Origin of the sequence: Streptomyces sp. LUP30 (assembly GCF_001746365.1) — a bacterium.
In the GTDB taxonomy this organism is placed as follows: Bacteria; Actinomycetota; Actinomycetes; order Streptomycetales; family Streptomycetaceae; genus Streptomyces.
Genome location: NZ_MJAJ01000022.1, coordinates 1 through 56,794 on the forward strand (window position 1 = coordinate 1; position 56,794 = coordinate 56,794).

Annotated in this window: 51 protein-coding genes (1 of these 51 cut by a window edge); 14 read left to right on the forward strand and 37 right to left on the reverse strand. The window is 72.3% G+C overall.

Translation table 11 applies throughout. From position 1 onward, the window contains the following. From BG482_RS19445 to BG482_RS19455, 3 genes are all read right to left on the reverse strand, one after another. Positions 1 to 733 (reverse strand): protein kinase (locus tag BG482_RS19445; RefSeq protein WP_256096411.1); only part of this gene is annotated, 733 nt, incomplete at its 3' end. 145 nt (positions 734 to 878) lie between these two features. Continuing rightward, a complete protein-coding gene (locus BG482_RS19450) occupies positions 879 to 3,014 on the reverse strand; it encodes a serine/threonine-protein kinase (RefSeq protein ID WP_069770354.1) in 2,136 nt (711 codons plus the stop codon). Between the two features lie 498 nt (positions 3,015 to 3,512). Beyond that, entirely contained in the window at positions 3,513 to 5,219 is a 1,707-nt protein-coding gene (locus tag BG482_RS19455; RefSeq protein WP_079141926.1) for a glycerol-3-phosphate dehydrogenase/oxidase, read from the reverse strand. A 413-nt stretch (positions 5,220 to 5,632) separates the two neighbouring features. Here BG482_RS19455 and BG482_RS19460 point away from each other — a divergent pair, with 413 nt between their 5' ends. Further along, entirely contained in the window at positions 5,633 to 6,841 is a 1,209-nt protein-coding gene (locus BG482_RS19460; protein WP_069770356.1) for a nucleotide sugar dehydrogenase, read from the forward strand. Between the two features lie 78 nt (positions 6,842 to 6,919). On the opposite strand, the gene BG482_RS19465 is transcribed toward BG482_RS19460, so the two are convergent. The 4 genes from BG482_RS19465 to BG482_RS19480 all read right to left on the reverse strand — a co-directional run bounded on the left by BG482_RS19465 (position 6,920) and on the right by BG482_RS19480 (position 11,421). Then, a complete protein-coding gene (locus tag BG482_RS19465) occupies positions 6,920 to 8,044 on the reverse strand; it encodes a GuaB3 family IMP dehydrogenase-related protein (protein ID WP_069770357.1) in 1,125 nt (374 codons plus the stop codon). A 118-nt stretch (positions 8,045 to 8,162) separates the two neighbouring features. Next, on the reverse strand, positions 8,163 to 9,665 hold the full coding sequence (guaB, locus tag BG482_RS19470) for an IMP dehydrogenase (protein ID WP_069770358.1): 1,503 nt from the start codon (positions 9,663 to 9,665) through the stop codon (positions 8,163 to 8,165). Between the two features lie 155 nt (positions 9,666 to 9,820). After that, positions 9,821 to 10,408 carry a sigma-70 family RNA polymerase sigma factor gene (locus BG482_RS19475; RefSeq protein WP_057584634.1) on the reverse strand — a complete coding sequence of 196 codons (588 nt, stop codon included), beginning with the start codon at positions 10,406 to 10,408 and terminating at the stop codon, positions 9,821 to 9,823. Between the two features lie 401 nt (positions 10,409 to 10,809). Further along, positions 10,810 to 11,421, reverse strand: a complete 612-nt coding sequence (locus BG482_RS19480) for a response regulator transcription factor (protein WP_003948568.1) — start codon at positions 11,419 to 11,421, stop codon at positions 10,810 to 10,812. A gap of 380 nt (positions 11,422 to 11,801) precedes the next feature. Here BG482_RS19480 and BG482_RS19485 point away from each other — a divergent pair, with 380 nt between their 5' ends. Continuing rightward, complete coding sequence (locus BG482_RS19485; protein ID WP_057584636.1) at positions 11,802 to 12,131, forward strand: WhiB family transcriptional regulator; 330 nt, start codon at positions 11,802 to 11,804, stop codon at positions 12,129 to 12,131. A 100-nt stretch (positions 12,132 to 12,231) separates the two neighbouring features. On the opposite strand, the gene BG482_RS19490 is transcribed toward BG482_RS19485, so the two are convergent. Next, positions 12,232 to 13,152, reverse strand: a complete 921-nt coding sequence (locus BG482_RS19490; protein ID WP_069770359.1) for a LysR family transcriptional regulator — start codon at positions 13,150 to 13,152, stop codon at positions 12,232 to 12,234. Between the two features lie 80 nt (positions 13,153 to 13,232). On the opposite strand from BG482_RS19490, the gene BG482_RS19495 reads away from it, so the two are divergent. The 3 genes from BG482_RS19495 to BG482_RS19505 all read left to right on the forward strand — a co-directional run bounded on the left by BG482_RS19495 (position 13,233) and on the right by BG482_RS19505 (position 15,565). Continuing rightward, positions 13,233 to 13,901 (forward strand): MOSC domain-containing protein, encoded by a 669-nt coding sequence (locus tag BG482_RS19495; protein ID WP_069770360.1) that lies wholly within the window; start codon positions 13,233 to 13,235, stop codon positions 13,899 to 13,901. Positions 13,902 to 13,997: 96 nt separating this feature from the next. Further along, positions 13,998 to 14,771 (forward strand): SDR family oxidoreductase, encoded by a 774-nt coding sequence (locus BG482_RS19500; RefSeq protein WP_069770361.1) that lies wholly within the window; start codon positions 13,998 to 14,000, stop codon positions 14,769 to 14,771. An 89-nt stretch (positions 14,772 to 14,860) separates the two neighbouring features. Beyond that, entirely contained in the window at positions 14,861 to 15,565 is a 705-nt protein-coding gene (locus BG482_RS19505) for an ester cyclase (RefSeq protein WP_069770362.1), read from the forward strand. A 100-nt stretch (positions 15,566 to 15,665) separates the two neighbouring features. Here BG482_RS19505 and groL read toward each other — a convergent pair whose 3' ends face one another. The 4 genes from groL to BG482_RS19525 all read right to left on the reverse strand — a co-directional run bounded on the left by groL (position 15,666) and on the right by BG482_RS19525 (position 19,803). After that, positions 15,666 to 17,291: a chaperonin GroEL gene (groL, locus tag BG482_RS19510; RefSeq protein ID WP_069770363.1), complete on the reverse strand. Its 1,626-nt coding sequence runs from the start codon at positions 17,289 to 17,291 to the stop codon at positions 15,666 to 15,668. 112 nt (positions 17,292 to 17,403) lie between these two features. After that, entirely contained in the window at positions 17,404 to 17,712 is a 309-nt protein-coding gene (gene groES / locus BG482_RS19515; protein ID WP_020132158.1) for a co-chaperone GroES, read from the reverse strand. Positions 17,713 to 18,007: 295 nt separating this feature from the next. Then, entirely contained in the window at positions 18,008 to 18,805 is a 798-nt protein-coding gene (locus BG482_RS19520; protein ID WP_069770364.1) for a polysaccharide deacetylase family protein, read from the reverse strand. Then, positions 18,802 to 19,803 carry a polysaccharide deacetylase family protein gene (locus BG482_RS19525; protein ID WP_079141928.1) on the reverse strand — a complete coding sequence of 334 codons (1,002 nt, stop codon included), beginning with the start codon at positions 19,801 to 19,803 and terminating at the stop codon, positions 18,802 to 18,804. The genes BG482_RS19520 and BG482_RS19525 overlap by 4 nt, the downstream gene beginning before the upstream one ends. A 160-nt stretch (positions 19,804 to 19,963) precedes the next feature. Here BG482_RS19525 and BG482_RS19530 point away from each other — a divergent pair, with 160 nt between their 5' ends. After that, entirely contained in the window at positions 19,964 to 21,163 is a 1,200-nt protein-coding gene (locus BG482_RS19530; RefSeq protein ID WP_069770365.1) for a methyltransferase domain-containing protein, read from the forward strand. Here the strand turns inward: BG482_RS19530 and BG482_RS41200 are convergent. The 6 genes from BG482_RS41200 to BG482_RS19560 all read right to left on the reverse strand — a co-directional run bounded on the left by BG482_RS41200 (position 21,141) and on the right by BG482_RS19560 (position 28,993). Then, positions 21,141 to 23,189 carry a cell wall-binding repeat-containing protein gene (locus BG482_RS41200; protein WP_256096413.1) on the reverse strand — a complete coding sequence of 683 codons (2,049 nt, stop codon included), beginning with the start codon at positions 23,187 to 23,189 and terminating at the stop codon, positions 21,141 to 21,143. The genes BG482_RS19530 and BG482_RS41200 overlap by 23 nt on opposite strands. Before the next feature lie 230 nt (positions 23,190 to 23,419). After that, positions 23,420 to 24,763, reverse strand: coding sequence for an RNA polymerase sigma factor (locus BG482_RS19540; RefSeq protein WP_079141930.1), 1,344 nt, complete (start codon positions 24,761 to 24,763; stop codon positions 23,420 to 23,422). A gap of 44 nt (positions 24,764 to 24,807) precedes the next feature. Next, a complete protein-coding gene (locus BG482_RS19545) occupies positions 24,808 to 25,164 on the reverse strand; it encodes a YciI family protein (protein ID WP_069770366.1) in 357 nt (118 codons plus the stop codon). Positions 25,165 to 25,268: 104 nt separating this feature from the next. Next, positions 25,269 to 26,312: an LCP family protein gene (locus BG482_RS19550; protein ID WP_069770367.1), complete on the reverse strand. Its 1,044-nt coding sequence runs from the start codon at positions 26,310 to 26,312 to the stop codon at positions 25,269 to 25,271. Between the two features lie 102 nt (positions 26,313 to 26,414). After that, the gene (locus BG482_RS19555; protein ID WP_069770368.1) at positions 26,415 to 27,779 is read right to left on the reverse strand and encodes an endo-1,4-beta-xylanase; all 1,365 of its coding nucleotides are present in this window, start codon (positions 27,777 to 27,779) and stop codon (positions 26,415 to 26,417) included. A 155-nt stretch (positions 27,780 to 27,934) separates the two neighbouring features. Next, a complete protein-coding gene (locus BG482_RS19560) occupies positions 27,935 to 28,993 on the reverse strand; it encodes a LacI family DNA-binding transcriptional regulator (RefSeq protein ID WP_069770369.1) in 1,059 nt (352 codons plus the stop codon). 162 nt (positions 28,994 to 29,155) lie between these two features. On the opposite strand from BG482_RS19560, the gene BG482_RS19565 reads away from it, so the two are divergent. Together BG482_RS19565 and BG482_RS19570 are read left to right on the forward strand one after the other, a co-directional pair. Next, positions 29,156 to 31,465, forward strand: a complete 2,310-nt coding sequence (locus tag BG482_RS19565; RefSeq protein ID WP_069770370.1) for a glycoside hydrolase family 3 N-terminal domain-containing protein — start codon at positions 29,156 to 29,158, stop codon at positions 31,463 to 31,465. A 265-nt stretch (positions 31,466 to 31,730) separates the two neighbouring features. After that, entirely contained in the window at positions 31,731 to 32,699 is a 969-nt protein-coding gene (locus tag BG482_RS19570; protein WP_079141932.1) for a peptidoglycan-binding protein, read from the forward strand. 52 nt (positions 32,700 to 32,751) lie between these two features. Here the strand turns inward: BG482_RS19570 and BG482_RS19575 are convergent, their stop codons facing one another. From BG482_RS19575 to tsaB, 4 genes are read right to left on the reverse strand one after another with little or no spacing between them, the layout of a single operon-like run. Continuing rightward, complete coding sequence (locus BG482_RS19575; RefSeq protein ID WP_069770372.1) at positions 32,752 to 33,015, reverse strand: hypothetical protein; 264 nt, start codon at positions 33,013 to 33,015, stop codon at positions 32,752 to 32,754. Positions 33,016 to 33,025: 10 nt separating this feature from the next. Then, entirely contained in the window at positions 33,026 to 34,129 is a 1,104-nt protein-coding gene (tsaD, locus tag BG482_RS19580) for a tRNA (adenosine(37)-N6)-threonylcarbamoyltransferase complex transferase subunit TsaD (RefSeq protein ID WP_069770373.1), read from the reverse strand. Continuing rightward, the gene (gene rimI, locus BG482_RS19585) at positions 34,122 to 34,631 is read right to left on the reverse strand and encodes a ribosomal protein S18-alanine N-acetyltransferase (protein WP_069770446.1); all 510 of its coding nucleotides are present in this window, start codon (positions 34,629 to 34,631) and stop codon (positions 34,122 to 34,124) included. Before rimI ends, tsaD begins: the two co-directional genes overlap by 8 nt. Before the next feature lie 41 nt (positions 34,632 to 34,672). Beyond that, positions 34,673 to 35,326, reverse strand: a complete 654-nt coding sequence (tsaB, locus tag BG482_RS19590; RefSeq protein WP_069770374.1) for a tRNA (adenosine(37)-N6)-threonylcarbamoyltransferase complex dimerization subunit type 1 TsaB — start codon at positions 35,324 to 35,326, stop codon at positions 34,673 to 34,675. Between the two features lie 111 nt (positions 35,327 to 35,437). Between tsaB and BG482_RS19595 the strand changes: the two genes are divergently transcribed. Continuing rightward, positions 35,438 to 35,983, forward strand: a complete 546-nt coding sequence (locus BG482_RS19595) for a hypothetical protein (RefSeq protein WP_069770375.1) — start codon at positions 35,438 to 35,440, stop codon at positions 35,981 to 35,983. Positions 35,984 to 36,038: 55 nt separating this feature from the next. On the opposite strand, the gene BG482_RS19600 is transcribed toward BG482_RS19595, so the two are convergent. From BG482_RS19600 to BG482_RS19630, 7 genes are all read right to left on the reverse strand, one after another. Beyond that, positions 36,039 to 36,242 (reverse strand): hypothetical protein, encoded by a 204-nt coding sequence (locus tag BG482_RS19600; protein WP_069770376.1) that lies wholly within the window; start codon positions 36,240 to 36,242, stop codon positions 36,039 to 36,041. A gap of 130 nt (positions 36,243 to 36,372) precedes the next feature. After that, positions 36,373 to 36,906 (reverse strand): tRNA (adenosine(37)-N6)-threonylcarbamoyltransferase complex ATPase subunit type 1 TsaE, encoded by a 534-nt coding sequence (gene tsaE, locus BG482_RS19605; protein ID WP_069770377.1) that lies wholly within the window; start codon positions 36,904 to 36,906, stop codon positions 36,373 to 36,375. Beyond that, complete coding sequence (locus BG482_RS19610; protein ID WP_069770378.1) at positions 36,872 to 38,146, reverse strand: alpha/beta fold hydrolase; 1,275 nt, start codon at positions 38,144 to 38,146, stop codon at positions 36,872 to 36,874. Before BG482_RS19610 ends, tsaE begins: the two co-directional genes overlap by 35 nt. An 88-nt stretch (positions 38,147 to 38,234) precedes the next feature. After that, positions 38,235 to 39,398, reverse strand: a complete 1,164-nt coding sequence (gene alr / locus BG482_RS19615; protein ID WP_069770379.1) for an alanine racemase — start codon at positions 39,396 to 39,398, stop codon at positions 38,235 to 38,237. 34 nt (positions 39,399 to 39,432) lie between these two features. After that, entirely contained in the window at positions 39,433 to 40,305 is an 873-nt protein-coding gene (locus BG482_RS19620; RefSeq protein WP_069770380.1) for a L,D-transpeptidase family protein, read from the reverse strand. 225 nt (positions 40,306 to 40,530) lie between these two features. Next, the gene (locus BG482_RS19625) at positions 40,531 to 41,985 is read right to left on the reverse strand and encodes an NAD(P)H-hydrate dehydratase (protein WP_079141934.1); all 1,455 of its coding nucleotides are present in this window, start codon (positions 41,983 to 41,985) and stop codon (positions 40,531 to 40,533) included. A gap of 45 nt (positions 41,986 to 42,030) precedes the next feature. After that, positions 42,031 to 42,402 (reverse strand): holo-ACP synthase, encoded by a 372-nt coding sequence (locus BG482_RS19630; protein ID WP_069770382.1) that lies wholly within the window; start codon positions 42,400 to 42,402, stop codon positions 42,031 to 42,033. 145 nt (positions 42,403 to 42,547) lie between these two features. On the opposite strand from BG482_RS19630, the gene BG482_RS19635 reads away from it, so the two are divergent. Beyond that, entirely contained in the window at positions 42,548 to 43,534 is a 987-nt protein-coding gene (locus BG482_RS19635) for a hypothetical protein (protein ID WP_069770383.1), read from the forward strand. After that, positions 43,531 to 45,306, forward strand: a complete 1,776-nt coding sequence (locus tag BG482_RS19640) for a pitrilysin family protein (protein WP_069770384.1) — start codon at positions 43,531 to 43,533, stop codon at positions 45,304 to 45,306. Before BG482_RS19635 ends, BG482_RS19640 begins: the two co-directional genes overlap by 4 nt. A gap of 108 nt (positions 45,307 to 45,414) precedes the next feature. Here the strand turns inward: BG482_RS19640 and glmS are convergent, their stop codons facing one another. Continuing rightward, complete coding sequence (gene glmS, locus BG482_RS19645) at positions 45,415 to 47,262, reverse strand: glutamine--fructose-6-phosphate transaminase (isomerizing) (protein ID WP_069770385.1); 1,848 nt, start codon at positions 47,260 to 47,262, stop codon at positions 45,415 to 45,417. A gap of 267 nt (positions 47,263 to 47,529) precedes the next feature. On the opposite strand from glmS, the gene coaA reads away from it, so the two are divergent. Both coaA and BG482_RS19655 read left to right on the forward strand, forming a co-directional pair. After that, the gene (coaA, locus tag BG482_RS19650) at positions 47,530 to 48,498 is read left to right on the forward strand and encodes a type I pantothenate kinase (protein WP_069770386.1); all 969 of its coding nucleotides are present in this window, start codon (positions 47,530 to 47,532) and stop codon (positions 48,496 to 48,498) included. Between the two features lie 16 nt (positions 48,499 to 48,514). Further along, on the forward strand, positions 48,515 to 49,453 hold the full coding sequence (locus BG482_RS19655; RefSeq protein WP_069770387.1) for a DUF389 domain-containing protein: 939 nt from the start codon (positions 48,515 to 48,517) through the stop codon (positions 49,451 to 49,453). A gap of 177 nt (positions 49,454 to 49,630) precedes the next feature. Here the strand turns inward: BG482_RS19655 and glmM are convergent, their stop codons facing one another. From glmM to rplM, 3 genes are all read right to left on the reverse strand, one after another. Beyond that, positions 49,631 to 50,989 (reverse strand): phosphoglucosamine mutase, encoded by a 1,359-nt coding sequence (gene glmM, locus BG482_RS19660; RefSeq protein ID WP_069770388.1) that lies wholly within the window; start codon positions 50,987 to 50,989, stop codon positions 49,631 to 49,633. 345 nt (positions 50,990 to 51,334) lie between these two features. After that, positions 51,335 to 51,856: a 30S ribosomal protein S9 gene (rpsI, locus tag BG482_RS19665; RefSeq protein ID WP_069770389.1), complete on the reverse strand. Its 522-nt coding sequence runs from the start codon at positions 51,854 to 51,856 to the stop codon at positions 51,335 to 51,337. A 44-nt stretch (positions 51,857 to 51,900) separates the two neighbouring features. Continuing rightward, positions 51,901 to 52,344 carry a 50S ribosomal protein L13 gene (rplM, locus tag BG482_RS19670; RefSeq protein WP_020132189.1) on the reverse strand — a complete coding sequence of 148 codons (444 nt, stop codon included), beginning with the start codon at positions 52,342 to 52,344 and terminating at the stop codon, positions 51,901 to 51,903. 436 nt (positions 52,345 to 52,780) lie between these two features. Between rplM and BG482_RS19675 the strand changes: the two genes are divergently transcribed. Next, positions 52,781 to 53,656, forward strand: a complete 876-nt coding sequence (locus BG482_RS19675; RefSeq protein ID WP_069770390.1) for a hypothetical protein — start codon at positions 52,781 to 52,783, stop codon at positions 53,654 to 53,656. 31 nt (positions 53,657 to 53,687) lie between these two features. On the opposite strand, the gene truA is transcribed toward BG482_RS19675, so the two are convergent. The 4 genes from truA to rpsK all read right to left on the reverse strand — a co-directional run. Then, positions 53,688 to 54,545 carry a tRNA pseudouridine(38-40) synthase TruA gene (gene truA / locus BG482_RS19680; protein ID WP_069770391.1) on the reverse strand — a complete coding sequence of 286 codons (858 nt, stop codon included), beginning with the start codon at positions 54,543 to 54,545 and terminating at the stop codon, positions 53,688 to 53,690. Positions 54,546 to 54,709: 164 nt separating this feature from the next. Then, a complete protein-coding gene (gene rplQ, locus BG482_RS19685; protein WP_069770392.1) occupies positions 54,710 to 55,195 on the reverse strand; it encodes a 50S ribosomal protein L17 in 486 nt (161 codons plus the stop codon). Positions 55,196 to 55,313: 118 nt separating this feature from the next. After that, on the reverse strand, positions 55,314 to 56,336 hold the full coding sequence (locus BG482_RS19690) for a DNA-directed RNA polymerase subunit alpha (protein ID WP_003966937.1): 1,023 nt from the start codon (positions 56,334 to 56,336) through the stop codon (positions 55,314 to 55,316). 148 nt (positions 56,337 to 56,484) lie between these two features. Continuing rightward, positions 56,485 to 56,794, reverse strand: the 3' portion of a protein-coding gene (rpsK, locus tag BG482_RS19695) for a 30S ribosomal protein S11 (RefSeq protein WP_010354218.1). Its footprint extends 95 nt past the window's final position; 310 of the gene's 405 nt are visible here — the last part of the coding sequence; the start codon falls outside the window, past its right edge; it ends in the stop codon at positions 56,485 to 56,487.

The window sequence follows — 56,794 nt, forward strand, 5'->3', positions numbered from 1 at the left end:
TGCCGGCGCGGCCGCCGGTCCCGCCGGCTCCGTCGCCGTGGCCGCCATCGCCGGGCGCGGGCGCCGGGTCCGCGGCCGGCACCGGGTCGTACCCGCACAGCGCCTCTTCCGCCGCGCCGACCGCGAGGCCGGTCAGCATCACCCGCCCGTCGTCGCAGACGAGGACCGTGCGGGCGGTGATGTTGCGGTGCACCCAGCCATGGGCGTGCAGCACCCGTAGCGCCATCAGCACGTCGGAGGCGACCTCGGCGGCCCGGTACGGCGTCAGCGGCTTCTCGGCGAGCAGCGCCGACAGCGGGCGCGCGGCCACCAGTTCACTCACTATCCACAGCGAGCCGCCCTCGGCGAACACGTCGAAGACCTGGTCGAGCCGTGGGTGGTCGGGGATGCTCGCCGTCGCCTGGGCCGCCTCCATCGCCCGCCGTACGACGGGGTCGGCGGGCCGCCGGGTCCCCGCGCCGGCGCCCGCGGCCCGGCCGGTGGGCCGCCGAGCCCCGCGCTCACGCGCCGTGAACCCCTCGGGCAGGCCCTCCGCGTCGAGCACCTCGGCCTCGACGACCTCCGGCAACGGCACCTGGCGGACCAGGACTTCCTGCCCGCTGTAGGTGTCGAAGGCGCGGGACTCGGTGAGTTCGTACTCGTCCGAGGGCGGCAACGGCAGGCGGTAGCGGTCGACGAGTACCCGACCCGCATAGTCGTCCACGTTGCCTCCCCCGGCCGCCCGGTCGGTCAATTCCGTTCGTCCTGCGTGCCGTTACAGCCGAATCCGGCCTTATAGCTGGATGCGTACGGTCCGCAAGCACTCACGATACGTGCCGGAGGCAACCCGCAAAGAGGGGATGCAGGATCTCACCCCGAACCCGGCCGTCCGGCGACGGCTACTTCTTCGGCTTGAAGGTGTCCGTGAGCGCCTTCCACGTGGTCTCCCGCAGAGCGGTGTCCCAGGCGGCCGACTTCGCGGTGTACATCAGCGCGTACGCGAGCCCGTCGTTCACGACGAACCCGCGGTCGACGGTGCGGTACGCCGTCCCGCCCTCCGTGTAGGTGAACTCCCAGTCGGCCGTTTTCCAGCCGCGGTAGGGCACCTGCGCTATTTGGATCTTCTTGTACTGCGAGCGCACCATGTAGCGCTCCTGGTTCTTCCAGTCCGTCAGCGGGTCGCCCTTGGGCGTGGTCGTCCAGGCGACGAGCAGTTTCTGCCCGTCGGGGCCGGTGAAACGGTCGCCGTCGCCGGAGGAGGTCTTGAACTTCCACCCCGCGGGCAGGCCGATCGAGTAGCCCTGAGCACCCTTGTGCGGCGTCGTCGCCGCCTCGCCGGCACCGCCGGGGGTGACGCCGGCCCCGGCGCCTCCGGCCACCGCGGTGTCGTTGGAGGAGGAACCGGAGGCGGAGGCGGACTGCGACCCACCGGTGTGGGTCCCGCCGCTCCCGTCCTCCTTGGTGCCGGCGCCCGGGCTCGCGCCGGCGACCGTCCCGCCGCCCTTCGCGCCGCTCGCCTTGTCGTCGTCACCGCCGAGCGTGAGGGCCAGCACGGTGCCGAGCACCGCGAGCAGCACCACCGCGGCGATGATGACCAACGTCCGCTTGGGCACCACGTCGGTCAGCGGCGCCCTGGGCACGGGGCGCGGCGGCAGGTCCGGAGGCGTCATGACGGGCCACCCCGAACTCCGCCCGGCGCCCCCGCCCTGCGCTCCCGCGCCCGAACCGGAACCAGAACCGGAACCCATGGCGGAACTCGAACCGGACCGCGAGGCGGAGACGGTGCTCGCACCGTTCCCGGAGCGGGCCGCCGGCACGGACGCGGACGACGCCGCGGATCCAGCCGCCGCCCCGGTCGCCGGCCTGGACGTCGGCGCCGAGGCGGGCGTGGGACGGGCGGGCGGGGCGGCTGCCCCGGCACCCCGGACCGCACCGTCCTGCTGCGCTTCACCCGCGCTCACCGAACCGGAAGCGCCTGCCCCGCCGGTCGGCTTGGCGCGGGAGGCTGCCGCCGAGGTGGCCGCGCCCGCCGCGACGGCGGCCTTCCGCACGGACCGGAACGCCCCGCGCAGCTTCTCGCCCGCCTCCGTGCCCGCCGAACTCCCCTTGCCCGCGGGCTCGTCGGGCTGAGCCGGCAGCGGCACGACCTTCGTCACGTCAGCCGGCTCGGCATGACCGGGCTCGGGCGCATGGAGCACGGCGTTGAGCATCGCCCGCGCACCGGCGTCGTCGAGCCGGCGCGCGGGATCCTTGGTGAGCAGGCCGTAGATGACGTCCTTCAGCGGACCCGCGTTCTTCGGCTCCTCCAACTGCTCGGTCATCACCGCCGTGAGCGTGGCGATCGCGGAGCCCTTGTCGTACGGCGGCGAGCCCTCGACCGAGGCGTACAGCAGACCGCCGAGCGACCACAGGTCCGCCGCCGGCCCCGGCTTGTGCCCGCGGGCCCGCTCCGGGGAGATGTACGAGGGCGCCCCGACGAGCATGCCGGTGGAGGTGATCGACGGGTCGCCCTCCACCTGGGCGATGCCGAAGTCGGTGAGCACCACCCGGCCGTCCTCGGCGATCAGCACGTTCGACGGCTTCACGTCCCGGTGCAGGATGCCCTCACGGTGTGCCGACCGCAGCACGTCGAGGATCGCCAGACCGACCTCCGCCGCCCGCTTCGGCTTCAGCACGCCGTCCTCGCGGATGACCTCGGCGAGCGACTTGCCCTCGACGAGCTCCATCACGATCCACGGCCGGTCGTCTTCCTCGACCACGTCGAAGACCGTCACCGCGCTGTTGTTGCGGATCCGCGCGATGGCCTTGGCCTCGCGCAACGTCCGCGTGATCAGCCGGCGCTTCTCGTCCTCGTCGATGTTCCCCGGGAACCGCAGCTCCTTGACGGCGACCGTGCGTCCGAGGGTCTCGTCCTCGGCGCGCCACACCGTCCCCATGCCGCCGCGGCCGAGTACGTCTCCCAGCCGGTACCGCCCGGCGAGGAGACGTGCGCTCTTGTCCTGACGGGGTGTTCCCGCCCGCTCCGCCTCCGACATGCGTCCCCTCATGCAACCCGCCCTGACAGAGCCTCCATTGTCCCTCACCCGACAAGTGCCCGACGCCCAGGGTGCCCCTCATCGCCTCCCGGTCGCACCCGGCAGGTGACGCATTCCGGCCAGAAGGTGCACCACGCTCCGCCCGAAGGGCGTGACGCGGAAGGAGAATCCGTGACGCCGTGCGCTGCCGCGCCGGGCGAGCGGGTGCCCTCACGTTCCGGGCGGACCCGACGGCGATCGCAGCACCCGGCCTCGAACCGGCCCTGTCCGCTGCCGAGTTCTGTCCTCGCACCCCGTACAACGCTCCGGTCACGAACAGGGATCCCGGTGCGATACACCCGTTCGAGTGAAACGCTCCGAAGGAAATCCGAAGACGGTCCGAGACCGGAACGCCATTGAGACCGGAGCACCGCGGGAACACGCCCGAACACTGCCGGAGCACGCCGGAACAGGCCGTCCGACGCCACCGGGGAGTCGGCGCGCGACGGAGGGTGAAGGTCAGAGCGGCACGATGTCCGGGGCCCCCAGCCGGGCCGCGTCCGCCGTCAGGTCGTCGGGCTGGCGCTGGGACTCGCGCTCGGCCTCGACCCGCTTCTCGTAGTGCTCGACCTCGCGCTCGATGCGGGCCTTGTCCCAGCCGAGGACCGGCGCCATCAGTTCGGCGGCCTCCCGGGCGCTGCGGGTGCCCCGGTCGAACGTCTCGATGGAGATGCGCGTACGGCGCGTCAGCACGTCGTCCAGATGCCGGGCGCCCTCGTGCGAGGCGGCGTAGACGATCTCGGCGCGCAGATAGTCGTCGGCGAACTGGAGCGGCTCGCCCAGCGACGGGTCCTCGGCGACGAGGTCCAGCACCTCCTCCGCCATCGTCCCGAACCGGTTGAGCAGATGCTCGACCCGCACCACGTGCAGGCCCGTCCGCGCCGCGATCCGCGCCCGCGCGTTCCACAGCGCCCGGTAGCCCTCGGCGCCCAGCAGCGGCACGTCCTCCGTGACGCAGTCGGCCACCCGCTGGTCGAGCCCGCGGACCGCCTCGTCGACGGCGTCCTTCGCCATCACCCGGTACGTCGTGTACTTGCCGCCCGCCACGACCACCAGCCCGGGCACCGGGTGCGCGACGGTGTGCTCACGGGACAGCTTGCTGGTGGCGTCCGACTCGCCGGCCAGCAGCGGCCGCAGGCCCGCATACACGCCCTCGACGTCGTCCCTGGTCAGGGGGGTCGCGAGCACAGAGTTCACATGTTCGAGGAGATAGTCGATGTCGGCGCTGGAGGCGGCCGGGTGGGCCTTGTCGAGGTCCCAGTCGGTGTCGGTCGTGCCGACGATCCAGTGCCGCCCCCAGGGGATCACGAACAGCACCGACTTCTCGGTGCGCAGGATGAGCCCCGTGGAGGAGCTGATGCGGTCCCGGGGGACGACGAGGTGGATGCCTTTGGAGGCGCGGACGTGGAACTGGCCGCGTTCCCCGACCATCGCCTGGGTGTCATCGGTCCACACGCCGGTGGCGTTGACGATCTGCCGGGCGCGGACCTCGTACTCCCCGCCCGCCTCGAGGTCCTGGACCCGCGCGCCGACGACCCGTTCGCCCTCGCGCAGGAAGCCCGTCACGCGCGCGCGGTTGGCCGCCTTGGCCCCGTAGGACACCGCGGTGCGCACCAGGGTGGCGACGAAGCGGGCGTCGTCCATCTGGGCGTCGTAGTACTGCAACGCGCCGACCAGCGCGTCCTTCTTCAACGCGGGGGCGACGCGCAGGGCGTGGCGGCGACTCAGGTGACGGTGCGTCGGCAGGCCCCTGCCGTGCCCGCGGGCCATGGACATGGCGTCGTACAGCGCGACGCCCGACCCCGCGTACAGCCGCTCCCAGCCCTTGTGCTGGAGCGGATACAGGAAGGGCACCGGCTTCACGAGGTGCGGGGCGAGCCGCTCCAGCAGCAGGCCGCGCTCCTTGAGCGCCTCCCGCACGAGGGCGAAGTCCAGCATCTCCAGATAGCGCAGACCGCCGTGGATCAGCTTGCTCGACCTGCTCGACGTGCCGGACGCCCAGTCGCGCGCCTCGACCAGTCCCGTGGACAGGCCGCGGGTCACGGCGTCCAGGGCGGTGCCCGCGCCGACCACACCGCTGCCCACCACCAGCACGTCCAGCTCGCGCTCGGCCATGGCCGCCAGTGACTCTGCTCGTTGTGCCGGCCCCAGTGTCGCTGTCCTCACCGCTGCCTCCCGCTGTCGGTCGCGCCGGCCGCACCCTGTCAGGGCGAGACCCGGTTCCTATCCCTCATGCCCAAATTCTGACCTTGATGCCCGACATCAGCCACCACACGCCTCCGGCCTGTGGCCGACTCGCCCGGGACCGGATGCGGCCCGTCGGAAGAACACCGCTGCTCACACGGCTGCTCGCACCGTTGTCCACCGAACCGCGCGGGCCGTGCGGGGGCGGCGGAGGCGGCGGTGGCCGCTGGTCGCGGAAGGCCGACCCCGGCCGGGCGACACAGTCGGCCCAACACAGTCGATCAATCCCGCATAACGGTCATATTTACTCCTAGTCTGACATTGCGCTCGTCCATCCTGTCCACCGGGCTTGCGCACCTGTCCCACCTCGGTTACTGGGAAGGACGGCATACGCCATGCCCGCAGATCTCGCCGTCATCGGACTCGGCCCGCTCGGCCTGCCCCTGGCTCAGGCCGCCGTCGCCGCCGGCATCCCCACCGTCGGCTACCGCACCGGCCCCGAGGCCGGCTCCCTCAGCCCCGCCGAACTGCGCCGGATGCTCTCGGAGGGTTTCCGGCCCGCCACCAACCCCGCCGAACTGGGACGGGTGCGGACCGCCGTCATCTGCGCCCCGACCCCGCGCGACGCGGACGGCGGACTCGACCTGAGCCAGGTGGAGGCGGCCGCCCGCACCCTCGCCGGACACCTGCGTCCCCACACCACCGTGATCCTGGAGTCGCCCGTGCACCCCGGGGCCACGGAGGACTTCCTGCGGCCGCTGCTGGAGGAGACGTCGGGCCTGCGCGCGGGCCGCGACTTCCACCTCGCCTACTCCCCCAGCCGGGTCGACCCCGGCAGCCGCGCCTTCACCCCGGCGAACACCCCGAAGGTCATCGGCGGGCTCACCCCCGCCTGCACCGAGTCCGCCGCCGCCTTCTACAGCCGTCTGACCGACAAGGTGGTACGCGCGCGCGGCCTGCGCGAAGCCGAGACGGTACAGCTCCTGGAGACCAACTTCCGGCACGTCAACATCGCCCTCGTCAACGAGATGGCCGTCCTCTGCCACGACCTGGGCGTCGACCTGTGGGACGTCCTCCGCTGCGCCGAGACCAAGCCCTTCGGCTTCGAGGCCTTCCGTCCCGGACCCGGCGTCGGCGGCCACTCCGTCCCCCTGGACCGCACCGGCCACCCCGGCAGCCCCCTGCGCATGGTCGAACTCGCCCAGCAGGTCAACAGCCGCATGCCCCGCTACGTCGTCCAGCGCGCCGCCGCCCTCCTCAACGAGCACGGCAAATCGGCCCGGGGCGCACGCGTGCTGCTGCTCGGCGTCACCTACAAGCCCGACCTCGCCGACCAGCAGAACACCCCGGCGCGCGAGATCGCGATCCGCCTCATGGAGCTCGGCGCGGCCGTCAGCTACAACGACCCGCACGTCCCGTCCTGGAGCGTTCTGGACCGCCCGGTCCCGCGCGCCGACTCCCTCTACGAAGCCGCCGCCGACGCCGACCTCACGATCCTCCTCCAGCAGCACCGCACCTACGACCTCCAGGGCCTGTCGGTGAAGGCGCAGCTCCTGCTCGACACGCGGGGGGCGACTCCCACGGGAGCGGCGCACCGGTTGTGAACCGACGCAGGAAAAGGGGCCGGCTCCTCACCCGGGTGAGGAGCCGGCCCCTTTCGAGGGTCCTGCGGGGCGCCGGGGTCAGCGGCGGTGCACCGAGTCCGCCACCGTGACCTCCACGCGCTGGAACTCCTTGAGCTCGCTGTAGCCGGTGGTGGCCATGGCGCGGCGCAGGGCGCCGAAGAAGTTCATCGAGCCGTCGGGCGTGTGCGAGGGACCCGCGAGGACCTCCTCGATGGTGCCGACCGTGCCGAGGTCGACCTTCTTGCCGCGCGGCAGCTCCTCGTTGACGGCCTCCATGCCCCAGTGGTGGCCACGACCCGGCGCGTCGGTCGCGCGGGCCAGCGGGGAGCCCATCATCACCGAGTCGGCGCCGCAGGCGATCGCCTTGGGCAGGTCGCCGGACCAGCCGACGCCGCCGTCCGCGATCACGTGCACATAGCGGCCGCCGGACTCGTCCATGTAGTCGCGACGGGCCGCGGCCACGTCGGCGACCGCCGTCGCCATCGGGACCTGGATGCCCAGCACGTTGCGCGTGGTGTGCGCCGCGCCGCCGCCGAAGCCGACCAGGACGCCCGCCGCACCCGTGCGCATCAGGTGCAGGGCAGCGGTGTAGGTGGCGCAGCCGCCGACGATCACCGGGACGTCGAGCTCGTAGATGAACTGCTTCAGGTTGAGCGGCTCGTGCGAGCCGGAGACGTGCTCCGCCGAGACGGTCGTACCGCGGATGACGAAGATGTCCACGCCCGCGTCGACGACGGCCTTGGAGAACTGGGCCGTGCGCTGCGGGGAGAGCGCGGCGGCGGTGACCACACCCGAGTCGCGCACCTCCTTGATGCGCTGCCCGATCAGCTCCTCCTTGATGGGAGCGGCGTAGATCTCCTGGAGCCGTCGGGTGGCCGCCTCCACGGGCAGGCTCACGATCTCGTCGAGCAGCGGCTGCGGGTCCTCGTGGCGGGTCCACAGGCCTTCGAGGTTCAGTACGCCCAGGCCGCCCAGCTCGCCGATGCGGATCGCGGTGGCCGGGGAGACGACCGAGTCCATGGGAGCCGCCAGGAAGGGCAGCTCGAAGCGGTAGGCGTCGATCTGCCAGGCGATCGAGACCTCCTTCGGGTCCCGCGTACGGCGGCTGGGGACGACGGCGATGTCGTCGAAGGCGTACGCCCGGCGGCCGCGCTTGCCGCGCCCGATCTCGATCTCAGTCACGTTTGTGGCCTTTCCCTGATGCGTTCAGCGTCTTCCAGTATCGCCGACGGGTACGACGAGGGCGGCCCCGGATGCCCCGGGACCGCCCTCGTCGCGGTGTCCCACGCGCGCGGAACGCCTACTTGCTGCTGTAGTTCGGCGCCTCGACCGTCATCTGGATGTCGTGCGGGTGGCTCTCCTTGAGGCCCGCGGAGGTGATCCGCACGAAGCGGCCCTTGCTCTCCATCTCCTCGATGGTGGCGGCGCCCACGTAGCCCATGGTCTGGCGCAGACCGCCGACGAGCTGGTGCAGGACGTTGCCGAGCGGGCCGCGGTAGGGCACCTGGCCCTCGATGCCCTCGGGCACGAGCTTGTCGTCGGCCGCGACCTCCGCCTGGAAGTAGCGGTCCTTGGAGTACGACTTGGCCTGGCCGCGGGACTGCATGGCGCCCAGCGAGCCCATGCCGCGGTAGGACTTGAACTGCTTGCCGTTGATGAACTGCAGCTCGCCCGGCGACTCCTCGCAGCCCGCGAGGAGGCTGCCCAGCATCACCGTGTCGGCGCCGGCGGCGAGCGCCTTGCCGATGTCGCCGGAGTACTGCAGGCCGCCGTCGCCGATCAGCGGGATGCCCGCCGGACGGGCGGCGAGGGACGCCTCGTAGATGGCGGTGACCTGCGGGACGCCGATGCCGGCGACCACGCGCGTGGTGCAGATCGAACCGGGGCCCACGCCGACCTTGATGCCGTCGACACCGGCGTCGATCAGGGCCTGGGCACCGTCACGGGTGGCGACGTTGCCGCCGATCACGTCGACGCGCACGCTCGACTTGATCTTCGACATCCAGCTGAGGGCGTTGCTGTTGTGGCCGTGCGAGGTGTCGACGACCAGGAAGTCCACGCCGGCCTCGGCGAGGGCCTGGGCGCGCTCCAGCGCCTCGGGGCTGGCGCCCACCGCCGCGCCGACGAGCAGCCGGCCCTCGGCGTCCTTGGCGGCCCGGGGGTACTTCTCGGCCTTGACGAAGTCCTTGACCGTGATGAGGCCCTTGAGGGCGCCCGCCTCGTCGACCAGGGGAAGCTTCTCGATCTTGTGCCTGCGCAGCAGCTCCATGGCCTCGACGCCGGAGATGCCCACCTTGCCGGTGACCAGCGGCATCGGGGTCATGACCTCGCGCACCTGGCGCGAACGGTCGGTCTCGAAGGCCATGTCGCGGTTGGTGACGATGCCGAGCAGCTTGCCGCCGCCGTCGGTGACCGGCACACCGCTGATGCGGAACTTGGCGCACAGGGCGTCGGCCTCGGCCAGCGTCGCGTCCGGGTGCACCGTGATCGGGTCGGTGACCATGCCGGACTCGGAGCGCTTCACCAGGTCGACCTGGTTGACCTGGTCCTCGATGGAGAGGTTGCGGTGCAGCACGCCGACGCCGCCCTGGCGGGCCATCGCGATCGCCATGCGGGACTCGGTCACCTTGTCCATCGCCGCCGAGAGCAGCGGGATGTTGACCCGCACGTTGCGGGAGATGCGGGACGAGGTGTCGACCGCGTTGGGGAGCACCTCGGATGCACCCGGCAGCAGCAGCACGTCGTCGTAGGTCAGCCCGAGGGTCGCGAATTTTCCGGGCACTCCGTCGACGTTGGCAGTCATGACACCTTCCCCAAATGGCCTTGATCGGTGCGGATGTCCATGCTAACGGGAAGCGCGCCGCCCGAATTCCACGGTCGCGTGCGCGTGCGGTCTTCGTATGTTCGTACGGAATCGGCGACCGGGCCGTTCAGCGACGGCGCGGCCACCGGGATTCGTCACTGCTCGGCGAGCGCCCGCAGTCTGCTGAGCGCCCGGTGCTGGGCCACGCGGACCGCTCCGGGTGACATTCCCAACATCTGGCCGGTCTCCTCGGCGGTGAGCCCCACCGCGATGCGCAGCAGGAGCAGCTCGCGCTGGTTCTCGGGCAGGTTGGCCATGAGCTTCTTCGCCCACTCCGCGTCGCTGCTGAGCAGGGCGCGCTCCTCGGGGCCGAGCGAGTCGTCCGGCCGTTCGGGCATCTCGTCGGACGGGACCGCCGTCGAGCCCGGATGGCGCATCGCGGCCCGCTGCAGGTCGGCGACCTTGTGGGCGGCGATGGCGAAGACGAAGGCCTCGAAGGGCCTGCCGGTGTCCCGGTAGCGGGGCAGGGCGAGCAGGACCGCGACGCAGACCTCCTGGGCGAGGTCCTCCACGAAGTGGCGGGCGTCGCCGGGCAGCCGGGACAGCCGGGTGCGGCAGTAGCGCAGCGCCAGCGGATGGACGTGGGCCAGCAGGTCGTGGGTCGCCTGCTCGTCGCCGTCCACCGCGCGATGGACGAGTGCTCCGATCGTCCCCACGGCAGTGACCGCCTCGTCATCGCGCATCGGTCCATGGTGCACTGCGGCCGGACCGGCCGCGGCACCGTGCCCTTCGTTGTGCACCGAAGCGTTATGAGCAGGTGCGCCGGCACTCATCCCCTGCGCCCTCCCCTTCCGCTCGACCGACTCGTCCCCGAGGAACTCCACACCTCAAGGATGCGGCATCCGCGGCGAAACGAGCAGCGGGCGCCCGCCGGGACCCTGTGCAGCCCCCGCCCGCGGTGCGCCGACGGGAGCCCTCGGTCGGCCCTCGGACCGCCTCTGAGCAGGGAGGTTCGCCCATGAGCCCGCTCTCCTCGATGAATGACCGATGTCACCTCGAACCGGTGCGATCCACCGGACGGCCCAGGCCCGTCCTGCCCCGGAACGCTCCGGGGCCGCGGGCCGGGCGGGCGGTGGGAACGGCCCTAGCGGACGAGTCCCCACCGGAAGCCGAGCGCCACCGCGTGCGCGCGGTCCGAGGCGCCGAGCTTCTTGAACAGCCGTCGGGCGTGCGTCTTGACGGTGTCCTCGGAGAGGAACAGCTCACGGCCGATCTCCGCGTTGGAGCGGCCGTGGCTCATGCCTTCGAGGACCTGGATCTCCCGCGCGGTGAGCGTGGGGGCCGCACCCATTTCGGCCGAACGCAGCCGGCGCGGGGCGAGCCGCCACGTCGGGTCGGCGAGCGCCTGGGTGACGGTCGCCCGCAGTTCCGCGCGCGAGGCGTCCTTGTGCAGATAGCCGCGGGCGCCGGCCGCGACCGCGAGGGCGACGCCGTCGAGGTCCTCCGCGACGGTCAGCATGATGATCCGCGCCCCGGGGTCGGCGGACAGCAGTCGCCGTACGGTCTCGACGCCGCCCAGTCCGGGCATGCGTACGTCCATCAGAATCAGGTCCGAGCGGTCGGCGCCCCAGCGGCGGAGCACCTCCTCACCGTTGGCCGCCGTCGTCACGCGCTCGACGCCGGGCACGGTCGCGACCGCCCGGCGGAGCGCCTCTCGGGCAAGCGGGGAGTCGTCGCAGACGAGGACGGAAGTCATGGCCGCCCTCCGCAGCTGATGCGCGTCACCTTGTGCCTCCAGGCTGGTACGAATCGTCACCTGTGCGGTCGACCGCCTCGGACGCCTGCCCGAGCGTTTTGTGTTTCCGACCGCCACCGCACTCTCAACGACGGTCACTCGAAAGAGTTACGGGGCCGCGTGCATTCTTCGGCACTCTACGTGAGGGGCCGGACACAGAGGAGTCAGCCACACGGACCCTCAAGCTTTCATCACAACCCGTGCCCCGTTTAGCCCTATTTCTTCCCTTTTGCTGGTGTCTGAGGCTAGATTCGCAATGAGTCATATTTTCATCTCCTTAGATCGTAGTTGTACGGTCGTGGGCACCGTATCCGCTCAGAACGGCTACAAGGGGTCACGCAATGGCAGATTTCTCCCGCCTTCCCGGACCGAACGCGGACCTGTGGGACTGGCAGCTTCTGGCTGCCTGCCGCGGAGTGGACAGTTCGCTCTTCTTCCATCCGGAGGGTGAGCGCGGGGCGGCTCGGAGCGCTCGAGAGAACTCGGCCAAGGAGGTCTGCATGAGGTGCCCGGTCCGCGCGCAGTGCGCGGCTCACGCCCTGGCGGTTCGCGAGCCGTACGGGGTGTGGGGCGGGTTGACCGAGGACGAGCGCGAAGAGCTCATGGGGCGGGCGCGCAACCGCCTGGTGTCGGCGTCGTCAGGCGCGAGAGACACCGCTTCGAACACATGAAGGAACGTTTCTGCGAAAGTGGCCGGAAAAAGCCGGCCCAGCGAAATCCGGCGAATCGGAGAGCACGCGCGCGTGCTCTCCGTTTTTCCGTGCCGCGGCGTCAGCGCCGCGCGGCGCGTCCCAGCTGCTCCAGCGTCGCCGTCACCGCCGGCACCTGGGCCAGGTCCGGCAGGGTGAGCGCGACGATCTCCCGCCGCACCGCCGGTTCCAACGCGACCGCGCGGGCGCCCCGGGGCCGCACCGACTCGATGGCGAGCTCGGGCAGGACGGCGACGCCGAGCCCGGCGCCCACCAGACCGACCACCGCCGGATAGTCGTCGGTCGCGAAGTCGATGCGGGGCGTGAAGCCCGCCCGCTCGCACACCTGCACCAGCTGGCCGCGGCAGCGCGGGCAGCCGGCGATCCACGGCTCGGCGGCGAGATCGTCGATGGCGACGGACCCCACGCGCGCGAGGCGGTGCCGCTCGGGCACGAGGGCGACCAGCCGGTCCGTCAGCAAAGGGCGCACGACCAGGTCGTCCCACTCGCCCTCGCCGGGGCCCGCCATGGCGGCGTCGCCCGTGGCGCGCTCGTAGCGGAAGGCGAGGGCGATGTCGCAGTCCCCCTCCCGGAGCAGCTCGACCGAGCGCGGCGGCTCGGCCTCCTCCAGGGACACCCGGGTGCCGGGGTGCGCCGCGCGCAGCGCGGCGAGGGCGGTGGGCACCAGGGTGGAGCTGCCGCTGGGGAAGGAGACCAGACGGACCCGGCCCGCGCGCAGTCCCGCGATCGCGGCGACCTCCTCCTCGGCCGCCGTCAGTCCGGACAGGATCCCCACCGCGTGCCGGACGAGGGCCTCGCCCGCCTGGGTCAGCCGCGTCTCACGGCCGCTGCGGACCAGCAGAGGCGTGCCGACGGACGCCTCCAGGGCCTTCATCTGCTGGCTGACGGCGGGCTGGGTGCAGCCCAGTTCCCGCCCGGCCGCCGAGAAGGAGCCGGTGGTGGCCACGGCGCGCAGCACACGGAGATGACGGGCCTCGATCATCCGTCAAGCATAAGGGACCCTTGGGTTCCGGCGCGAATAATGCGTCGACACTTTGACGTCGGGTCGCCTACCGTGCCGTCATGAGGCTTCTGTCAGTCAATCTCGGCCGTCCGAAGGCCGTTCCGTACACCGGCCAGCCGCAGGGGCTGACCGGCATCGACAAGCGGCCGGTCGAGGGGCCCGTACGGGTCTCGGCGCCCGGCCCGAAGGGGGTCGGGGGGAGCGGTCTGGCCGGGGACGCGGTGTGCGAGCTGCGCCATCACGGCGGCGACGACCAGGCGGTGTACGCCGTCGCGCGCGAGGACCTCGACGCGTGGGAGCACGAGCTGGGGCGCCCGCTGGGCAACGGCGTGTTCGGCGAGAACCTCACCACGGCGGGCCTCGACGTCTCGGGGGCGCGGATCGGCGAGCGCTGGCGGATCGGGTCCGAGGTGGTGCTGGAGGTGACCGCCGGGCGGATACCGTGCCTCACCTTCCAGGGGCATCTGGGCGAGCAGCAGTGGGTGAAGCGGTTCACGCACAAGGCGGCGACGGGCGCGTACCTCCGGGTGATCGTCGCGGGCGACGTCCGCGCGGGGGACGCGGTGGAGATCGTCCATGTGCCGGATCACGAGGTGACGGCCCGTATGCAGTTCCAGGCCGTCACCACGCACCGGGAACTGCTGCCCCGGCTGCTCGCGGCAGGTGAGGCCCTGCATCCGGAGGCGCTCGCCGCGGCCCGGAAGTACGTGGCGGAGCACGGGGGCTGAGCCGTTCTCACCGAGTGGGCGCTCACGAGGCCTTCACGTTCGGGAGGCAGCGTGCAGAGGGCGGATCCTCGCACCGCGGGTCACTAACCTTGCGCCATGACAACGGCTCTCATTACGGGTTCGACCGCAGGCATCGGCGCCGCGTTCGCGCGCAGACTGGCGGCGGACGGGCACGATCTCGTCCTCGTGGCACGGGACACCAAGCGCCTGCGTGAGCAGGCGACCGAGTTGCACGACCGGCACGGCATCGAGGCCGAGGTGCTGACCGCCGACCTCGCCACGGACCAGGGCATCGAAGCGGTGGCCGCCCGCCTCGGGGACCGCAAGAACCCCGTCGACCTGCTGGTCAACAACGCCGGCTTCGGCAACAAGGGCCGCTATCTCGACGTGTCCATGGCCGACGAGCTGAAGATGCTCAAGGTGCACTGCGAGGCGGTGCTGCGGTTGACCTCGGCGGCGACGGCGGCGATGCGCGAGCGCGGCCGCGGCGGGGTCGTCAACGTGGCGTCCGTGGCGGCCTTCGTGCCGCGCGGGACCTACGGGGCGTCCAAGGCGTGGGTCGTGCAGTTCACGCAGGGCGCGGCGAAGGACCTGGCGGGCAGCGGGGTGCGGCTGATGGCGCTCTGCCCGGGCTTCGTGCGCACCGAGTTCCACGAGCGGGCCGGGATGGGCACGGACAACATCCCGGGCTGGATGTGGCTGGACGCGGACAAGCTGGTCGCGGCGGCGCTGCACGACCTGGCGCGCGGCAAGTCGCTGTCGATCCCCGACCCGCGCTACAAGGCGCTGATGGGCCTGGTGAAGGTGACGCCCCGGTCGCTGCTGGGCGGGATCAGCTCGAGGACGGGCCGCAAGTACGGGCCGCAGTGACGGGTGCGGCGGTGAACGGGTGACGTGGGCGCTCCGGTGGGAAAATGGACGGGACGGGACCGGGACCCAGGGGGGCCGGAGGCGGCGTCATGACGTTCGTACAGCTCATCGACTGCAGGACCAGCCGGTTCGACGAGATGGACCGGCTGATGGACACATGGGTCGAGCAGACCCGGGGGAAGCGGACCGCGACCCACGCGGTCGTCGCCAAGGACCGCTCCGACGACTCGCACTTCATCGAGATCGTGGAGTTCCCCTCGTACGAGGAGGCGATGCGCAACTCCAACCTCCCGGAGACCGGCAAGGTCTTCCAGGAGCTGGTCGCCCTGTGCGACGAGATGCCGACGTTCACGGACCTCGACGTCGTGCGGGACGAACAGCTGTACACGCGGACGGCACGGCTGTTCTTCGACACGATCGGCACGCGGGGCGAGCTCCCGCCGCTCGACGGGCTGATCGCCGAGGAGTACCACGACCACGATCCGGCCAACCCGCAGGACACGATGGGGATGGACGCGATGCGCCGGGAGATCGAGGCGTGGCGCAGCGGCTTCGACTTCGACTTCGTGCTCGACGACCAGATCGCCCAGGGCGACCGGGTGTGCAACCGATGGACCTGGCGCGGGGCCCACAAGGGCGACTTCATGGGGATCCCGGCCACGGGCAGAAGCGTCACGATGACCGGGGCGACGATCTTCCGGTGCCGGGAGGACGGGAAGATCGTCGAGGCCTGGTGGCAGTACGACCGGCTCGGCCTGATGGACCAGCTGGGGGCGCTGGACGCGCTGCAGTAGCGGGCCGGCGGCCGCGGGAGCGGCGGACGCACGCCGAGGCCCGGCGCCTCTTGTCTGCAGGGCGCCGGGCCTCGGTTCGTGCCGTGGGTACCGACCTGGGTCAGTGGGAGTGGCCGTGGGAGTGGCCGCCGGCGGCCGGCTCCTCCTCTTCCTTCTTCTCGACGACGAGGGTCTCGGTCGTCAGGAGGAGGGAGGCGATGGAGGCGGCGTTCTCCAGGGCGGAGCGGGTGACCTTGACCGGGTCGATGACGCCGGCCTTGACCAGGTCGCCGTACTCGCCGGTGGCGGCGTTGAAGCCCTGGCCCTTGTCGAGCTCGGCCACCTTGGCGGTGATGACGTAGCCCTCGAGGCCCGCGTTCTCGGCGATCCAGCGCAGCGGCTCGACGACGGCGCGGCGGACGACGGCGACACCGGTGGCCTCGTCGCCGGTCTTGCCCAGGCCGCCCTCCAGCACCTTGGCGGCGTGGACCAGCGCGGAACCGCCACCGGAGACGATGCCCTCCTCGACCGCGGCGCGGGTCGCGGAGATGGCGTCCTCCAGACGGTGCTTCTTCTCCTTCAGCTCCACCTCGGTGGCGGCGCCGACCTTGATCACGCACACGCCGCCGGCCAGCTTCGCGAGGCGCTCCTGGAGCTTCTCGCGGTCCCAGTCGGAGTCGGTGTTCTCGATCTCGGCCTTGATCTGGGCGATACGGCCCACGACGTCCCCGGAGTTGCCGCCGCCGTCGACCAGGGTGGTGTCGTCCTTGGTGACGGTGACGCGGCGGGCGGAGCCGAGCACGTCGATGCCGACCTGGTCGAGCTTGAGGCCGACCTCCTCGGAGATGACGGTGGCGCCGGTGAGGACGGCCATGTCCTGCAGCATCGCCTTGCGGCGGTCGCCGAAGCCCGGGGCCTTGACCGCGACCGCGTTGAAGGTGCCGCGGATCTTGTTGACGACGAGGGTGGAGAGCGCCTCGCCCTCCAGGTCCTCGGCGATGATCAGCAGCGGCTTGGAGGAGTTGGTCTGGATGACCTTCTCCAGCAGCGGCAGCAGGTCGGCGATCGAGGAGATCTTGCCCTGGTTGATGAGGATGTAGGGGTCCTCCAGGACGGCCTCCATGCGCTCCTGGTCCGTCACGAAGTACGGCGACAGGTAGCCCTTGTCGAAGGCCATGCCCTCGGTGAAGTCCAGCTCCAGACCGAAGGTGTTGGACTCCTCGACGGTGATGACGCCGTCCTTGCCGACCTTGTCCATCGCCTCGGCGATGAGCTCGCCGACCTGCTGGTCCTGGGCGGACAGCGCGGCGACGGCGGCGATGTCGGACTTCTCGTCGATCGGGCGGGCGGTGGCCAGCAGATCCTCGGAGATGGCCTTGACGGCGGCGTCGATGCCCTTCTTCAGGGAGGCCGGGGAGGCGCCGGCGGCGACGTTCTTGAGGCCCTCGCGTACGAGCGCCTGCGCGAGCACGGTGGCGGTGGTCGTACCGTCGCCCGCGATGTCGTTGGTCTTGGTCGCCACCTCCTTCACGAGCTGGGCGCCGAGGTTCTCGTACGGGTCCTCGAGCTCCACCTCACGGGCGATGGTGACGCCGTCGTTGGTGATGGTCGGGGCGCCGAACTTCTTGTCGATGACGACGTTGCGGCCCTTGGGGCCGATCGTCACCTTGACGGTGTCGGCAAGCTTGTTGACGCCGCGCTCAAGGGCGCGACGGGCGTCCTCGTCGAACTTCAGGATCTTCGCCATGGGAGCGGTTCAGCCCTCTCGGAAAGCGTGGGAGAAACGAACTGCGCCCCCAGCGCCCGGCTTCACAAAGTAGCGGGGGCCAGGGGCGCAGTTCACTGCAAAACTCGGTGAATTACTTCTCGATGATCGCGAGGACGTCGCGAGCCGAGAGGACGAGGTACTCCTCGCCGTTGTACTTCACCTCGGTGCCGCCGTACTTGCTGTACAGGACGACATCGCCGACCTTGACGTCGAGCGGCAGGCGCTCGCCGTTCTCGAAGCGACCCGGGCCCACCGCGAGGACGGCGCCCTCCTGGGGCTTCTCCTTCGCGGTGTCCGGGATGACCAGGCCAGAGGCGGTGGTCTGCTCGGCGTCGAGCGGCTGGACCACGATGCGGTCCTCGAGCGGCTTGATGGCAACCTTGGAGCTGGTGGTCGTCACGATCCGACCTCCCCCTTCGGAGATCTCACGGGGTTAACTGTCTGAGGTGGCGACCAGGTGGATCCGTCGTCGCGGGTGCCGGACCTGCCCGTCGCTGTGTTGGCACTCTCCAGTGGTGAGTGCCAGAACCGAGACTATGGCCGCGATTAGCACTCGGTCAAGCGGAGTGCCAATGCGTGCGGCGCGTCGGCCATGTTTTCGGCTCGGCGACGCCTTCGCCGCCCGGCGCGCGGGGCGGGACAGGGCGGGGCGGGGCGCAACCTGGCGTGGCGTGGCGTGGCCGCGACGTGGCGTCCTACAGATAGTCCTCCAGGCGGCCCACCGTCAGGCCCTGGTCCTGTACCTGGCGCAGCAGGCGGGTCGTGCGTTCGCGCAGGACCGAGCCCGTCGTCTCGTCCGGGGCGACGGCGATGATGTCGCCGGGGTGGAGGCGGTGGGGGCCGTGGGCCCGGGTGAGGCCGGTGGGGCCCATGGCGGCGCGCCACAGGACGAGGGCCGTGATGCCGCAGTCGGCGGCGGCGCGCCGGGTGGTGACGTCGTAGGCGCCGTAGGGCGGGCGGAAGAGGCGGGGCCTCAGACCGAACCGGGCGCGGAGCTTGTCCTGCTGGCCGCAGATCTCGGCGCGCTGCCCGGCGTAGGGCAGACCGCGCAGGACCGGGTGGTCGAGGGTGTGGTTCTGGATGCTCGCGCCGACCGACTGCAGCCGGGCGAAGTGCGCGTACCCCGGGCCGACCACGCTGTCGGTGAGGAACATGCTGACCGGCAGGCGCAGTTCGCGGACCATGTCGACGAAGTGAGGGTCGCGTTCGGCGCCGTCGTCGTAGGTGAGGAAGACGACCTTGTCGGTGGTGGGGACGTGGTCGAGGACCGGCGGCAGAGCCGTTTGCGGACTGCCCGGCAGGACGCGGACGGGATGGGACGGCGCGGGAGCCAGCGGAGTCGTCAGGCCCCAGCGGCGGTACGGGCTCGGTGCGGGCTCGCGCCCCTGCGCGGCGGCCTTCCTGCCCAGGCGCTCGATCGGGTCGACGGACTGGGCGCAACCGGTCAGGGTGGCCAGGATCAGCAGGACGGCCGTCAGTCCGCGCGCCCTCACAGGTAGTCCTCCAGCCGGGCGACCGCGTAGCCCTTCGCCGTGACCTTGTCGAGGAACCGGCGGACCATGTCGGGCATCGTGCCCTTCCACTCGCCGCGGCCGCGGAAGTGGGTGAGGACGATGTCGCCCGGATGGAGGTCCTGGTCCGGCTCCCGGTACTCCCAGTGGTCCACGAAGACCTCCTCGTCCCAGAGCGGGGCGTAGCGCACGCCGCAGGACTTCGCGGCGCGCAGGGTGTCCTGGTCGTAGTTGCCGAACGGTGGCCGGAAGACGGCGGGGCGGACGCCGTACTGCTCCCGCATCACCTCCTGCATGCCGCAGATCTCGCGTTTCTGGCGGGCGTAGGAGAGGGCTGGCAGGTAGGGGTGATGGAGCGTGTGGTTGTTCAGGGTCACCCCCAGGTCCCGCATCTTCTTGAAGTAGCCGTAGTCGCCCTTGATCAGGTAGTTGCTGAGGAAGGCGGTGTACGGGACCTTCAGCTCGCTCATCATGCGCAGGAACGCCGGGTCCTTCTCGGCGCCGTCGTCGATGGTGAGGAAGACGACCTTGTCCTCGGTCGGGATCGTGGTGAAGACCGGCGGCAGGCCGAGTTCCTCGTGGTCGTCGACCTCGAAGCCCTTGCGGGTGGTGATCTCCGGCTTGTGCGCGGGCGGCGCCGGGGGCGTCAGCGGGACCTTCCTCAGACCCCAGCGCCGCGCCGCCGCGACGCGGGCCTGCTGGGCGGCCCGGAGCCGGTCGGCGTACGCGTGCAGGGCGCGGGCGGGCGGCGCCTCCGGGAGCGCGGCCTTATCGGGCTGCTGGCCCGGCGCGGGGCGGATCGCCCCGCCGACGCCCCCGCCGTCCCCCGCGCAGCCCGACGCGAGGACGGCCAGCGCGAGGACGGCGAGCGCGCCCCGGATTCCCGTACGCCCGCGGCCGCGCCGGATTCCCGTACGCCCACACCGGCGCGACCCCTGAGAACAACCGCGGTTGTCATCATTTTGTACGACAGGTCCCATGGCGCCGGATCCTCGCAGCCGCCGTCCCCGAACCCCGACCGACACCGCCGCCGGACGCCCACCGTCCACCAGGTGGCCCACAGAGACTGCGCTCGGCGCCCGCGCCGGTCCGGCAGAGCCCCCTGACCGGCGAGGCGGGCGGTTGGCCGACAATGGCGGGGTGAACGACCTTGCTCCGCTGCTCACTGCCGAGGGCCGCGCCCTCCTCGACGCGGTGCGCGGCACCGCCCCGGCCGACGAGCTCGCCGTCGCCACCCGGCTGCGCCGCGAGCACCCGGCCGACCTGGTGTCGGCGGCCATCGGCCAGGCCAGACTGCGGCAGCGGGCGGCGGTGAAATTCGGGGCCGAGGACGCGGACCGGATGTTCTTCACTCCGAACGGCGTGGAGCAGTCGACGCGGGCGAGCGTCGCCGGCTACCGGGCCGGACGGATGCGGGCGATGGGCGTGACCTGCGTCGCCGACCTGTGCTGCGGGATCGGCGGCGACGCGATCGCGCTCGCGCGCGCCGGCATCCGGGTGCTGGCCGTGGACCGGGACCCGGTGACGGCACAGACGGCGCGCGCGAACGCCGAGGCGCTGGGGCTGAGCGAACTGATCGAGGTGCGCGAGGCGGACGTCACCGAGGTGGACACCGGCGGCTATGACGCCGTGTTCGTCGATCCGGCCCGCCGGGGCGGACGCGGACGCGTCTTCGACCCGGAGGCCTACTCGCCGCCGCTGTCCTGGGCGGTGGGCGCTGCCCTCGCCGCGCCCCGCGCCGCCTTGAAGATCGCGCCCGGCGTGCCGCACGAAGCGATCCCGGCCGAGGCCGAGGCCGAGTGGATCTCGGACGGCGGGGACGTGAAGGAGGCGGTGCTGTGGTTCGGGACCGGCGGGCCGGGCGCGGTCCGGGCGACCCTGCTGCCGGGACCGCGGACGCTGCTCGGCGGCGGTCTGCCCGATCCGCGCGTGCGGCCGGTCGGCAGGTACCTGTACGAGCCCGACGGCGCGGTGGTCCGGGCCCATCTGGTCGCCGACGTGGCCCGCGAGGTCGACGGCGGGCTGATCGACGAGACCATCGCCTACGTCACCGCCGACGCCCTGCGTCCCACCCCGTACGCCACCGCCTACGAGATCACCGATCAACTCCCTTTCAACGTGAAGAAGTTGAAGGCCCTGCTGCGGGAACGCGGGGTCGGGATCCTGACCGTGAAGAAGCGGGGGTCGGCGGTGGAGCCGGAGGAGCTGCGCAAGAAGGTGCTCCCCAAGGACCGGGGCCCGCACTCGGCGACCGTCTTCCTGACCCGGGTGGCGGGGGCGCCGACGATGCTCCTCGGCGCCCCCGCCGGTCCGGCCGTTACTGCCGGTGGAGCGTCTTGAGCGGCGCCAGGTTCGGCCGAGCGCCGGCCTGTTCGGGGCGCTGCGCCGTGGCCGCCGAGGCGTCACCGTCGGCGTGCGCGGCGAGAGCTCGTGCCGACGCGGCCGGGATGAGGCCGTTGTAGTACGGGCGGTAGGTGAAGTAGGCGCTGCCCGCACTCATCGAGGCACCCGCGGTGTTCAGCTCGGCCTGGGCGAGCGAGCCGGTGCCGCCGAAGGCCACCATGGAGTTGACGCTGGCGCTCTCGCGCACGAGGTAGCTGTTCACCTCGGGCGACAGCGCGGTGGCGCTGCTGCTCCACAGGAGCGGCCCGAAGACGTTCACCGCCGCGGCGGCCGACACGCCGTCGCGCCAGGCGCCGGAGTAGGCGAGACCGGTCATGTTCGGCGCGGTCCACCAGAACATGGCGATGGCGACCGAGATGGACCCGTCCGTGGTGCCCGAGATCGGGTAGTACGAGTACGTCGACGGCCACCGCGAGAAGCTCGTGTGGGTCAGCGCGTAGCTCGCCGCCGAACCGACCGGGATGATCATGGTCTTGTCGGGGTTGAGGCTGTTCAGGTACGACTGCACCGACGCGGTCAGCTTGTTGCCGTTGGTGAGGACGACTCCGGCCGCGCTGGCGGAGCCGTCGGACCCTGCCGCGGCCGCCGCCGAGAGAGCCGCGCGGTACTCGGTGCCGCCGGCCAGGAAAACGTACTTGGGGGCGGAGCTGACGGTCCTGCTCACCATCACCGAGGTCGCGTAGCGGTCCGCGCCGGTCAGCCGCACGGGGACGTAGCCGAGCGCCTTGACCTGGCTGGCGACCGTGTTGTCGAGGACGGACGCGCTGCCGACGAGATAGACGGGCTTGCCCGGCGCCAGGATCCGCTTCAGCTCGTTCTTCGTCGTCGACGAGAGCCCGGTCTTCTGGGTCATCAGCACCGGGCCCTCCTTCCGGCCGGCCAGGGCGGGTGCGGTGACGGCGTACTCCGGGGCGTCCTGGTTGACCAGCACCGCGGACTTGGCGTTCATCAGGCCGGGCTCACTGTGGCCGACGGTGTTCCAGGTCCAGCGCGACGAGGCGGTGCCGGTGAGGTAGGCGTTGGCGCCCCACACCCGTCCGGTGCCGTTCTGGCGCAGCGGCTGCCAGCTGGGGTTCCCGACGTGGCTGCTGTTCGTCGCGTCCGTGACCGGGGTCAGCTCGCCGGTCGTCGTGTCGACGTACTCGACGGTGTGCACGTCGTCGCTGTTCGGCGAGGTGTGGGCGTCGAAGACGATCCGCTTGCCGGTGGGCGACCAGGACGGGTCGGCGTACCGGCGCGGGCCGGTGGTGAGCTGTCTGACGTCGGTGCCGTCGGCCTTCGCCGTGAAGATCTGCGGGTTGCCGTCGGTGTCCTTGCGGACGAACGCCAGCTTGGTGCCGTCCGGGGACCAGGCGGGCTGCTCGGCGTCGGCCAGCGCGAGCTCGACCGTCTTCCTGGCGCCGTCGTAGACGTACACGCCGGCGCCGGCGTTGCAGCTTCCGGCGCGGCGCTCGAACGCGACCAGGCCGTTGACGTTCACGCTCGGTTCGGAGTCGCAGACGGTGGCCGGCTCCAGATTCGCCGGCATCAGCGGGCCGGGCGCCCAAGAGGCGTCGGAGGGGCCGTAGGCGAGCTGGCCGCCGCTGGCGAAGACGACGTAACGGCCGCGGTTCCAGAAGGTCAGGTCCTCGTACGGGGCGCTGGAGCGCAGTCCCTGCGCCCACGGCAGGGTGATCTTCTTGGTGCCGTTGGGCAGGACGCTGGAGATCTGGCCGGACACGCTGAGCACGCGGCTTCCGTCCGGCGCCCAGGTGGCGTAGCTCCCCACGTTGGGGATGGTGCTGGTCTTGCCGGTGGCGGGGTCGACGAGCAACCCGCCGTCGTTGAGGATCTTGCCCTCGACGCCCGGCCAGGGCCCTGCGTCGTCGGCGACGGCGCCGGGTGCGGCGGCCAGGGTGCCCGCGGCGGCGAGGACCACCGCGGTGGCGAGTGCCGCGGCGCGGCGGCGCGTGAACAGTCTCAAGTTGTGGACCCCCGGGGATCATGTGATGCGCATGATGTCGATGAAGCCGCGTGCGGGCCTGGTCGGCGTCGTCCCCCGTCGCCCATACCGTCGGCCACACAGTCGTTCCACAGCGGCCGGATCACTCTAGGTCGCCACGGCCACAAAGGGAACAGACATACGAGCAACGCGTGTTCGAAGTTGCCGGAAGTTGCTGGAAGTCGGCGGAAGTCGCCCGGTTTTCGGCTGCCTCAGGTTCTACGGCACTCGTCGGCCCGCGCCAGCAGCAGTTCCCGTTCCCGCTCGTTGCCCGTCAGCGCGGCCGCCCGCTCGAACTCGGTCCTGGCCTCCGCCGGACGGCCCAGGCGCACCAGCAGGTCGCCGCGGACGCTGGGCAGGAGGTGGTACTCGCGCAGGGACGGCTCGGCGGCGAGGCCGTCGACGATCCCCAGCGCGGGTCCCGGCCCCTCGGCCATCGACACGGCCACGGCGCGGTTGAGCTCGACGACCGGGGAGGGAGCGCGCACGGCCAGCAGACCGTACAGGGTGGCGATGGCCGTCCAGTCGGTGTCCTCGTAGGTCGGCGCGTGCGCGTGGCAGGCGGCCACGGCGGCCTGGAGGGCGTAGGGGCCCGGCGGCCCGGACGGGGAGGTGGCTCCGGCCCTCTCCAGGGCGGCGATGCCCCGGGCGACGAGCCGCCTGTCCCAGCGGCGGCGGTCCTGGTCCCGCAGCAGGACGGGCGAGCCGTCGGGTGCCGTGCGGGCGGGGGTGCGGGACGCCTGGAACTCCAGCAGCGCGGCCAGCGCGTGGACCTCGGGCTCCTTCGGCATCAGGGCCGCCAGCTGCCGGGCCAGCCGCAGCGCGTCCTCGCACAGCGCCGGGCGCAGCCAGTCGTCGCCGGCGGTGGCCGCGTACCCCTCGTTGAAGATCAAATAGATCACGTCCAGGACCGAGCCCAGCCGGGCCTCGCGGTCGGGTCCGTACGGCACCTCGAAGGCGACGTTCCTGGTGGCCAGGGTCTTCTTGGCGCGGACGATCCGCTGGGCGACCGTCGGTTCGGGGACCAGGAAGGCGCGGGCGATCTCGGGCGTGCTCAGACCGCCGAGCAGACGCAGCGTGAGGGCGGTGCGGGCCTCGGCGGACAGCACCGGGTGGCAGGCGGTGAAGACGAGCCTGAGCAGGTCGTCGTCGATGTCGTCGGCGTCGGCGGGCTCCTCTGGCGGGGCGGTCGTGGTCTGCAGGTCGCGGCCCATCTCCTGCAGCTTGCGGGCGTAGTTCTCCCGGCGGCGGACCAGGTCGACGGCGCGGTGCCGGGCGGCCGCCGTGAGCCAGGCCCCGGGGTTGTCCGGCACTCCGTCGCGGGGCCACTGCTCCAGCGCCGCCACCAGCGCGTCCTGCGCCAGCTCCTCCGCGATGCCGACGTCGCGCACGACACGGGCGACGGCCGCGATGACGCGGGGGTACTCCAGGCGGAAGACGGTCTCGATGGCGGCGCGGGGATCCGAGGCGGCACGGCGGCCCGGGGCGGAGCCGCGGTCCCGGGCGGAGCCGCGGTCCGGGGCGGTCGGGGGGTTCGAGGCGGGCTGTTGTTCCACAGCCCCCCATCGAACACCCACCGGACGTCCGGGCCAAGGAAGGCTCAGCCCTCCGCGATCTCCCGCACCTCGCAGGTCACCGTCCAGAAGTCCTCGTGGACCTTCACGAACCGCTTGGTCCACTCGACGGCCTCGTCCTGGTCCTTGCACTGCATGATCGCGTAGCCGCCGACGGCCTCCTTGGTCTCCGTGAAGGGCCCGTCGGTGACGGAGACCTTCCCGCCCTCGTAGTGCACCCGGACGCCCTGCCCGGTCGGGGTCAGCCCGGCGGTCTCCAGCATCACGCCGGCCTTGGTGATCTCCTCGATCAGCTCCCCCATGCGCTGCATCAGTTCGGGGCTGGGGCCCTCCGCGGGCACGCTGTTCTCGTCGATCCGCACCAGCGACAGGTAACGGGGCATGGTGACTCCTCCGGTCCGATGGGCCGGGTCCTTCCCGGCCTCTCACCCCTTCGTCGAACGGGAGCGGGCCGGATCGACATCCCCCCGCGACTTTTTCGCCGGCTTCATCGCAGCGACTTCCACAGCGCGCCGGCCGCCGGCTCCCGGGCCACCACCCGGTTGGGGTCGGAGGGGGCCGTGACCACGGGCATGGTGACCGTCCTGACGTGGTCGGACCTCAGCCCCTTCAGGCTCCGGCCGAGTTCCGTCAGCTCGCTCAGGGAGTCCAGACCGGTGTCCGTGGTGAGGCTGCCGGTGATCGCGTCGGCGACGCCGTAGAGCCGGCCGGGGCTGGTCAGGAGGTCGGTGGAGGCGATCTGCGCCAGCAGGGCCTTCACCAGCTTCTGCTGCAGGCCTATGCGCCCGAGGTCGCTGCCGTCGCCTATGCCGTGGCGGGTGCGGGCCAGGGCCAGGGCGCGGGCGCCGTTCAGGTGGTGGACGCCGGCCTTGAGGTGCAGATGACTGTCGTCGTCGTCGATGTCCTCGTCGGTGGTGACGGTGACCCCGCCGAGCGCGTCGACGAGCTTGGCGAAGCCCGAGAAGTCGACCTCGACGTAGTGGTCCATGCGGACGCCGGTGATCGACTCGACGGTCTTGACGGCGCAGACGGGACCGCCGATCGAGTAGGCGGTGTTGAACATCGCGCCGTACGCCACGGACGTCGATCCGCCCCCGGACCTGGGGCAGGAGGGGCGGGTGACGAGGGTGTCGCGCGGGATGCTGACGACGGTGGCCGTCGTACGGCCGGCGTCGACGTGCACGACCATCGCGGTGTCGGAGCGCGCGCCGGTGCTGTCGCCGCCGCCGAGCTCCTGGTTCTCCTCGCCGCTGCGCGAGTCCGAGCCCAGCACGAGGACGTTCATCGCCTCGGTGGGCGGCGGGGACGCGGAGGGGGCGGGAGCGACGACCGCCCTGGCGGGGCGGTCGTCGCCGAGCGCGTTGTCGATGTCGACGCTCTTGATGTTGTCGTCGAGGCGCCAGTAGGCCCAGCCCGCCGTCCCGACGCCCACCGCCAGGGCTGCGGCCAGGGTGATTCCGGCGGCCTTCAGCGCTCTCGACCGCCGGCCCGCTCTCGCTCCGTCTTCGCCGTGCTCCTCGTCTCGCGTCACGGGCAGGAACGTACGTCCGAATTATGAGCGGACCGTTAGGAAGCCGACCGCGAGCCGGAATTCTCGTGGGAATCTCAGATTCCCCCCGGGATCGGCCCGGGTTCAGCCGAGCGTCACCGTCGGCGCCGGGTTGCTCCCGCTCCAGTTCGCGTTGAACCCGAAACTCACCGAACCGCCGTCCGGGACCGTCCCGTTGTACGAGGCGTTCGCACAGGTCACGGCCGGCCCCGACTGGGTGCAGTCGGCGCTCCAGGCCTGGGTGATCTGCTGGCCCGCGCCGTACGTCCAGGTCGCCTTCCAGGACGACAGCGAGGCGCCCGAGCAGGAGATGGTCACATTGCCGGTGAAGCCGGTGTTCCACTGGCTTCCCACGCTGTACACGGCCTTGCACCCGCCGGTCGGCGGCGGTGCGGTGGTGCCGCCGAGCGCTTCGGCGATGCCGTAGTAGGCGGGTTTGGGCGCGTAGTTGCCGTCGTACGGCGTCGCCGCGCCCTCCCCGGGAAACGTGCCCTCCACCCATGAGTCGGAGTCGGTGAAGCCCCAGACGGTGAGGTTCACACAGCGCGCGACGGCGACGCAGGCGGCGGTGACCGCCTTGTAGTCGGCCTTCTGCCGGTCGAGTTTGGCGCCGTCCGAGGGCAGCGTCATCCGGATGTCCAGCTCGGTGATCGCCACGTCCACGCCGAGGTCGGCGAAACGCTGGATGTTCTGCTGGAGGGTGGCGGGGACCTGACCGAGGACGAGATGCGCCTGGAGGCCGACCCCGTCGATGGGGACTCCCCTCTGCTTCAGCGACCTGACCAGGTTGTACAGGGCCGTGGACTTCGCGTTGACGCCCTCGACGTTGTAGTCGTTGATGTAGAGCTTCGCGGCCGGGTCGGCGGCCCGCGCCCAGGTCAGGGCATTGGCGATGTAGTCCGCGCCGAGGCCGTTGTACCAGAGGGTCGGGCGGTAGGTGCCGTCCTCGTTGAAGGCCTCGTTGACGACGTCCCAGGCCGCGATCCTGCCCTTGTACCGGCCGACCTCGGTGGCGATGTGGTTCTGCAGCAGGTCGCCCAGCTGGGCGGGGGTCCAGCTGCCGTTGGTGAGCCAGTTCGGGTTCTGGTTGTGCCAGACCAGGGTGTGGCCGCGCACCTGCTGGCTGTGAGCCTGCGCGAAGGCCACGATCCGGTCGGCCTCGGCCCAGTCGAAGGCGCCCCGGGCCGGCTCCACCGAGCCCCACTTCATGGCGTTGCCGGGGGTCAGCGAGGAGAACTGCGCCGCGGCGACGTCGCCGTAGGTCCCGGTGAGCTTGGAGCCGGTGACCGCGGTGCCGACGATCTTGCCCTTGGCCGCGCCGAGGTCGCGCAACGGGGTGTCCGCCGCATGGGATGCGGGGGCCGCGAGGAGCAGGGCCGCCGCGGCGGCGACGCCGGTGACCAGCGTGGTCAGCCGGGTTTTCAGGCGGAGAGTTCTGGAGGATCTCATGGCGGGTGCCTCCGAAAGTTTCGGTCGTTCAACCGATTGACTTCGGAGGAGTGTGGGGGTGTGCGCCACACCCGTCAATACGTCAACTTCCGGCCAGACCCCCGGTCTCGACTTCGTTTCCGTCCGGGCGGGGCCCCCGCCCCGGGCCCCCGGCCCTACGCGGCCGGCGGCGCCCCGGTGCTCGTGCGCACCACCAGGCTGGTCGCCAGCTCCACCCGGGTCGCCGTCGGCGCTTCCTGGGACGTCGAGCGCGCCAGTTCGAGGACCAGCCGGGCGGCCGCCTCGGCCATCTCCGTCAGCGGTTGCCGCACGGTCGTCAGCGGCGGCCCCACCCAGCGGGCCACCGGCAGATCGTCGAAGCCGACCACGCTGACGTCCTCCGGGATGCGCAGCCCCAGCTCGCGCGCGGCCTCGTAGAACCCGAGGGCCTGGAGGTCGTTGCCGGCGAAGACGGCGGTGGGCCGGTCGGGGCGGTCCAGGAGCTCGCGGCCGAGTCGGTAGCCGGTCTCGTGATGGAAGTCGCCGGTCTTGATCAGCGCATGGTCGACGGGCAGGCCGGCCGTCTCCAGAGCGGCCCGGTAGCCGTCGATCCGGGCCCGGCTGCACATCATCTGCGGCGGCCCGCTGATCGCCCCGATCCGCCGGTGCCCCAGCTCGACCAGATGCCGGGTGGCGGCGAGGCCGCCCTGCCAGTTGGTCGCCCCGATGGACGGCACGTCGGCGCCCGGATCGCCGGCCGGGTCCATCACCACGAACGGGATGGACCGGCTGGTCAGCAACGCCCGCTGGGACTCGTCCAGCCCGGACAGCACCAGCACGACGCCGTGCGGGCGGCGGGCGGCGACCTGGTCGGCCCAGGTCCGCCCGGGGGTGAGCCGCCCGGCGCTCTCGCTCAGCACCACGCTCAGCCCGGCGTCCCGGGCCACGTTCTCCACACCCCGGATGACCTCCATCGCCCAGGCGCTCTCCAGTTCGTGGAAGACCAGGTCGATCAGCGGCGAGCGGGTCGCCTCGGCCCGGCGGCGCCGGTAGCCGTGGGCGCGCAGCAGTTCCTCGACGCGGGTGCGGGTGCCGGGGGCGACGTCGGCCCGTCCGTTGAGGACCTTCGAAACAGTCGGTGCCGATACGCCGGCCTCGCGGGCGATCTCCGCAAGGGTCGCGGTCTGCGTCGGCCGCGCTTCTGTCCGCGTTTCCACGGGCTCCGAGGGTGTCATGGCGGCGATCGTATCGCCACGCGACCTCTTGACGAACCTGGTAGGACGCCATAGGTTCCCGGAACATTCGAAGTACATCTCGAAACATTCGTACACTCGCTCGTACAGGATCCCCGGATTCGCTGGCCCTCTGGTGGCTCACCGACCTCTGACAGGAGTTTCATGACCACCGCCCCCTGGCGTGACCCCGCCCTGCCCGCCGCCGCCCGCGTCGACGACCTCCTCTCCCGGATGACCCTGGAGGAGAAGACCGCCCAGCTGTACGGCGTGTGGGTGGGCGCCGCGACGGACGGCGACGGAGTCGCCCCCCACCAGCACGACATGAGCGCCGATCCCGCCGAGGACTACGACGAGCTGATCACCCGCGGGCTCGGCCAGCTGACCCGTTCCTTCGGCACCGCCCCCGTGGAGCCGGGCCTCGGCGCCCGGGCCCTGGCCCTCGCCCAGCGGCAGATCGCCGCCGCGGGCCGCTTCGGCATCCCGGCGGTCGCCCACGAGGAGTGCCTGGCCGGCTTCACCGCCTGGCGGGCCACCGCCTATCCGGTGCCGCTGGCCTGGGGCGCCGCCTTCGACCCTCCGCTGGTGGAGGAGATGGGCCGGGCGATCGGCCGCGACCTGCGCGCGGTCGGCGTCCACCAGGGTCTGGCCCCCGTCCTGGACGTCGTCCGCGACCCGCGCTGGGGACGGGTCGAGGAGACGATCGGCGAGGACCCGTACCTGGTGGGCACGGTCGGCACGGCTTATGTGCGCGGGCTCGAATCGGCCGGGCTGGTCGCCACGCTCAAGCACTTCGCCGGGTACGCCTCCTCGGCGGGGGCCCGCAACCTGGCCCCGGTGCGGGCGGGCACCCGGGAGTTCGCGGACGTGACGCTGCCCCCCTTCGAGATGGCATTGCGCGAGGGCGGCGCCCGCTCGGTCATGGCGGCCTACACCGAACGCGACGGCGTTCCGGCCTCCGCCGACCCCGAGCTGCTGACCCGGCTGCTGCGCGAGGAGTGGGGCTTCACCGGCACGGTCGTCGCCGACTACTTCGGCATCGGCTTCCTGCAGACCCTGCACCGGGTGGCCGGCACCCCCGCGGAGACGGCCGGTCTCGCCCTGACGGCCGGCGTCGACGTCGAACTGCCGACGGTGAAGTACTACGGCGCGTCGCTGGTCGCGGCCGTCCGGGCGGGCGAGGTCCCGGAGGAGCTGGTGGACCGGTCGGCCCGCCGCGTGCTGCTCCAGAAGTGCGAACTGGGCCTGCTCGACGAGGACTGGCGGCCCGAGACCTCCGAGTCGGTCGACCTCGACCCGGCGGCGAACCGTGTGCTGGCCCGCCGGCTGGCGGAGGAGTCGGTGGTCCTGCTGGACAACCCCGACGGACTGCTCCCCCTCGCCCCCGACACCCGGGTCGCGGTGGTCGGCCCGCGGGCCGCGGACGCCCTGGCGATGCTCGGCTGCTACTCCTTCCCCTCCCACGTCCTGCCGCACCACCCCGACGTGGAGACGGGCATCGAGATCCCGACCCTGCTGGAGTCGCTGCGGGCCGAACTCCCCGACGCGAAGGTGACGTTCACGGAGGGCTGCGGGGTCTCCGACCCTGACCCGTCCGGCTTCACGGAGGCCATCGCACGGGCGGCGGAGGCGGACGTGTGCGTGGCCGTCCTCGGCGACCGGGCCGGCCTGTTCGGCCGGGGCACCTCGGGCGAGGGGTGTGACGTCGCCGACCTCAGCCTGCCGGGCGTCCAGGGCGAGCTGCTGGACGGGCTGGTGGCGACCGGCGTCCCGGTCGTCCTCGTCCTGCTCACCGGCCGCCCCTACGCGCTGGGCCGCTGGCACGGGCGGCTGGCGGCGGTCGTCCAGGCGTTCTTCCCCGGCGAGGAGGGCGGTCCGGCGGTGGCGGGAGTGCTGTCGGGCCGGGTGAACCCCTCGGGCCGTCTCCCGGTGAGCGTGCCGCGCGTGCCGGGCGGCCAGCCCTGGACCTACCTCCAGCCGCCGCTGGGCCTGGCGGGCGAGGTCAGCAGCCTGGACCCGACCCCGCTGTACGCCTTCGGCCACGGACGCACGTACACGACGTTCGCCTGGGAGGAGTTCACCGGCCCCGACGCGGAGATCCCGACGGACGGCTCGTACGACATGGCCGTCACCGTGCGCAACACCGGCGACCGGGCGGGCACCGAGGTCGTGCAGCTGTATCTGCACGACCCGGTGGCGAGCGTGACCCGTCCCGACGTCCGCCTGATCGGCTACCGCCGGCTGGAGCTGGCGGCGGGCGAGTCGGCGCGGGTCGCGTTCCGCTTCCACGCCGACCTGTCGGCGTTCACCGACCGCGACGGCCGCCGGATCGTCGAACCCGGGGCGCTGGAACTGCGATTGGCGGCGTCCAGCGCGGATGTGCGGGAGGTGGCCCGGCTGCGGCTGGCCGGCCCGGTGCGCGAGGTGGGCGTCGAGCGACGGCTGCACTGCGACGTGGGCGTCCTGCGCACCTGACGTGCGGCCGCGGGGTGTCGGCGTGTCAGAACCCGCCGACACCCGCCGCGCTGACATCCGCCGACACCCCGGGCGCGCGACGGGAGTCGGGACGGCCCCGGCCGCAGGGGTCCGGCGGCAGGGGTCCGGCCGGGCGGAGAGCGCGCCGGGGACGCCGCAAAGCGGGAGACGCCGGCCGGGGAGACCGCCTCCGGGAGATGCGTCCGGGAGATGCCGTGTCGAAGATACGAATAAGATGTGGAGCCCACTCGGAGAAGGGCTTCAGGTGAGTCAACCGCCGCGTGGCGTCTGCCCGTTGTGCGGTGCGCCCAGGGCCGCGGACGGCGCCCCCGCATGCGTCTGCGCCCGGCTCGCGTCCGACGCCCACCGCAGCGACCGCACGGCGCAGGCGGCCGCCGCCGAGGACTTCGACCCGGTGCGGATCCGGCCGTTCGTCGTGCTCGGCGACGACGGGAACCCCCAGGACGGCGCGCGTCCCGGCGCACGTCCCGAGAGCCCGGCCGTCCCCGCGCCGACGACCTCACAGGCCCCCGACGAGCCGCCGTCCGCCCAGGAAGCCGACACGGTGGACGGGGTGGGCGGGTCGGGAGAAGGCGAGGAGCCCGGGGGGCCCGGGGGGCCCGACGCTCATGACGGGCCGTACCGCGGCCGGAGCCGGAGCCGCGTACGGCTGCTGGTCCTCGCCGGCGTCCTCGCGACCGCCGTCACCTTGGCCGTGCTCGCGGCAGTCCTCGGGTACGACGGCCCCGCACGCCACGACACCTCCGCCGAAGGCGTCCGGGCGCCGGTGCCCGAGGAGACGTCCGCGGGCGTCACGACGGCCGGACGGCCGTCCGCCCACGCCTCCCGGTCCCAGCCGCCGCCGACCCCCTCCCCCTCCCGCTCCGCAGGCGCGTCCGCCTCCGCCCCGGCCTCGGCGACTCCCGCACGCTCTGCCGGGCCGTCCCCGACGCCGTCCGCCGGCGCGACCGGCAGCGCGCCCGCAGAACCCGTTCCGACACAGTCCGCGCCCCCGGTCCTCCGCCTGGGCGACACCGGCCCCGAGGTCGCCGAACTCCAGACCCGCCTGGGCCGGGCCGGGTACTACGACGGCCAGGCCGACGGCGCCTACAGCCGTCAGGTCGAGGCCGCGGTGCGCACGTACCAGCTCACCCGAGCCATCGTGAAGGACGAGTCCGGCGTCTACGGCGCCGCCACCCGGGCCTCCCTGGAAGCGGAGACGGCCGAGCCCTGACCGCCGGCCGCCCGGCCCCCGCCCGCAGTCCCCAGCCCCCGGCCCGCAGTCCTCAGTCCTCGTCGCCCACCGGCTCGAACCGCCACCGGTGCACCGCCCGGGCCACCAACTCAGCGTCGGGCTCGGGCAGTTCGGGGAGCCCCGCGTCGTCGTACCCGGCGTCCCACCAGGTGATCACCAGCACCCGGTCCTGCGGGGCCCGGAAGGTCTCCCGGCGCAGCGGCCGCGGCGACAGCTCCTGCGCCCGCGCCCACGCCAGCAGTTCCCCGCCCCGCCCGGCGACCGCCCGGGCCTCCCACATCAGCACGACGCTCACGACGCGATCCTCATGAGTAAAGGTTGCCCTTGGCGACCTCGTGCACATGGTCGTGGCCGTGGCCGTTCGGGCTGCCCGGCACATGCGGCTCGGTCACCGGCAGCGAGGAGTCCGCCGACAGGTCCCAGCTCGACGCCGCGCGCCCCCGGGCCACCATCTCCGCGCCCAGCGCCGCCACCATCGCGCCGTTGTCCGTGCACAGCTTGGGGCGCGGCACGCGCAGCCGGATGCCGGCGGCCTCGCAGCGCTCCCGGGCCAGGGCCCGCAGCCGGGTGTTCGCGGCCACGCCGCCGCCGATCATCAGGTGGTCGACGCCCTCGTCCTTGCAGGCCCGCACCGCCTTACGGGTCAGGACGTCCACGACCGCCTCCTGGAAGGAGGCCGCCACGTCCCGCACCGGCACGTCCTCGCCCGCCGCCCGCTTCGCCTCGATCCAGCGGGCGACCGACGTCTTCAGCCCGGAGAAGGAGAAGTCGTACACCGGGTCGCGCGGGCCGGTGAGGCCGCGCGGGAACGCGATGGCCGTCGGATCGCCCTCGCGCGCGTAGCGGTCGATGACCGGGCCGCCCGGGAAGCCCAGGTTCAGCACCCGGGCGATCTTGTCGAAGGCCTCGCCCGCCGCGTCGTCGATGGTCGCCCCCATGGGGCGGACGTCGGAGGTGATGTCGGTGGACAGCAGCAGGGAGGAGTGGCCGCCGGACACCAGCAGGGCCATCGTGGGCTCGGGCAGCGCGCCGTGCTCCAGCTGGTCCACGCAGATGTGCGAGGCGAGGTGGTTCACGCCGTAGAGGGGCTTGCCGAGGGCGTAGGCGTACGCCTTCGCCGCCGAGACGCCGACCAGCAGCGCGCCGGCGAGGCCGGGGCCGGCCGTGACCGCGATGCCGTCGAGGTCCTTCGGGCTCACTCCCGCTTCCTTCAGCGCCCGGTCGATGGTCGGGACCATCGCCTCCAGGTGGGCCCGGGAGGCCACCTCGGGCACGACGCCGCCGAAGCGGGCGTGCTCGTCGACGCTGGAGGCGATCGCGTCCGCCAGCAGGGTCGTGCCGCGCACGACGCCGACGCCGGTCTCGTCGCAGGAGGTCTCGATCCCCAGTACGAGGGGTTCGTCAGCCATTGGTCTCGGTTCCTTGCGTTCCGGCTACGGATGTCGTCGGGTCGGTCAGGCGCATCACCAGGGCGTCCACGTTCCCCGGCTGGTAGTAGCCGCGGCGGAAGCCGATGGCCTCGAAGCCGAAGCGTTCGTAGAGCTTCTGGGCGCGGACGTTGTCGATCCGGCACTCCAGCATGACCTCGGCGCACTCGAACGCGGTCGCCGCGCGCAGCAGTTCCGTCAGCAGGCGGCCGCCGAGGCCGGTGCCCCAGTGGTCGCGGGCGACGGCGATGGTCTGGACGTCGGCGAGGTCCCCGGCGGCGGCCAGGCCGGCGTACCCGACGATCCGCTCGCCGGCGTTCCCGTCACCGTCGTCGCGCCGGTCGACGGCGACGAGGTACCGCCGGGTCGCCTCGGGACCGCGGGCGTGGGCCAGGTCGGACCAGAACATGCCCCGCGACCAGGCGTCCTCGGGGAAGAGGTCCTTCTCCAGCTCCAGCACGGGCTCGATGTCCCACCAGCGCATCTCGCGCAGCACGGGCTGCCCGGGCGGGTTGACGGTCTCGGTCACTTGGGGGTGACCACCTTGTAGTTCTTGGGCACCTGGGCGTCAGGGCGGCGCAGATACAGCGGGCGCGGGGCCGGGAGTTCCTCGCCCGCGGCCAGCCTCTCGGCGGCGAGACCCGCGAGGGCCGCGGCGGAGACGTGTTCGGGCTCGTGCGCGTTCGGGAAGGCGTCCGGGTAGAGCAGCGCGCCCGCGCCGACGGCGGGCAGCCCGGCCACCTCGTCGGCGATGTCTGCGGGCCGGTCCACGGCGGGGCCCGAGAGCCGCGTGCGGGCGTCGGCGTAGCGGGCCCAGTAGACCTCCTTGCGGCGGGCGTCGGTCGCCACGACGAAGGGTCCTTCCAGGTCGGACGCGTAGGCGAGCCCGTCGAGCGTGCACAGGCCGTACACGGGGACGCCGAGCGCGAGTCCGAAGGTGTCGGCGGTCATCAGGCCGACGCGCAGCCCCGTGTAGGGGCCGGGCCCGACGCCGACGACGATCCCGGTGACGGCGTCGAGCCGTAGCCCGGCCCCGGCGAGCAGCCGGTCGACGGCCGGCAGCAGCAGCTCACCGTGCCGGCGCGCGTCCACCTGTGCGGAGGAGGCGACGACGTCCGTGCCGTCGTGCAGCGCGACGGTGACGGCGGGGGTGGCGGTATCCAGAGCGAGCAAGAGCACGCGAACAGCCTACGGCTCCCGTGCCCGGGAATCAGCCGCGCCGGCCGAACGTCCGATCACTGCTAACGTCGCCGCGAAAGGTGACGTACAGGACAGACGGGACGGTCGGCGATGCCAGGCAACAGCTCGACTTTCGTGGCCGGGCTCACCGCTGCGGCCCTGGCTGCGGTCGGGTTCCTCGCCTTCCAGGCGTCGGCGAGCGCACCCGCCGACCTGGCCGGGGGACAGCGCGCCGGGGCACCGGCGAAGACCGCCCCCCGGGACCCACGGCATCCGACCGCGCTGCCGGCCGGCTCCGGCGCGGGCGAGCGGGTCGTCTACTCCCTGACCGCAGACCGGGTCTGGCTGGTCGGACCGAACGACGTGGTCACGCGCACGTTCAAGGTCGCCCCCGGCAGCGTGGACCCGCTCCCGGGCAGCTATGCCGTCACCTCCCGCTCGGGCGCCGTCACCGGCACCGACGGCACACCCATCGAGCACGTCGTGCGCTTCACCACCGTGCGGGACGCGACGATCGGCTTCAGCGCCGCGCTGGACGGCTCGATGCCGGAGCCCGACCCCGCCGTGCGGACGGGCGGCATCCGGGAGACGGTCGCGGACGGCGCCGCGATGTGGACGTTCGCGACGATCGGACGAGGGATCGTCGTCGTCCCCTAGCAGTGACCCCGTAGGAGTGATCCCGTGGGGGTGATCCCCGGCTCGGGCGGACGACTCAGGCGGCCCTGCGGTGCCGGGCCGCGGCCCTCGTGACCGTCTCCGGGTCGGGCAGCCGCGGCGGCGTCGAGACGGCCTCCGCGGCCGCGCAGGAGGCCAGCAGGTCGCGCATCGACACGCCGGCGACCGGGGTCGGCCGCGCGGGCCGGGGCGTGGGCTCGGGGACCGGCATGAACGCCTCCTGCGGTTCGGGGGCGGGCATGGTTAGGTAGACCTAACCACGAACTCGATACCATGTGACCACGGAAAAGACACCGGACGCAACATTTTGCCGACGCCCTGTCGGAACATTCACGGGTCGGCGCACACGCCGGGCGGCCGCGTCCGGGACGTCAGGCCGACAGCACGCCGAGGTCCGCCGCGGCCCACCGCTGCCCGAGCCCCGTCACCGTCACATGGCGCACCTCGTCGGAGGTGTCGCCGACGGCCCGGTGGATGCGGATGTGCAGCCGGTCGTCGGTCAGCTCCTCGACCTTGCCCTCGCCCCACTCCACGACGATCACCGAGTCCGGCAGCGAGACGTCGAGGTCCAGGTCCTCCATCTCGTCGAGCCCGCCGCCCAGGCGGTACGCATCGACGTGGACGAGCGGCGGGCCGCCGGCCAGCGAAGGGTGCACACGGGCGATCACGAAGGTCGGCGAGGTGACCGCGCCCCGGACCCCGAGCCCTTCGCCGAGCCCGCGGGTGAGGGTCGTCTTGCCCGCCCCGAGCTCTCCGCTGAGCATCACGAGATCGCCGGCGCGCAACAGCCCGGCCAGACGACGCCCCATGTCCCCCATCGCCTCGGGCGAGTCGACGACGATGTCCACGCGCTTCTCCGCCGCCTCGGGCTCAGCCGGGCTGTGCGGTGCTGCTGGTGCTTCCATAACCGTTCACGGTAGCCCCTGCGGGCACGGCGCCCGCACGGGTGAGCAGGTCGGCGAGCCGGTCGGTGACCACTTCCGGGTGTTCCAGCATCACCAGGTGCCCGGCGTCCGGCACGAGCACCAGTTCCGCGTCCGGCAGCAGGTCGGCGATGGCCTCGCTGTGCTCGCTCGGCGTGACCAGATCCCCGGTCCCGGCCAGCACCAGCACCGGCATGTCCGTGAAACAGGCGAGCGCCTCGGTCTTGTCGTGATCGGTGAACGCCGGATAGAACTCGGCGACGACGTCGATCGGCGTGCTCTCGATCATCCGCTCGGCGAACCTCGCCACGGCCGGGTCCACGTCCCGCGAGGCGAACGAGTACCGCTTGATGATCCCGGCGAACAGGTCGGCGGTCACCCGCCGCCCCTTCTCCACCAGGGCCGCCTGCTGCCCGAGGGCCTTCAGCACGCCCGGCAGGACCCGCCGCACGGCGTTCACGCCCGCGACCGGCAGCCCGAAGTTGACCTCGCCGAGCCGCCCGGACGAGGTGCCGACGAAAGCCGTGGCCACCACCCGCTCGCGGATGAGCTCGGGGTACAGCGCGGCCAGGGCCATCACCGTCATCCCGCCCATGGAGTGCCCGACCAGCACGATCGGCCCCTCCGGCGCCGCAGCGTCGAGGACGGCCTTCAGATCGCGCCCCAGCTGGTCGATGGTGACGGGCACGCCGTCCTGCGTCTGGGCCCGGCCCCGCTCGGAGCGGCCGTGGCTGCGCTGGTCCCAGTGCACGGTCCGCACGACCCCCCGCAGAGCCGCCCGCTGGTAGTGCCAGGAATCCTGGTTGAGGCAGTAGCCGTGACTGAAGACCACGGTGACGGGGAGCGGGGCCTTGCGCCCGAACAGCCTGCGCCGCCGGTTCGCCGGGCCGCCCTGCGGCTCGGCCTCGTCGACCTCGTAGTAGAGCTCGGTGCCGTCGTCGGCGTGCGCCTTGCCCGGGGCGCCGCGGAGGCCGCCGTACGGCCCCGCCGAGTCCAGGGCCAGCCGGGCCTTCGCCCGCATGCCGCGCCCCACGGTCATCCGCTCCAGGGCCACGCCCGCCGCGGCGCCCGCGGCGATCACGCCTATCGCGGCGCCCGCGACGCCGGTCGCCCGGCGCCAGCCCCCGGCCGCCCCCGTGGCGGAGACGGCGACGACCGCCGTGGCGGCGCTCGCCACCGCCTCCGCGCCGGACGCCACCACCTCCGCGCTGCTCTCGCTCACGTACCGCTCCCTCTTCGGCCGATGTCCGTCACCTGACTGCCGGTTACCCGTCTCGTTGCGCATTCACCTGAGTCGGGCGCCGGACGCGTCATTCATTCACATAGACGCGGGGAACCCGCACTCCGATGCGCGTGACGATCTCGTATCCGATGGTTCCGGCCGCCTGCGCCCAGTCCTGCGCCGTGGGCTCCCCGCGGTCGCCGGGGCCGAAGAGGACCGCCTCCGCTCCGGGCCCGGGCTCGTCGCCGCCGAGGTCGACGACGAACTGGTCCATGGCGATGCGTCCGGCGGCCGTCCGCCACTTGCCGCCGACCAGCACCGGGCCGGTCCCGGAGGCGTGCCGCGGGACGCCGTCGGCGTACCCGAGGGGCACCAGGCCGAGCGTCGTCGCCCCCGGGGTCACGTAGTGGTGGCCGTAGCTCACGCCGTGGCCGCCCGGGACGTGCTTCACCAGGGCCAGCGGGGCCGCGAGGGTCATCGCCGGGCGCAGTCCGAGGTCGGCGGCGGAGCCCAGCTCGGGGGCGGGCGAGAGGCCGTACATCGCGATGCCCGGGCGGACGAGGTCGAGGTGGGTCTCCGGGAGCGTGAGCGTGGCCGGGGAGTTGGCGATGTGCCGCACCTCAGGCCGGGCGCCTTCTCTCTCGGCGTGGGCCGTCATCTCGTGGAACAGGGCGAGCTGGGCGGCGATGGAGGGGTGCCCGGGCTCGTCGGCGCAGGCGAGGTGCGACCACAGGCCGGTGATCCGCAGCAACCCCTCGCGCTCGGCGCGCAGCGCCCGCGCCACGAGCTCGGGCCAGTCGGCGGGCTGGCAGCCGTTGCGTCCGAGCCCGGTGTCGGCCTTGAGCTGCACCCGGGCCGGCCGGCCGGCGGCGCGGGCCGCCTCCTCGATCTCACGCAGCGCCCACAGCCCGCTCGCGGACACGTCGAGGCCCGCCTCGACGGCCTCCCGCCAGGGGCCGCCCGGCGTCCACAGCCAGCACATGATCCGGACGTCGGCGGGCAGGGCGCCGTCCGCGCGCAGTGCCAGCGCCTCCTCGGGCGTGGCGGTGCCCACCCAGGTGGCGCCGGCCCGGACGGCCGCGCGGGCGCACGGCAGGGCGCCGTGGCCGTACCCGTCGGCCTTCACCACGGCCATGAACGCCGCGCCCGGCGCCGTGGCGCGCAGGGTCCGCACATTGGCCCGCAGCGCGGCCAGGTCGATCTCGGCGCGGGCGCGCGACGGGGCGGTGGTCAGGTCGGCAGTCTCACTCATCGCGCCCAGTGTCTCAGAGCGCCCGGACCGCCCCTCAGGTACCGGGCCGCCGTCCCCACACGTAGACCCGGTCACCCTTCTTCAGCACGCCCCAGAGCCTGCGGGCGTCACCGAGGGTGAGGTTGACGCATCCCATCGAGCCGACGACGGTGTGGAGGGTGCCGTAGACGGCGTGGAAGGCCTCCCCGCCGTCGAAGAACTGGGCGTACGGCATGGGGGTGCCGTACAGGCTCGACACATGGTTCTTGTGCCGCCAGTAGATGGTGTGCCACCCCGTGCGGGTCGGATGGGCGACCCGCCCGCTGCGCATCGACACGGGCCCGAAGACGACCTTCGTCCCCTTCTGCACCCAGGTGAGCTGGCGGTCGAGGTCGACGCACGCGACCCGGTACGAGCGCACCGGGCACTTCTTCTTCGCGTTCGGGTTGCCGCCCGCGGCGACCAGCTGCATCCGCGCCCAGGTGACGGGCCCCGCGAATCCGATCGCCGGCGTGATCCCCTGCGCGCGCTGGAAGGCGCGGATCGCCTTGCAGTCGCCGGCCGACTGCCTGCCGTCCGCCTTCCGCTTCAGCCACCGCTCGACCGCCAGCTGGTACGGCCCGGTCCGCTTGGTGCAGGCGGTGCGGGAGACGATGTCCGCCAGTGGCACGTACTCGACCAGCGCGTAGGTTCCGGGCGGGGCGTCCCGCGGCTCGACGGCGTCCTCGGCGGCGGTCGGCTCGTACACCGTGGGCGGGAGCGCCTGGTCGGGCGTGTCGATCTGCCAGGGCCGGTACATCCCCGGCGGCACCCCGGGCACGAGTCGGGTCTCGGGATCGGGCGGCGCGGGGGCGGCCCGGGCGGGTCCGGCCAGGGGCAGCAGGGAGACGGCGGCCAACAGGACGGCGGCGATTCGTGTTCTGATCATTCCATCAGCCAAACGCGGCCCCGCCGGGGTCCGGGACCGGCGCGCGGGCGGGGTCACCCTTACGAGCGTCCGCCCCACGCGTACGGGGCGGCCGCACCAGAGCGGCCGGCGCGTTCACACCCGGGCGAATCGGGAGCCCCGCCGCGGCCCTGCCCCTCCCACCCGGCCCCCGCACGGCCCGCCCCGGACACTCCGGACACTCCGGAAACCCCGGACCCGGAATCCTCAGTCCCGCACGGCACGGTCCCGTACGTCCCGCCAGGCCTCGGGGATCGTCTCGGCCACGTCATGGGCGCCCACCGGTGCTCCGTGGGCCGCGAAGCGACCGGCCAGACCGTGCAGGTACGCGCCCACGCTCCCCGCGTCCAGCGCGCTCAGCCCGGCCGCGAGCAGCGACCCCGCCAGCCCCGACAGGACGTCCCCGCTGCCGGCGGTGGCCAGCCAGGCCGTCCCCGTGGCGTTCACCCGCACCGCGCCCGCGCCCCCCGCATCCGCGACCAGCGTCGTCGACCCCTTCAGCAGCACCGTCGCCCGGTACCGCGCCGCCAGCTCGCGCGCCGCGGCCAGCCGGGCCCGCTCCACCTCCTCGCGCGTCACCCCCAGCAGCGCGGCCGCCTCCCCGGCGTGCGGCGTCATCAGCGTCGGCGCGGTGCGGCCCCGCACCGCGGCGGCGTCCGCGAGCCGCAGCCCGTCGGCGTCGACGAGCACCGGCACGTCGGCCGCCAGCACCTCCGCCACCGTCCCCGCGTCGTCCCCGGCCCCCGGCCCGACGACCCAGGCCTGCACCCGCCCGGCCTGCTTCGGCCCTCCGTCGGACACGAGGGTCTCGGGAAACCGCGCGAGGACCGTGTCCCCGGCCGGACCGACGTACCGCACGGCCCCCGCCCCGCCGCGCAGCGCCCCCGCCACGGCCAGCACGGCGGCGCCCGGATAGCGGGCGGACCCGGCGGCGATCCCGACGACGCCCCGCCGGTACTTGTCGCTCTCCCCGCCCGGCGTCGGCAGCAGGGCGGCCACGTCCGCGTGCTGCAGGGCCTCCAGCTCGGGCCCGTCGGGCAGTTCGGCCCCGAGCCCGATGTCGACGAGCCGCACCGACCCGGCGTACTCCCGGGCGGGATCGACGAGCAGCCCCGGCTTGTGCGTGCCGAACGTGACGGTCAGGTCGGCGCGGATCGCGCTTCCGGGCACCTCGCCGGTGTCGGCGTCGACGCCGCTGGGCAGGTCGACGGCGACGACGGCGGCCCGGGCCTCGGCGACGAGCGTGGCCAGCGCGGCCGCTTCGGGCCGCAGCCCGCCCCGGCCGCCGATCCCGACGATCCCGTCGAGCACGAGGTCCGCCCGTCGGACGGCGTCCTGCGCCCCGCCGGGCGCGACCGTGCGTCCGCCCGCGCGCAACAGGGCCGTCAGCCCGCCGGCATGCGTGCGCTCCGGCGCCAGCAGCACCGCGGTGACACCCGCGCCGCGCCGGGCGAGCCGGGCGCCGGCGTACAGGGCGTCGCCGCCGTTGTCCCCGCTGCCGACCAGCAGCACGACCCGTCGCCCGTACACCCGCCCCAGCAGGTCCGCGCAGGCCGCGGCGAGCCCGGCGGCGGCCCGCTGCATGAGCGCCCCTTCCGGGACCCGGGCCATCAGCTCCCGTTCGGCACGACGGACGGTCTCGACACTGTAGGCAGTACGCATACGTCGAGTCTGCCCCGGCCCGTGCCACCGCCGCACGCGGTCGGCTCAGCCCTCGGCCACCACCACCGCCGAGGCGACGCCCGCGTCATGACTCAACGACACATGCCACCCCGTGACGCCCAGTTCGGCCGCTCGGGCGGCGACGCTCCCGCGCACCCGCAGCCGGGGCCGCCCGCTCTCCTCGACGTAGACCTCCGCGTCGGTCCACAGCAGCCCGGGCGGAGCTCCCAGCGCCTTGGCGAGCGCCTCCTTCGCGGCGAACCGCGCCGCCAGCGAGGCGGCCCCCCTGCGGCCCCCGCCGGGCAGCAGCAACTCGCTGTCCAGGAACAACCGTCGGGCGAGCCCCGGCGTCCGTTCCAGCGACGCCGCGAACCGCTCGATCTCGGCCACGTCGATACCGACCCCGATGATGCTCATGTCGAGCACCCTAAGGCCGCGTTGTCACAGCCTGCTGCTAGCCTGCGGCGACTTGATCACGTCAAGTCGGCAGCAGACTTTCACCGCCGCGCGCCCTGGGGGGCCAGCCCGCGCGCCGCGGACAGCGACGCCAGGGGGCGGAGGCATGACCAGCACCATCAACGGCACGACCAGCGGCGGACCGCCGAGTTCTTCGGGGCCGACCTTCGACCCGTACGACAACACACCCGAGCTGATCCCGCTGCGCACCGCCGCGCAGGCCGGGGACTGGCCGGCCGTGCGGGCCTGGTTCGCGGGGCTCGGCTCGGTCGACCAGCTCGCCTCGGCCTCCAGCCTCCTCGCCGACATCGCCGGCGTCGAGAACTTCCTGGAGCGGGCGGTCGCCGAAGAGCCCGACGATCCGTTGCCGCGTGCGCTGCTCGCCGAGCGGTACGTCTACATCGGCTGGGACATCCGCAGCGGCGCCCGCGCCCAGCACGTCTCGCAGGACCAGTTCGCGCAGTTCCACGACTGGCTGCGGCGGGCCGAGCAGCTGCTGATCGAGGTCTGCGCCGCGCATCCCGACCACGCGCCCGCGTGGACCGCCCGGCTGATGACCGCGCGCGGTCTGCAGCTGGGGCAGGCCGAGGCGCGCCGCCGCTACGACCGGCTGTCCGCCCACCATCCGCACCACTACCGCGCCCAGACGCAGCTGCTGCAGCAGGTGTGCCCGAAGTGGGGCGGCTCCTGGGAGGCGGCACACGGCTTCGCCCGCGAGTGCGCGACCGCCGCCCCCGACGGCTCGAACTCCGGCGCCCTGGTCGCCCTCGCGCACATCGAGCGCTGGCTGGACCTGGACAGCGGCGAGGACGCGGCCTACATGCGAGGCCTGTCGGTCCGCGACGACCTGCGGCACGCCGCCCAGGTGTCCGTGCTGCACCCCGCCCACCGGCCCGACTGGAACTCGATCGGCGCGCACAACGCGTTCGCGTTCGCCTTCTCGCTCGGCAACCACTGGGCCGACGCGGCCCCGCACTTCGCGTTCCTCGGCGACCGCGCGTCGGAGTCCCCCTGGTATTACCTGCCCGACAGGACGTCGTCGTTCCTCAAGTGCCGCAAGGCCGCGCTGGACACCCGAGGAGGCGTCCGATGACCACGGACCTGCACCGGCACGACCCCGTCCCCGGCTCCGGGGACGGCGGCGCCGACGGCCTCGCCGCTCTGGACGGCCTGGTCGCGCACACCACCGTCGACGGCATTCCCGCCCTCTACGCCCCCGCCTCCGGCAAGGAGATCACCGCCGGTCTCTTCTTCCGGGTGGGCCGTGCCGACGAGACCCTGGCCACGGCCGGCATCACCCACCTCGTGGAGCACCTCGCCCTGCACCGCCTGGGCCTGTCCGACCTGCACTACAACGGCGCGACGGCGAACGCCTACACACTCTTCCTCGTGAACGGCCGCGAGGAGGAGGTCGTCGAGTACCTCAACGGCGTGTGCGCGGGCCTGCGCGACCTGCCGATGCAGCGGCTGGAGACCGAGAAGGAGATCCTGCGCACCGAGGCGGCCGGCCGCGGCGGCGGCTCCCGGCAGCAGATGCCGCTGTGGCGGTACGGCGCCCGGAGCTACGGCCTGTCCAGCTACTCCGAGCTCGGCACCTGGGGCCTCACGCCCGACCAGGTCCGCTCCTGGGCCGAGACCCGCTTCACCAGGGACAACGCGGTGCTCTGGATCACCAGCGACCACATCCCCGACGGCCTGGACCTCACCCTCCCCGCGGGCTCCCGCTTCCCCGCGCCGGCCGCGACCAGCGCCCTGCCCTCCACCCCCGCGTACATCAGCGGCGACGACGGCCATGTCGTCCTCACCTCGGTGCTGCGCCGCTCCACCGCGGCGAGCGTCTTCGCCGACGTGCTCGGCCGGGCCCTCTTCCGGGACCTGCGCCAGGAGGGCGGCTACTCCTACTCCGCGGAGGCCGACTACAGCCCGCGCGACGCCGACTTCGCCACCCTCACCGCCTACGCCGACGCCCTTCCGCAGAAGCAGGACGCGGTCGTCGGCGGCTTCGTCGACACCCTCGCCCGGCTGCGCGCGGGCCGCATCGAGCAGGCCGAGCTGGACTCGGCCCGGGGCAAACTGCTCAAGATGTACGACACTCCCGACCTGGGCGCCGCCACCCTGCCCTCGTACGCGCTGAGCCTGCTGCTCGGGCACCCCATCCTCAGCCCCGAGCAGCACAAGGCGGAGCTGAACGCGGTGACCACGCAGGACCTGCGCGAGGCCGCCAGGGAGACCTGGGAGAACGCGCTCCTGCAGACGCCCGGCCGGGGCGTCGACTGGGCGGGGCTGACGCTCGCCCCGCAGCGTTCGACGGACGCGGTCACCGGCACCCGTCACCAGTCCCTGGAGGACGACGACCTCACCCTGGTCATCGGGGCCGAGGGCGTGAGCCTGCTGACCCCGAGGGGTCCGATCACCGTCCGCTACGACGCCTGCGCGGCGATGACCACCCGGCCGGACGGCTCTCGTGTCCTCACCGGCCACGACGGCTTCTCGGTCAACGTGGAGCCCACCCTCTTCCGAGGCGTGACGCCGGACCGCATCGCGGCGCTCGACGCGGCCGTGCCACCGCAGGCGACGGTGCCGATGCCGGCCCGCGAGCCCGACCGCATCCCCCAGCCGCGCGAGCGGGCCGCCGCGCCGGCGTCCGGCGGCGGCCGCTCCTCGTGGGGCTGGACCGCCGCGCTGTGGCTCGTGGGCCTGCTCGCTGCGGTCTGGGGCCTGCTCTGCGCCGTGATCACGGCCGACGAGGCCTCGGCCGCAGCCCCGGAGTGGGACGCGGTCGTGGGCGTCTGGATCATGGAACTCCCGCTCGTCTTCGCGACGTGGAAGGTGTTCGCGGCACGCCGGACGCGCAGGCGGAGCTGACGGCCCGCCCCGGGCCGCTCCTGGACAGCCGCGGGCGATCCAGGAGCGGCCCGGCACACGGGCCGCTGCCCCAGACGGGTCCCTCCGCACGGGCCCCCTCCGCACGGGCTACTCCACCGTGACGGACTTCGCCAGGTTCCGCGGCTGATCCACCTCGTTGCCCCGCGCCGTCGCCAGCTCGCACGCGAACACCTGCAGCGGCACCGTCGCGACCAGCGGCTGCAGCAGCACCGGCGTGACGGGAATGCGCACCAGATGGTCGGCGTACGGCACGACCGCCTCGTCCCCCTCCTCGGCGATCACGACGGTCCGCGCTCCGCGCGCCCGGATCTCCTGGATGTTGGACACGATCTTGTCGTGCAGGACGGACCGCCCGCGCGGCGAGGGCACCACCACGACGACCGGCAGGTCCTCCTCGATGAGCGCGATGGGGCCGTGCTTGAGCTCCCCCGCCGCGAACCCCTCCGCGTGCATGTAGGCGAGCTCCTTCAGCTTGAGCGCCCCCTCCAGCGCGACCGGGTAGCCCACGTGCCGTCCGAGGAACAGCACCGTGTCCTTCCCGGCGAGCGACCGCGCCAGCTCCCGCACCGGCTCCATCGTCTCCAGCACCCGCTCGACCTCGCCGGGCATCCGCGCGAGATCCTTCACGACGGCCCGGATCTCGTCCCCCCACTTGGCGCCGCGGACCTGGGCCAGATAGAGGGCGACCAGGTAGCAGGCCACCAGCTGTGTCAGGAACGCCTTGGTGGACGCGACGGCCACCTCCGGCCCGGCGTGCGTGTAGAGCACGGCGTCCGACTCGCGGGGGATCGTCGAACCGTTGGTGTTGCAGATGGCGAGCACCTTGGAGCCCTGCTCGCGGGCGTGCCGCAGCGCCATCAGGGTGTCCATGGTCTCGCCCGACTGCGAGACGGCGATGACGAGCGACCGTGAACCGAGGATGGGGTCCCGGTAGCGGAACTCGCTCGCCAGCTCCACCTCGCACGGGATGCGCGTCCAGTGCTCGATGGCGTACTTGGCGATGAGGCCCGCGTGGAAGGCCGTGCCGCAGGCGACGATGACGACCTTGTCCACCTCCCGCAGCTCGGCGGCCGGGATCCGCACCTCGTCGAGGGTCAGCGCGCCCGAGGCGTCGACACGGCCCAGCAGCGTGTCGGCGACGGCCTTGGGCTGCTCGGCGATCTCCTTGAGCATGAAGTAGTCGTAGCCGCCCTTCTCCGCGGCCGAGGCGTCCCAGTCGATGTGGTACGAGCGCACGTCGGCCGCGGATCCGTCGAAGCCGGTGACGGTCACGCCGTCCCGGCGCAGCTCGACGACCTGGTCCTGCCCCAGCTCGATCGCCGAGCGCGTGTGGGCGATGAACGCGGCGACGTCCGAGGCGAGGAACGCCTCGCCCTCTCCCACGCCCACCACGAGCGGCGAGTTGCGGCGCGCGCCGACCACCACGTCCGGCTCGTCGGCGTGCACCGCGACCAGCGTGAACGCTCCCTCCAGCCGTCGGCACACCAGCCGCATGGCCTCGGCGAGGTCGGCGGTCACCGAGAACTCCTCGGCGAGCAGATGCGCCACCACCTCGGTGTCGGTATCGGAGAGCAACTCATGCCCGCGCTCGGCGAGTTCGGCCCGCAGCACGGCGAAGTTCTCGATGATCCCGTTGTGCACGACGGCGACGCGGCCGGCGTTGTCGAGGTGAGGGTGGGCGTTGCCGTCCGTCGGCGCGCCGTGCGTGGCCCACCGGGTGTGCCCGATGCCCGACGTCCCGGCCGGCAACGGCCGCTCCGTCAGTTCCTTCTCCAGATTGACGAGTTTGCCCGCCTTCTTGGCCGCGGCGAGCCCACCGTCGGCCGGCACGGCGACGCCCGCCGAGTCGTACCCCCGGTACTCCAGCCGCTTCAGTCCGGCCATGACGACGTCGAGCGCCGCCTGAGACCCCACATATCCCACGATTCCGCACATGATCGGCAGCGTACGGCGAAACGACCTCCGGAAAGAGGGTCCACGTGCCCGATTTCGGAAATTCCCACGGTCCAACGAGGGCCGAGGTCCACTGCCCCCGCCCGACGCGCGAGCCGCGTCGCGCCGCCCGTCACATCGTCGACCGGCCCGGCCGGGGCGAGCCGGTCGGGCACGCGGGAGGCCGGATCGGGACGAGCGTGACGGAGCCCACCTGCCGTCCCGTTCAAACTCCGTTAACAATGGAGTGTGATCTCCCCGGTCTCCCCGATGCCCCGGAGCGCCCACCGGCACAGGCCGGAGGCGACTCCCTACCTCGATCTCACCCGAAGCGAGTGGAGCGCGCTGCGCGAGAAGACCCCACTGCCGCTGACGGCCGAGGAGGTCGAGAAGCTGCGCGGTCTGGGCGACGTCATCGACCTCGACGAGGTGCGTGACATCTACCTTCCGTTGTCCCGCCTGCTCAACCTCTACGTCGGCGCGACGGACGGTCTGCGCGGCGCGCTCAACACCTTCCTCGGCGAACAGGGCTCGCAGTCCGGCACCCCGTTCGTGATAGGCGTCGCGGGCTCCGTGGCGGTGGGCAAGTCGACGGTCGCCCGCCTCCTGCAGGCCCTGCTCTCCCGCTGGCCGGAGCATCCCCGCGTGGAACTGGTCACCACTGACGGCTTCCTGCTCCCGACCCGGGAACTGGAAGCCCGCGGTCTGATGTCCCGCAAGGGCTTCCCCGAGTCGTACGACCGGCGCGCCCTGACCCGCTTCGTGGCCGACATCAAGGCCGGCAAGGGCGAGGTCACGGCCCCCGTCTACTCCCACCTGATCTACGACATCGTGCCGGACCGCAAGCTCACCGTCCGCCGCCCCGACATCCTCATCGTCGAGGGCCTGAACGTGCTGCAGCCCGCGCTCCCCGGCAAGGACGGCCGCACCCGGGTCGGCCTCGCCGACTACTTCGACTTCAGCGTGTACGTCGACGCGAGCGCCGAGGACATCGAGCGCTGGTATCTCAACCGGTTCCGGAAACTGCGCCGGACCGCCTTCCAGAACCCGGACTCGTACTTCAGGAAGTACACCCAGGTCTCCGAGGAGGAGGCCGTGGACTACGCCCGCGGTCTCTGGCGCACCATCAACAAGCCCAACCTGGTAGAGAACATCGCCCCGACCCGCGGCCGGGCCACCCTCGTGGTCCGCAAGGGCCAGGACCACAAGGTACGACGCCTGAGTCTGCGCAAACTCTGACGGCTACCCTGCCCCCATGCTTCACCTGCGCCTGATCACCCCGTCGGACACCACCGAGTCCGCGGTCCGGCTGATCGAGAAAACCGTCGGCACCACCCACGTCGTCGTCCTGCCGGGAGCCGCCCGCAACCCGGCCGGCGATGTCGTCCTGTGCGACGTGGCACGCGAGGCGGGGGACGAACTCCTCACCGGGCTACAGGAGTTGGGCCTGGACAAGACCGGCTCGATCGCCGTGGAGAACATCGACCTGTCGCTCTCCCTGCGCGCCGACAAGGCCGAGGAGGAGGCGCCGGGCGAGGGCGCGGACGCGGTCCTGTGGGAGCACCTCACCGACGCCAGCCACGAGGAGTCGACGCTCTCCGTCACCTACGTCGCGTTCATCACGCTCGCCACGATGATCGCGGCCTGCGGTGTGGTCCTCGACAACGCGGTCCTCATCGTGGGGGCGATGGCGGTGGGCCCGGAGTTCGGCCCGCTGGCCGGCATCTCCACGTCGATCGTGCAACGCGCGCCCCGCCTGGCGCTGCGCTCACTGATCGCCCTGCTGGTCGGCTTCGCGGCCGCGATGACCGTGACCGTCGGCTTCAGCCTCTTCATGGACGCGATCGGCCAGTTCAGCATGGAGCAACTGGAGGCCGACCGCCCCCAGACCGGCTTCGTCTACGCCCCCGACGCCTTCTCCTTCATCGTCGCCCTGCTGGCCGGAGCCGCCGGCACCCTCTCCCTGACGTCGGCGAAGTCCGGCGCCCTGGTCGGCGTCGCCATCTCGGTGACGACGGTCCCGGCGGCCGCGAACGCGGCCGTGGCCCTCAGTTACGGCGACACCCGCCAGACCTGGGGCTCCACGGAACAGCTCCTGCTGAACCTGCTGGGCATCGTCCTGGCCGGCACGCTTACCCTGCTGGCCCAGAAGTGGTTCTGGTCGAAGCAACGGCAACGGGAGCACGCCGGATAGCGCGAGCTGCTGAGCCCAGGGGCCGCGCAGGCCCTGCGGAGATGCGGCTCGGCCGCGCCGGCACGGCACGGCGGGGCGCATCCCGCAGCCGCAGCCCGCACCGCGCGGAGCCCCCGCCCAGCCCGGTCCAGCCCCGCCCCGGGCCGGATCGGACCGGATCGGACCAGCCGCAGTGGGCTAACCGAGCGCCGACTTCACCACATCCGCAAGGCGCCCGGCGACAGCCTGCGCCTGGTCGATGTCGGCCGCCTCGACCATCACCCGCACCAACGGCTCGGTCCCGGAGGGCCGCAGCAGCACCCGTCCGGTGGAGCCGAGCTCCCGCTCCGCCTCGTCCACGGCGGTCGCGAGTTCGGCCGAGTCCCCGACCCGGGACCTGTCGACGTCCGGAACATTGATCAAGACCTGCGGCAGCCGCTCCATCACGGAGGCCAGCTCCCGCAGCGACCGTCCGCTCTGGGCGACGCGAGCCGCCAGCATCAGCCCGGTCAGCGTGCCGTCGCCGGTCGTCGCGTGGTCGAGGATGATCACGTGCCCGGACTGCTCGCCGCCCAGCGCGTAGCCGTGCTGCTTCATCTCCTCCAGCACGTACCGGTCGCCGACGGCGGCCTGCACCAGCTGGATGCCCTCGCGCTCCATGGCGAGCTTGAAGCCGAGGTTGGACATGACGGTCGCGACAACGGTGTCCGAGCGCAGCACGCCCCGCTCCCGCATGGACAGGGCCAGCACGGCGAGGATCTGGTCGCCGTCGATCTCCTCGCCCGTGTGGTCCACGGCGAGGCACCGGTCCGCGTCCCCGTCGTGCGCGACGCCGAGGTCGGCCCCGTGCTCGAGGACCGCGGCCTTGAGCTTGTCCAGGTGCGTCGAGCCGCACCCGTCGTTGATGTTGAGCCCGTCCGGCTCGGCCCCGATGGTCACGATCTCCGCGCCGGCCCGCGTGAACGCCTCGGGCGACACCCGCGCCGCGGCGCCGTGCGCCTCGTCCAGGACGATCTTCAGCCCGTCGAGCCGGTTCGGCAGGACGGCGATGAGGTGGGCGACATAGCGGTCGAACCCCTCGCTGTACGAACGCACGCGACCGACGCCGCCGCCGGTCGGGCGGTCCCAGGGAGCGCCGGTGCGGTGCTCCTCGTAGACCGACTCGATCCGGTCCTCCAGCTCGTCGGCGAGCTTGTGGCCGCCGCGGGCGAAGAACTTGACGCCGTTGTCGGGCATGGCGTTGTGGCTGGCGGAGAGCATCACGCCGAGGTCCGCGCCGAGCACGCCGGTGAGGTACGCGACGGCGGGCGTCGGCAGCACGCCGACCTTCAGCACGTCCACACCCGCACTCGCCAGGCCGGCCACCACGGCGGCCTCCAGGAACTCCCCGGACGCACGCGGGTCCCGTCCGACGACGGCCACCGGTCGGTGTCCCTCGAACGTCCCCGCCTCGGCCAGCACGTGCGCCGCCGCGACCGAGAGGCCGAGCGCCAGCTCCGCCGTCAGATCCGCGTTGGCGACACCGCGCACGCCGTCCGTGCCGAAGAGTCGTCCCACTTGTCCTCCTGAGGAAGCGTCAGTTTCAAAAGCCTTGCGGGCCCGTCGGGCGGCCGACCGGTCCGCGGCGGCTCCCGCGTCCCGGCACCGCGTTCGGGCACCGCATCCCAGCGCCGCGTTCGGGCACCGCGTCCAGGCACCGCGTTCCGGCGCCGCATTCAGGCATTTGATGCCCTGAACATCCGATCGCACAAGCCTTTGAGCACCTTGTGCCGTTATACGCCCACGGCTGCGAGAAAACGAACGCCCCGGCGACACTGTGGCGTGCCGCCGGGGCGTTCGGAGTACGTGCGGGCGGACCGGAAACCGGTCCGACCCGTGATACGTACGAGCAGGCAGCGAAGCTTAGCGCTTGCTGTACTGCGGGGCCTTGCGGGCCTTCTTGAGACCGGCCTTCTTGCGCTCGACCGCGCGGTCGTCACGCGTGAGGAAGCCGGCCTTCTTGAGGGCGCCGCGGTTGTTGTCGACGTCGGCCTCGTTCAGCGCACGGGCGACACCGAGACGGAGCGCACCGGCCTGACCGGAGACGCCGCCACCCGAGATACGGGCGATGACGTCGTAGCGGTTGTCGAGCTCGAGCACCTTGAAGGGCTCGTTGACTTCCTGCTGGTGCACCTTGTTCGGGAAGTAGTCCTCGAGGGTGCGACCGTTGATCTTCCACTTCCCGGAGCCCGGAACGATCCGGACGCGGGCGATGGCGTTCTTGCGACGGCCCAGGCCGGCCGCGGGCTGGGCCTCGCCGAAGCGGGACGCCAGGGACTCCGAGGTGTACTCACCCTCGACGGGGACCTCGGACTCGGTGGTGTAGCTGTCGATGTCGACGAGCTCGGTCTCTTCGAGCGGCTGCTCGGCAGTGGTCTCGGCCACGGTTCTCCTCAGATTCTCTTCAGCTTGGGGTGGTGTGGCCGGACTTACTGCGCGACCTGGGTGATTTCGAACGGCACGGGCTGCTGCGCCGCGTGCGGGTGCACGTCACCCTTGTAGACCTTCAGCTTCGAGAGCATCTGACGGCCGAGCGTGTTCTTGGGGAGCATGCCCTTGACGGCCTTCTCGACGGCCTTCTCCGGGTTGTTCGCGAGGAGGTCGTCGTAGCGCACGGAGCGCAGACCGCCCGGGTAACCCGAGTGGCGGTAGGCCATCTTCTGGGTCCGCTTGTTGCCGGAGAGGTGCACCTTGTCGGCGTTGATGATGATGACGAAGTCACCGGTGTCGACGTGGGGCGCGTAGATCGGCTTGTGCTTGCCCCGCAGAAGGGACGCGGCAGTGGTGGCGAGACGGCCCAGGACGATGTCCTGAGCGTCGATGACGTGCCACTGGCGCGTCACATCGCCGGGCTTGGGGCTGTACGTACGCACGGTTCGTAGCCTTCGCTTCTTCAGTGAATTGGTCCTGACAAGGTCACCGAAGACGATCACGACAGCCCTGACCGCACTGCGGTGACGCAAACCGCGTGCTGGTCGCTGGTCATCGGCCCGGTGGACCGGTGTAAGGGCCCGTCCCGTGAGAAGAGCAAGCCAATACACAACGAAGAAGCAGAATACCCGTGTCCTGGGGGCCGGGTCAAAACGGGGCCGAACCACGCACGTGAACATGTCAGGCTCGCCACCGGAAGACGACCGGAAACATCCCCCCGGAGTGTCCCGCGCCACACCCCGCCCGTCGGCCTGGGACAACGCCGTACCAACCACCCGGAGATGTCGCCTTTGCCCGCACTCCCGCCCCGAAGGCCGCGGGCTTCCACCCCCGTTGAGGCGGAACAGCACCCCCCGCCTCCCGTCTAAGATGCGCCCCATGAGCTATGGGCAGGGGGGACCTCAGTCCCAGTGGGATCCGTGGAAACCGAACTCCCAGCAGCCGTGGGCCACCGGCGATGACGGGCGGACCCCGGACTGGGCCGCGCTCGCCGAGGCGTCCGAGACGCGCAACAGGCGCCGCAGGCTGCTCCTCATAGGCGGCGGCGTGCTCGCCACGGTCGCCGTGGGCACCGCCGTGGCCATGGCCGTGATGTCGGCGAACGGCAGCAACGAGGCAAACAAGCCGACGTCCTCGCTGCCCGGGGCCGCAGGACTGCCGAGCGCGTCCGGCACCCCGTCCTTCGCGCCGACCAGCGCACCGCCCCCGCTGGACCCCAAGGAATTCATCTCCAGCAAGACCAAGGACACCGCCCCCAACGGTCCTGACCTGCTCTTTCCCGGCACCCAGCTGACCATGGGCTCGGCCGTGTACAAGAAGGGCCCCAAGGCGGACAGCGCCACCTGCGCCACGGGCGCCGCGGGGACCCTGCCCAAGATCCTCACGGCCAACGGCTGCACCCGCGTCATGCGCGTCACCTACACCAAGGACGGCATCGCGGTCACCGTCGGGGTGGCCGTCTTCGACACCGAGGCACAGGCCCTCAAGGTCAAGAGCCAGGCCGCTGACAACAAGAGCATCGTCAAGGCCCTGTCCGGCGGGGACGTCAAGGCGTTCTGCGACGGCGCGATCTGCCGCTCCACGACCAACTCCTACGGCCGGTACGCCTACTTCACGCTCACGGGCTTCACCAACGGCAAGAACGTCACGACGAAGGACACGGCGGTCTTCACCGCCGGCGACGATCTGTCCAAGTTCGCGTTCCAGCAGATCCGCCGCCGCGGCGAGGCCCAGGCGTCGGCCGCCGCCGGCTGACCGTCCCGGGCCCCGCGCGGGGCGGACGGGGTCAGCAGCAACCGGCCCCGGGCAGCGTCCGCCTGTTGCGCGCCTCCCTGCTGCGCGCGGCGAGCAGCTCGTCGGCCGGGTAGCCGACCTCCTCCAGCGTCAGCCCGTGCGGCCGCACCACGTGCACGGCCGAGTCCCGTACGCCCGCGGCGAGCACCTTCCCGGGCCACTCGGCCCCGCGGTGCCCGTCCCCCACGAACAGCAGCGCGCCGATCAGCGAGCGCACCATGTTGTGGCAGAAGGCGTCGGCGCGGACGGTGGCGGTGATGATCCCGTCGGCCCCCTTGACCAGGCTCAGCTGCTGAAGCGTGCGGATGGTGGTCGCCCCCTCCCGCTTCTTGCAGTACGCGGCGAAGTCGTGCTCCCCGAGGAGCCGCTCCGCGGCCTCGTTCATGGCGTCCACGTCGAGCGGCCAGTCGTGCCACAGGACATGGCCCCGCAGCAGGGGATCGACCCCGCCGGGATTGTCGGTGACCCGGTAGGCGTACCGCCGCCAGATCGCCGAGAACCGCGCGTTGAAGCCGTGGGGGGCCTCCCGCAGCGCCCACACCCGCACATCGCGAGGCAGCCGCCCGGCGAGCCGCTTCAGCAGCTTCCCGTGGTGCTCGCGCCAGACCTCCTCCGGCAGATCGACATGGGCGACCTGCCCCCGCGCGTGCACGCCGGCGTCGGTCCGCCCGGCCACGGTCAGCTCGTACGTCGTTCCACCGGACCGCGTGACGGTCCGCAGCGCGTCCTCGATCTCCCCCTGCACGGTCCGCCGTCCCCCGGCCTGCTTGGCCCACCCGGAGAACTCGGAACCGTCGTAGGACAGGTCCAGCCGCACCCGGACGAACCCGGGCTGTACTTCGTCACTCACTCCTGGATCCTCTCAGCAACACAAAAGCGGGCCCGTCCCCCGGAAGGGAACGGACCCGCAATCGCCCTAAGGGGGCGCGGGACGGTGTCATGCGGCTCCGCCGCGTGGGCACGACAGGCCACCACGAAGACGCAGCCGCAAACGCACAGCCCCCGGCAGAACGCTTACGCGTCCTTCGACTCCTCGGCGGGAGCCTCGTCGGCCTTGGTCTCCTCGACCTTGGCCTCCTCGGTCTCCTTGACCGCACGCTTCGTGGCGGCCTCGGCCTCGCCGGTCGCCTCCTGCGCGACCGTCAGCGCCTCGACCAGCTCGATGACAGCCATGGGCGCGTTGTCGCCACGACGGTTACCGATCTTGGTGATGCGGGTGTAGCCACCGGGACGGTTCTCGTAACGCGGGCCGATCTCGGTGAAGAGCGTGTGGACGACGCTCTTGTCCGTGATCACCTGGAGCACCTGGCGACGGTTGTGCAGGTCGCCCTTCTTGCCCTTGGTGATCAGACGCTCGGCGTACGGGCGCAGCTTGCGCGCCTTCGCCTCGGTGGTGGTGATGCGGCCGTGCTCGAACAGCGACTTCGCGAGGTTCGCGAGGAGGAGCTTCTCGTGCGCAGCGCTGCCGCCCAGACGGGCGCCCTTGGTGGGCCTCGGCATGGTGTTTCTCCTAGGTGTCTGCCCCGGCCGTATCAGGTACTGGGGTCAGTATCCGAGCAGGCGGTCGCCTGTCGGAGATCCGGGGTCCGCTCGCACGGACCCCGGAGGTCGGGACCGATCAGTACTGCTCGGTCTCCACGAAGCCCGCGTCCGCGTCGTCGTCGGCGCCGAAGGCGTCGGCGGCGGCGGTCGGGTCGAATCCGGGCGGGCTGTCCTTGAGGGCCAGGCCCATGCCGGCCAGCTTCGCCTTGACCTCGTCGATCGACTTCGCACCGAAGTTGCGGATGTCGAGCAGGTCGGCCTCGGAACGCGCCACGAGCTCACCCACGGAGTGGATGCCCTCGCGCTTGAGGCAGTTGTACGACCGAACGGTGAGCTCGAGCTCCTCGATCGGCAGCGCCAGATCGGCGGCCAGGGCGGCGTCCGTGGGGGACGGGCCCATGTCGATGCCCTCGGCGTCGATGTTCAGCTCGCGGGCGAGACCGAACAGCTCGACCAGCGTCTTACCGGCGGAGGCCATGGCGTCACGGGGACGCATCGCCTGCTTGGTCTCGACGTCGACGATCAGCTTGTCGAAGTCGGTGCGCTGCTCGACACGCGTGGCCTCGACCTTGTACGTGACCTTCAGAACCGGCGAGTAGATGGAGTCGACCGGGATACGGCCGATCTCCTGGCCCACCTGCTTGTTCTGCACGGCGGAGACGTAACCGCGACCGCGCTCGACGGTCAGCTCCATCTCCAGCTTGCCCTTGCCGTTCAGCGTGGCGAGGACGAGGTCGGGGTTGTGCACCTCGACACCGGCCGGGGGCGCGATGTCGGCGGCGGTGACCAGACCCGGGCCCTGCTTGCGCAGGTACATCACGACCGGCTCGTCGTGCTCCGAGGAGACGACCAGCTGCTTGATGTTGAGGATCAGGTCGGTGACGTCCTCCTTGACGCCCGGCACGGTGGTGAACTCGTGCAGGACGCCGTCGATGCGAATGCTGGTGACAGCAGCGCCGGGGATCGACGACAGGAGGGTGCGGCGGAGGGAGTTGCCGAGGGTGTAGCCGAAGCCCGGCTCCAGCGGCTCGATGACGAACCGGGAGCGGAACTCGTCGACGACCTCTTCGGTCAACGAGGGACGCTGAGCGATCAGCATGTGGAGATCCTTCAGTCAGGGGCACCCACTATTTGATGCCCTGATACACCAGGCGGAGCCTGACGGTGGTACGTGCAAGGGTACGGGCGATACGGCCCCGAAGGCCCGTACCGCCCGAAATCCTCAGTCCAAGCAGCCGTACGTCAGATCAGACGCGGCGACGCTTGGGCGGACGGCAGCCGTTGTGCGGGGTCGGCGTGACGTCCTGGATCGAGCCGACCTCGAGGCCGGTGGCCTGCAGGGAACGGATGGCGGTCTCACGACCGGCGCCCGGGCCCTTGACGAAGACGTCGACCTTGCGCATGCCGTGCTCCTGCGCGCGACGGGCAGCCGACTCGGCGGCCATCTGCGCGGCGAACGGCGTGGACTTGCGCGAGCCCTTGAAACCGACGTGGCCGGCGGAGGCCCACGAGATCACGTTTCCGGCCGGGTCCGTGATGGACACGATCGTGTTGTTG

Bases quoted from the DNA above. Each gene is read 5' to 3' on its own strand.
- BG482_RS19450 (WP_069770354.1), bottom strand. From the start codon at position 3,014: ATGTCGGAGGCGGAGCGGGCGGGAACACCCCGTCAGGACAAGAGCGCA.
- BG482_RS19460 (WP_069770356.1), top strand. From the start codon at position 5,633: ATGCCCGCAGATCTCGCCGTCATCGGACTCGGCCCGCTCGGCCTGCCC.
- guaB (WP_069770358.1), bottom strand. From the start codon at position 9,665: ATGACTGCCAACGTCGACGGAGTGCCCGGAAAATTCGCGACCCTCGGG.
- BG482_RS19475 (WP_057584634.1), bottom strand. From the start codon at position 10,408: ATGCGCGATGACGAGGCGGTCACTGCCGTGGGGACGATCGGAGCACTC.
- BG482_RS19480 (WP_003948568.1), bottom strand. From the start codon at position 11,421: ATGACTTCCGTCCTCGTCTGCGACGACTCCCCGCTTGCCCGAGAGGCG.
- BG482_RS19485 (WP_057584636.1), top strand. From the start codon at position 11,802: ATGGCAGATTTCTCCCGCCTTCCCGGACCGAACGCGGACCTGTGGGAC.
- BG482_RS19490 (WP_069770359.1), bottom strand. From the start codon at position 13,152: ATGATCGAGGCCCGTCATCTCCGTGTGCTGCGCGCCGTGGCCACCACC.
- BG482_RS19495 (WP_069770360.1), top strand. From the start codon at position 13,233: ATGAGGCTTCTGTCAGTCAATCTCGGCCGTCCGAAGGCCGTTCCGTAC.
- BG482_RS19500 (WP_069770361.1), top strand. From the start codon at position 13,998: ATGACAACGGCTCTCATTACGGGTTCGACCGCAGGCATCGGCGCCGCG.
- BG482_RS19505 (WP_069770362.1), top strand. From the start codon at position 14,861: ATGACGTTCGTACAGCTCATCGACTGCAGGACCAGCCGGTTCGACGAG.
- groL (WP_069770363.1), bottom strand. From the start codon at position 17,291: ATGGCGAAGATCCTGAAGTTCGACGAGGACGCCCGTCGCGCCCTTGAG.
- BG482_RS19525 (WP_079141928.1), bottom strand. From the start codon at position 19,803: ATGGGACCTGTCGTACAAAATGATGACAACCGCGGTTGTTCTCAGGGG.
- BG482_RS19545 (WP_069770366.1), bottom strand. From the start codon at position 25,164: ATGCCCCGTTACCTGTCGCTGGTGCGGATCGACGAGAACAGCGTGCCC.
- BG482_RS19555 (WP_069770368.1), bottom strand. From the start codon at position 27,779: ATGAGATCCTCCAGAACTCTCCGCCTGAAAACCCGGCTGACCACGCTG.
- BG482_RS19560 (WP_069770369.1), bottom strand. From the start codon at position 28,993: ATGACACCCTCGGAGCCCGTGGAAACGCGGACAGAAGCGCGGCCGACG.
- BG482_RS19565 (WP_069770370.1), top strand. From the start codon at position 29,156: ATGACCACCGCCCCCTGGCGTGACCCCGCCCTGCCCGCCGCCGCCCGC.
- tsaD (WP_069770373.1), bottom strand. From the start codon at position 34,129: ATGGCTGACGAACCCCTCGTACTGGGGATCGAGACCTCCTGCGACGAG.
- rimI (WP_069770446.1), bottom strand. From the start codon at position 34,631: ATGCGCTGGTGGGACATCGAGCCCGTGCTGGAGCTGGAGAAGGACCTC.
- BG482_RS19595 (WP_069770375.1), top strand. From the start codon at position 35,438: ATGCCAGGCAACAGCTCGACTTTCGTGGCCGGGCTCACCGCTGCGGCC.
- BG482_RS19600 (WP_069770376.1), bottom strand. From the start codon at position 36,242: ATGCCCGCCCCCGAACCGCAGGAGGCGTTCATGCCGGTCCCCGAGCCC.
- tsaE (WP_069770377.1), bottom strand. From the start codon at position 36,906: ATGGAAGCACCAGCAGCACCGCACAGCCCGGCTGAGCCCGAGGCGGCG.
- alr (WP_069770379.1), bottom strand. From the start codon at position 39,398: ATGAGTGAGACTGCCGACCTGACCACCGCCCCGTCGCGCGCCCGCGCC.
- BG482_RS19620 (WP_069770380.1), bottom strand. From the start codon at position 40,305: ATGATCAGAACACGAATCGCCGCCGTCCTGTTGGCCGCCGTCTCCCTG.
- BG482_RS19625 (WP_079141934.1), bottom strand. From the start codon at position 41,985: ATGCGTACTGCCTACAGTGTCGAGACCGTCCGTCGTGCCGAACGGGAG.
- BG482_RS19630 (WP_069770382.1), bottom strand. From the start codon at position 42,402: ATGAGCATCATCGGGGTCGGTATCGACGTGGCCGAGATCGAGCGGTTC.
- BG482_RS19635 (WP_069770383.1), top strand. From the start codon at position 42,548: ATGACCAGCACCATCAACGGCACGACCAGCGGCGGACCGCCGAGTTCT.
- BG482_RS19640 (WP_069770384.1), top strand. From the start codon at position 43,531: ATGACCACGGACCTGCACCGGCACGACCCCGTCCCCGGCTCCGGGGAC.
- glmS (WP_069770385.1), bottom strand. From the start codon at position 47,262: ATGTGCGGAATCGTGGGATATGTGGGGTCTCAGGCGGCGCTCGACGTC.
- coaA (WP_069770386.1), top strand. From the start codon at position 47,530: ATGCCCCGGAGCGCCCACCGGCACAGGCCGGAGGCGACTCCCTACCTC.
- BG482_RS19655 (WP_069770387.1), top strand. From the start codon at position 48,515: ATGCTTCACCTGCGCCTGATCACCCCGTCGGACACCACCGAGTCCGCG.
- BG482_RS19675 (WP_069770390.1), top strand. From the start codon at position 52,781: ATGAGCTATGGGCAGGGGGGACCTCAGTCCCAGTGGGATCCGTGGAAA.
- rplQ (WP_069770392.1), bottom strand. From the start codon at position 55,195: ATGCCGAGGCCCACCAAGGGCGCCCGTCTGGGCGGCAGCGCTGCGCAC.
- BG482_RS19690 (WP_003966937.1), bottom strand. From the start codon at position 56,336: ATGCTGATCGCTCAGCGTCCCTCGTTGACCGAAGAGGTCGTCGACGAG.